A 56,379-nucleotide genomic window follows, 5' to 3' on the forward strand; every position below is an offset into this window, starting at 1 on the left:
AGTCCAGTTGTTCCAAGCTTCGAAAAGTCATATCCAGCAATTTAGGCCAGAGTTTTTCCTTCGGTGTTTAGCCCTACGCTTCTGCCCGAAATCTTTTGGCCGCCAGCGTGCTTATCCACACACGGGTCACGCCATCCTCGGACTCTAATGTGGATGACCGGCCCTCTGAATACCTGATGATGCATCGTTTCTCAGTGTCCGCTCTCAGCCGGCGAGTTTTAGTGGGACCAGCCGAACCTGGGCAGCTCTGAAAGATCAGGCCGTTCGGCCCTCGTCCTCCGACTCGATTTTGTTGCGCCGCGGATGTCCCAGCATTCGCCTGGTGAATGTGATAGCGCATTCCCACCGCGCATCTATGGCCTTTCGGCACGACGTTCGTCATGCCAGGGTAGAGGAACCCATGACACGAGAAAGTTCGTTTCTAACCAGATGCTCCTTGGTGTTGGCATTGATCGTATGCCTTGCCGCCGGAGCCTGGGCCCAGTCGATTGTCTCCGGCGACGTCACTGGCACCGTCACCGACCCCAGTGGTGCGGTCGTACCCGGCGCCAAGGTCACCATCACCAACAACGACACCGGTGCCAAGAAAGACGGCACCACCAATAACGCCGGCGTGTATCGTTTCCCGCTGTTGAACCCCGGCCGCTACACCCTCACAGTCAATCAAGCGGGCTTCGGAACGGTGAACCAGGGCGCATTCGTGTCCGTCGGCCAGGTCACCCGCGCTGACATCAAGCTCAGCGTCGGCGCTGCCTCCCAAACCGTCGAAGTGACTGCCGAGACGCCACTCGTTCAGAATGACAACGGCAATACATCGACGAGCTTCAATGCTGCTCAGATCGAGTCCGCTCCCATGCCTGGCAGCGACATCACGACAATTGCCGAACTAGCCCCGGGCATCCAGACCAACACGTCATCCGGCGGCGGATACGGAAACTTTAGTTCAAACGGAGTTCCCGCCACTGCCAACCTGTTTACCGTCAATGGCAATGACGAGATGGACCCATACCTCAACCTGAATAACTCCGGTGCCAGCAACCTCGCCATTGGCGCCAACGAGTTATCTGAAGCCACCGTCACTACCAATGGCTACTCAGGCGAGTTCGGACGCAATGCCGGCGCGCAGATCAACTACGCTACCAAATCCGGCAGCAATCACTTCCACGGCAACGCTATCTATAACTGGTCGGGAGCTGCGCTCAATGCCCGCGACTGGTTCAACACGACGGGGTCAGCGCCCAACACCCACAATCATCAGTGGGCGGCATCTGTCGGCGGTCCCATCTTCAAGAACAAGACCTTCTTCTTTGTGGACACAGAAGGAATCAAGTACACGCTACCCACCAGCAACCTGGTTAACATCCCCAGCCCAACGTTTCAGGCTACAACCCTTGCCGCCGTTACTCCTCTTGGTGAAGCCGCGTTCTACCAGAACATGTTCAATCTCTGGAACAACGCCCCAGGAGCCGCCAACGCCGTGGTTGATCCTGCGAATCCCGACGTTGCCACATTCCACAATGCGGTTACAAACAGCGCCCATGAGTGGATTTTAGTTGCACGTGTTGACCATCAGTTCACTGCTGCCGACAAGGTCTTCTTCCGTTACAAGACCGATCACGGTCTGCAGCCTACATTCACCGATCCCATCAACCCGGTCTTTAATGCTGAGAGCAGCCAGCCTCAGTACGAAGGTCAGGCTAACTGGACGCACACCCTCGCGAACGCGGCTGTGAACCAGTTCATTCTGTCGGGTTCGTACTACAGTGCGATCTTCCGGTCTGTGAATCAGGCTGGTGCGCTTGCGGCGTTCCCATATAGCTTCTTCCCCTCTGGGCCGTTTACTCCGCTTGGTGGCGAGAACTTCATCTTCCCGCAGGGCCGCAATGTCGGACAGGCACAGATTGTGGACGACTTTTCCATCACCAGGGGGAATCACAGTCTCAAGTTTGGCGTGAACTGGCGTCACAATAATGTGACGGATTACGTTTACTCCGAGCGTTCCGTGACTCCGGAAGTCGTCGTAGCCAGCTCGTCAACTTTTGGTTCAGGAGCTTGGGATCAGTACATTCAGCGTTTCTCGCCCCGGAACTCCGAGCCGTTCGTGATAAATAGTCTCGGCTTCTACGTGCAGGATCAGTGGAAGGCCTCAAGCCGTCTGACGCTTACCTTGGCCCTGCGCGGCGACCACAACTCCAACCCGTATTGCAAGCTGCATTGCTTCTCGCTTGCTCCGGCAGATTTCAGCCAGATCAACCACGATGCGGCGATTCCCTATAACCAGGTGCTCATCAATGGCCAGAGCAATGCGTTCCATAGTCTCGAGGCTGTAGCATGGCAACCTCGATTCGGGTTCGCTTTCACACCTAGCGCCAATGGACGCACCGTTCTCCGTGGCGGCATCGGCGTTTTCGCCGACATCCCGCCGGGCACGTTGGCCGAGTTCTTCTCCCGCAACGTACCTCAGCAGAACTCGTTCACCATTCAGGGATCGCCTGCTGATCCCTCTGTACCTGGAAGCTCGCAGTCTGCCGCCATCGCAGCCAATGCTGCGCTGAACAGCATCTATGCGAACGGCGGAACTGCGGCTAATTTGATCGCTGCTGAAACCGCTGCGGGCGCAGTCGCGGCCTTCCCCAACCTCAACATCGCACAGCGCCACTTCACCAACCCCAAGTTCATCAAGTACAACCTTGAGTTGCAACAGGGACTGGGTGCGAGGAACTCAATCTCCATCAACTACAACGGAAATCACGGTCGAGACATCATTGTGGACAACCCTGGCCTAAACGCGTTCTGCTCGCCTGCGCGCTGCGCCAGCTTAGCGGATCCCACAGTTGCTCCAGTTGTGACCACCGTGTCCAACGGAGTTAATGGCTTCCCCAATGCTCCTGGTCCGCTGAGCTCTCGCCAGTCTCCGATCGATGGACGATTCGGAACCGTATCGGATTACACCAACACCGGCAACTCCGAATACAACGGTGTCACTGTCAGCTTCCAGCGTCGCTACACTTCGCTTCAGCTATCGGTGGCATACACCTGGAGTCATGCGACGGATGATGTCTCCAACGGCGGTCTGTTGCCCTACAGCGGGAATGACTCGATCATTACTCAGATCGACCCGCATTGCCTGAAGTGCCAGAACTGGGGCAATGCTGATTACGACATGCGTCACTATCTGCAGGCCAATTACAGCTGGACGCCCGGTTACAAGTTCAACCGCGGCTTCCTGGATGCGGCCTTCGGAGGGTGGACCCTTTCCAATACCTACTATTTCCGAACGGGCCTGCCGTTCTCGGTGTTTGACAGCGGATTATCGAGCACCATTCGCTACTACGGAAGCGACCTGCTGCTCGATCTACCGAGTGGGCCGTTCCATTGCGGAGCAGCTTCTCCCAGAAACAACACCTGCTTCGACCTCACCAATCCCGCGCAAGTCGGTGCTTACGTCGCAAATACCGCAAACCCAAACAACATCAACAGTGGCGGAGCTCCAGAAGCTGACCCCACCGTTGGCGTTGCAAGTAACCAGCGTCGAAATCAGAATCGTGGACCGAATTACTTTGACACCGACCTCAGCCTCTCAAAGACGTTCAAGCTTGCTGAAACCGTCCGTTTCGGGATCGGTGCCAACGCTTACAACCTTCTGAATCACCCCAACTTCGCCAATCCGCTGGGTGACATTGCTAACGGAGTGGGAATTGCCGGTACGATTCAGAACACCATCGCTCCACCCACCAGCATCTTCGGTGCATTCGCCGGCGTTGCCACGGGTCGCGTTCTCCAACTCAACGCCCGCATCACGTTCTAAGCGGGACCTAGCATCAGCCCTGGGGCGGCCTTCGTGGCCGCCCCTTTTTTCGTCCGCGATCCTTCAATGATTCCGGTAGAATCTCTTCATGCCCATTCGTCCAACCAACAAGGGAAAGACTCCGCCTCCCGAAGAAACCTACGAAGAAGCCGCGTACCTCAAGGCGCTCGGCGAAAAGCAGAAGCTTGTCAGCATCAAGTTGCAGGGAGGGGAAATCGTCCGCGGCTGGATCGAGTACTACGACCGGAACATGCTTCGCCTCACGCGCGAAGGAGCTCCGAACCTTTTCATCTTCAAGTCCGAAATCATGTACATCGCCGAAGGCGAAATTAAGCCTGCGCGCCCGCGCCGTACCCGGACTGCCACTTCTTCCAGCTCTGCTCCACTCACGCCGCAGCGAGCTCAAGACGAGTAGCATGACCGCCTCGTCCACCTCCGGCTTTCTCTCGCAAACCACCGCGATTGCTCGCGAAGCTGGAAAGCTGCTGCTGCCGTTTTTTGAGCGCCGCATCGGCTACGAGTACAAGGGCGACGTCGATCTCGTCACGGAAGCCGATCGCGCCAGCGAAAAGCTCATCGTTTCGCGACTCCGCGCCACCTGGCCCGAGCACGACATCGTTGGCGAAGAGGGCACGCGCGACACTCACGGCGGCGATTTCCGTTGGTACGTCGATCCCCTCGACGGCACCACCAACTTCGCCCATGGCTACCCTGTCTTCTGCGTCTCCATGGGACTCGAATACCAGGGCCGCCTCATCCTCGGCGTCATCTACGACCCCACGCGCGACGAAGTCTTCGCCGCCGAGCAGGGAAGTGGCGCTACTCTCAACGGCCACCCCATGCACGTCTCTACCACGACGACCTTAGCCGAATCCATCCTTGGTACCGGCTTTCCCAGCTTCAAGCGCCACAAAAATCCGAACATCCACTTCTACCATCAGATCACCCTGCGCTCTCACGGCATCCGCCGCGCCGGTTCCGCCTCGCTCGACCTCGCCAACGTTGCCTCAGGTCGCTACGATGGCTTCTGGGAGTTCAATCTCAATCCGTGGGACACCTCTGCCGGCGTTGTTCTCGTCCGCGAAGCCGGAGGCATCGTCACCCGCTTCGATGGTTCGCCCTTCAGCATCGACAGCCACGAAACCATCGCCTCCAACTCCCTGATCCACGAAGAAATCCTGCAAAACTTCCGCGAAATCTTCGCTGGCCGCGCTGACGACCTCCCGCCCCTCAACGCCCACCAAACCTAACATTCTCTTGCTTCCATTTTCGCCTTTGCTTTTGCATTCGCCTTTGCCTTTGCTTTTGCATTCGCCTTGCATTTGCCTTTGCCTCTGCTGTTTCCTGCGAGTTTAGGGTGGGGTAGTTGCCTTTGCTCTAGCCCTTGCTCTTCACCTGCGCGCTCACCATTTCATCCACAGCAGCCCTTCCGCTGTTTTGCTACAATCAGAGGTTCGATTTGACTTACTAGCAAAGGACAGCAAATTCATGGCTTATGTAATCGCAGAACCGTGTATTGGAACCAAGGACACCGCCTGCGTCGATGCCTGCCCGGTGGATTGCATCCACCCAAAGAAGGACGAAGCCGCGCACGCGGAACAAGAGATGCTCTATATCGACCCCGTCGAGTGCATCGATTGCGGAGCCTGTGTCCCGGTCTGCCCGGTCTCGGCCATCTTCGCCATTGACGATCTTCCCGAGAAGTGGGCGCACTTTGCCGAGCGCAACGCCAAGTACTACGGTCGCTAACATTTCGATTTGACTTCTTTCAGATCTAACCCAGACCCGTCACCCCATCTCTGCCAGTAGTTGGCAGAGGTGGGTGTTTTGCTTTGCAGCCCTCGTACTTGGGTTTCCACTCTTGCGCCTCTTTGCGCTACATTGAGTGAAGTGACCTCGCATCCACATCGACCCACCATCGGAGTCTTCGATTCCGGCGTTGGCGGACTCACCGTGCTGCGCGCCATTGCGCGACTGGTGCCCAACGCCGACTACCTGTTTTTCGGCGACACTGCCCGTCTCCCCTACGGAACAAAGTCGCAGGAGTTCGTCGCCCGGTATTCATCTTTGGCCGCTAAATTCCTGGCCGCGCGCGGCATCGACCTTTTAGTCATAGGCTGCAACACTGCCTCCGCCTTGGCGCTATACGACATCAAGTCCGCAGTCTCCATTCCGGTCATCGGAGTCATCGAGCCAGGCGCCGATGCCGCCGCGGCCGTGTCGAAGAGTCGCGAAGCCCTTGTTTACGCCACCGAGGCCACCTGCACCAGCCATGCGTATCAGCGTGCGCTCGCTCGGCGCGGCTTTGCCACCTTCGAAAAACCCTGTCCGCTTCTTGTCCCGCTCGTCGAAGAAGGATGGACCGAGACCCCCGTAACCGAGCAGGTCGCGCGCATCTACACCATTGAGGCCCTGCGCACTGCATCGACAAATGTCGATGTTCTTGTCTTGGGATGCACCCACTACCCGCTCCTGCGTCCCATGCTGCGTCGCGTCGTTCCGCAGCGTATCGCGATAGTCGATTCAGCCGAGGCCACCGCTTGCGCCGTTTTGCAGTACCTCGCCGGACACGATCTCAAGGCTGGTTCGCCGTCCTACAAGTTTTTCGTGACTGATTCGGTCGAGAAATTCCATAAGCATGCCCCCGTCTTTCTCGGCTTCGAAGCCGAGTCAGTCGAGCGCGCCGACCTCGATTCCGGACACTGAACACCATGCTGAGAACGTCGCCTGTCAAGCTGTACATTGGTACATTGGCAAGGCGGTTATCCCAGTGCGCTCGTCAGGTGCAAGACTGGTGAATCCTTTCTCGCTCGCAAAGCCTGATTAGGAATTAGTAATTAGCTCCAGACCTGTGTTTCATATTTCAGTACTATTCAGCCCGAACCATAGCGCTCGAGGCAGCAAGGAACTACAAATGATTTTTCGCTCTGATAACCGCTCGCTTGACCAGATGCGTCCCCTCCAACTCACTCCTGAATTCATTCGCACCGCCGAAGGCTCATGCCTCATCGAGATAGGAAATACGCGGGTCATCTGTACTGCCACCGTCGAGGAGAGCGTCCCCGGATGGATGCGCAACCAGGGCAAGGGCTGGGTTACCAGCGAATACGGCATGCTCCCCCGCGCCACTCTCACCCGCACCGCTCGCGAAGCCGCTCGCGGCAAACAGGGCGGCCGCACCCATGAAATCCAGCGCCTCATCGGTCGTTCCATGCGCGCAATCGTTGATACCGCGAAGCTTGGCGAGCGAACTCTATGGATTGACTGCGACGTGATCCAGGCTGATGGCGGCACCCGCACTGCATCCATCACCGGAGGCTTCGTCGCCATGGCGTTAGCCATGCAGAAACTCGTTGATTCAGGCACTCTCAAGCAACTTCCCATCAAGGATACGGTCGCTGCAATCAGCGTTGGCATTGTCGATGGCGAAGCAATGCTCGACCTCGCCTACGAAGAAGATTCGCGCGCCGAAGTCGATATGAATTTCGTCCTCACCGGTTCCAACAAGTTCATCGAAGTGCAGGCCACAGCCGAGCACGAACCGTTTGGCGATGAGCAACTCTCAGCCATGACAGCGCTGGCTCGAAAGGGAATCGCCGAACTCATCAGCCGTCAGCGCGAAGTGCTCGCAGCCGCTGGAGTGAAGCTTTAATCGCATGCTGCCTCTTTTCTGCTGTTCGCATCTGAGTCGTGCAGGAGGCGAACGTGAAACTTACTCCAGGAAAGATGGCTGGCATGAAGGCGGTCTCAAACGAGCGCGGCGTCATTGCTGCTGCTGCGATGGACCAACGTGGCTCCCTCAAGAAAGCTCTCGGTCCGAAAGCCACAGAACAGGATCTGATTGATTTCAAGATCGCTGTCAGTGAAGTGCTGACCCGCTACGCAAGCGCTATTTTGCTCGATCCAGAATGGGGCCTTCCTGCCGCGAAGGCCCGCAACAAGAACAGCGGCCTGCTTCTCGCCTACGAAAAGACCGGCTACGACAAGCAAGTCCCCGGGCGACTGCCCGATCTGCTCGATGTGTGGAGCGCGCGTCGCTTGAAAGAAGCCGGTGCTGATTGCGTCAAGATTCTGCTCTACTATGCGCCGAGCGATCCTGAGCACATAAATCAGCACAAGCAGGCGTGGGTCGAGCGCATCGGTGATGAATGCGTAGCGAATGATATCCCTTTCTTCCTCGAAATTATTGGCTATGAAGAAGGCATGGACGAAAAGGGACTTGAATACGCGAAGAAGAAGCCTGAGATCGTGCAGGCTTACATGCGCGAGTTCAGCAAGCCGCGCTACAACGTCGATGTTCTTAAACTAGAAGTTCCCGTCAACATGAAGTTCGTCGAAGGAACGCGCAGCTTCAAGGGAGAGAGGGCATACACCAAGTCCGAAGCGATGCAGTTGTTCCGCAAGTCGGCGCAGGCAACGGACAAGCCTTACATCTATCTATCTGCAGGCGTGAGCAACGCGGAATTTTCAGAAACGCTGGAGCTTGTCGCCGAGAGTGGTGTGAAGTACAACGGCGTTTTATGCGGTCGAGCCACATGGGCCGATGGCGTACCCATCTTTGCCGAAAAGGGGCTGAAAGCGTTCCGCGAGTGGCTCGAGACAGAAGGTGTGAAGAACATTCAGAACGTGAACGAAGCTCTCAAGGGTGCCTCGCCCTGGTACCCTGTCGCTGAGCTCAGAGCCGCTTAAAATCTGTATAAAACAAAGATTGGAGGAGCACATGACTCCTCCAATCTTTTGTTGCAAATGATTTGACTACACCGTCGCCGAAGCGTTGGCGTAGCGCTTCTTCATCTCTTCAATTGAGATAGGTGCGTAGTCGCCTGCATGTCCGGCTTGACCGAACTCGCGCATACGTTGAGCGACAACCTTCTTCATCGCTTCGCGTGCGGGCTTCATGTAGTCGCGCGGATCGAACTTTTCAGGCTGCTCGGCAAATACCTTGCGGATCGCACCCGTGATCGCCAGGCGATTGTCGGTATCGACATTGACCTTGCGCACGCCATTGCGAATGCCCAGTTGGATCTCTTCGACGGGAACGCCCCACGTCGGCTTCAGCTTGCCGCCGTACTGGTTGATGATGTCCTGCAGGTCCTTCGGTACGCTGGAGGAGCCATGCATGACGAGGTGCACGTTGGGCAGGCGTTTGTGAATTTCGATCAGCACGTCCATCTTCAGCACAGAGCCGTCGGGCTTGCTGGTGAACTTGTACGCGCCATGGCTGGTTCCGATTGCGATCGCCAATGCGTCAACGCCCGTCTTCTTCACGAACTCAACAGCCTGCGAAGGATCGGTGACATGCTCAAGTCCGCTGCCGCCGGCCCCGTGTCCATCTTCAATTCCGCCGAGCACGCCGATTTCGCCTTCAACTGTGACGCCATGTTTGTGCGCGAGTTCAACGACCGCACGAGTGACTTCCACGTTCTCTTCAAAGGTCGCGGGAGTCTTGCCGTCCTCTTTCAAGGATCCGTCCATCATCACCGAGGTGAAGCCGAGTTCGATGGCGGACTTGCAGGTTTCAAAGCTGTTGCCGTGGTCGAGGTGCATGACGAGCGGAATCTCGGGATAGAGTTCCGCGGCGGCCAGCATCAGGTGATAGAGGAACTTGTCCTGCGAGTACGCACGAGCACCGCGCGAGGCCTGAATGATGACCGGCGACTGAGTTTCGCGCGCAGCTTCCATGATGGCCTGAATCTGTTCCATGTTGTTTACGTTGAAGGCGCCCACGCCGTAACCGCCCTTGGCGGCCTCATCCAGCAACTGCCGCATAGAAACCAGAGGCATAAAAGATCTCCTTAGAAAGTTGTTTGCCGTAATGTTTGCGTCTCGCCGAGATTATAAGTGCAAGGGCGGCGAGAACCCCTTTCGAAGCTTAGTAGCTGCCTACTTTGCCGCGGAAATCTTGAACAGATGAAGCTATCACGGATAGGACCGCTTTGGAAATTCCGAAGACTAAGCTTGGAACTGCACGGCGTGTCGGATTGATGTGGGCTTCTCTGGGAGGCTCAAAAATGCGGCGCGATCCACTCGCTCCAGACAAACATCGCATTTGCGATAAGCATGGCCAGCACTGCAAACGAGAGAAAGAAATCATCGAAGCGGCTGTTGGACGAATGAACAACGTTGTGGTTGCGGCCGAGCAGCACCAGGAATGTGAGAATCGGAACAACCAGAGCTCCGGCTCCAACTTGCGACCAGTAGAGCAGCCGAACGGTATTCACCCCAAACAGAGAAATGCTCACCGAGACGAGCAGGATCGATGAGATTGCGATGTAGAAGTAGCGTGCCTCCCATGGTTCCTTGTTGAGACCCGAGGCCCAGCCGATCGCTTCCGAGATGCTGAAGGAGAGTGAGGCTGCAAGCAAAGGCAGCGCGACAATGCCTGAACCCAAAATTCCAAGCGCAAACAGCAATGGCCCGGCTGACCCAAGGAAGGCGAGCGCATGCGAGGCTGAGCGAGTCGTCATTGCAGCAGCATCTGGCATATGGAAACTCGCAGAGACGACGATTGCCGAGAGCGAAATCAATGTGGCTACCAGGGTTCCCGCATGCGACTCGGTTTCATGTGAAGGATCCACATCGCGCGGCAAATCGCGCTTCGAGCTGGTCTGCCAGATGATGACATCGGGAGTGAGCAGAGAGCCAAAAACAGCAATCACAGCCATCGAGTACGGCGAGGTGGCCTCAAGATGCGGAAGCAAAATGCCTTTCACAACGTCCACGGGTGAGTGAACCGTGTAGATTGCCGCGACCACATAGGAGACGAGAAACAGCGAGAGCAGGCCAAGCCGCTCCATACTCTTGCGCGCGTTTCCTACAATAAGCATGTACCAGACAATGAATGCCAGAGGAACCAGGAAGAATGCCCGCCACTGATTGGTCACGATCGAGAGCGCATCGCTGACCGCAACCAGATCCCCGATAATCATCGCGAAGTTCACAACGAACACTGCCATGGCCAGGGCTACGGCCATCTTGCGTCCGTATTGCTCGCGTACAAGCTCGACGAGTCCTTTGCGTGAGTCACCGCCGATGCGAGCGGAAACCGAAAATACGCTCCAGAGCACCGGCATTGCGAGTAGCACAACCCACCCGACGCTGTAGCCAAACGTGGCTCCCGCAACAGTGGCGGTGAGGACGGCTGCGGGATCGAGGTCGGCTGCTCCCGCGACGACTCCACGGACGAATGCGGAGAGCCGATGGTGCGGCTCTGGCGGAGGCAGCGGCTGCAGAGGCGGAGGTAGCCGATAGGGCAGATGCGACATAATCTGTCTTCAAGTTGAGGGGATGCGGCGGGAGGATCTCTGGTTGGCAGAGCTAAGGGTTCGAAACACCTCTTGCCAAACACTCCGACGCAGAATCTCGCATGCGAGAGATGGCGATCGTAAGGTTAAAGCTCTCCTGTGAATTTCCGACCAAAAAAATCGCCATTTCCTAAGTCATAGAAATACAAACGGATAGAGTTTCTGCTCGAGGAAGTCGGCTCTTGCGTTTTCTGGATTTCCAGACCTATACTTCTATTGGCGACTGAAAAGGTCGGAGATTCGAGTCTATGCTGAAGCTCACCAAGAAAGCCGATTACGGGTTGATCGCGGTACGGCACCTGGCCGGACATGCTGATCTGGGAGCTTGCAGCGCCAAAGACTTGGCCGAGATGTATGGGATTCCGCAGGAGGCGCTGGCAAAGATCCTGCAGCGGCTTGCCCGCAGCAAGCTGCTCGTTTCGCAGCAGGGAACCAACGGCGGATACGTACTGGCGAGAGACGCTCGCCAGATCAGCGCGTTGGAAGTGATCCGCGCCATCGAAGGGCCACTTTTCATCACTTCCTGCAACAACTCAGATAAAGCTTGCGACCAGAGCTCCAAGTGCACGGTGCGCGAGCCATTGCAGAAGGTGAGTCGCGCGATTGAAGACGTGCTCAGCCGATTGACGATCTGGGAGCTGCGCGAGGGCGCAGAAGATTCCAGTCGCCTGGAGCAGGAGCTGGTAAGGATCGAAGTTTCTGGAGGGAATTATGGCGAGTGATTCAGCAGTGAAGCTACCAATCTACATGGACAATCACGCTACCACGCGAACCGATCCGCGGGTGGTTGAGGCCATGCTGCCTTACTTTGGCGAGATCTATGGCAATGCGGCCAGCCGCAATCATGAGTTCGGCTGGGTGGCTGAGCAGGCGGTTGAAAAAGGACGTGAGCAAATTGCCAAGCTGATTGGTGCCACAGCAAAAGAGATCGTGCTGACCTCCGGAGCGACTGAAAGCAACAATCTCGCGATCAAGGGCGTGGCCGAGATGTATCGCGAGAAGGGCAACCACATCATCACGGAAGTGACCGAGCACAAGTGCGTGCTCGATACCTGCAAGCGTCTCGAAAAGCACGGCTATCGCGTTACATATCTCCCCGTTCAGAAAGACGGACGCATCGACCTGAATCAGTTGCAAGACGCCCTGACAGATCAAACCATTCTGGTCTCGATCATGGCAGCCAACAATGAAATCGGCATCCTGCAACCAATCCGCGAAATTGGAAAGCTCTGCCACGAGAAGGGAATCCTGTTCCACTCGGACGCAGTGCAGGCAGCGGGCAAGGTTCCGTTCAACGTCATCGAAGACAACGTCGATCTGGCTTCGGTTTCAGCACACAAGATCTATGGTCCGAAGGGCGTGGGCGCGTTGTACGTGCGCCGGCGCAATCCTCGTGTCCAGCTCGTGGCGCAGATGGATGGTGGCGGACATGAGCGCGGTATGCGCAGTGGAACGCTGAACGTTCCGGGCATCGTTGGAATGGGCAAGGCTTGCGAGTTGGCGCAGCTGGAGATGGCCGAAGAGTCGAAGCGCCTGTTTGCGATGCGCGAAAGCTTGCGCGAGCAGATCATGTCTCAGCTCGATGAAGTTTACGTCAACGGCAGTATGGAGCATCGCCTGCCAGGCAGCGTGAATCTGAGTTTTGCTTACGTGGAAGGCGAATCGTTGTTGATGGGCATCAACGATGTCGCGGTTTCCAGTGGTTCGGCTTGCACCTCTGCGACGCTTGAACCCAGCTATGTTCTGAAGGCTCTGGGTGCGGGCGACGATCTTGCGCACAGCTCGATCCGCTTCGGACTTGGTCGTTTCAATACGCAGGCCGAAGTCGATCATGTGGCCAACAAAGTAGTCGAAGTCGTTAAGCGTTTGCGCGAACTGTCGCCACTCTACGAGATGCACAAAGAAGGCGTTGATCTTACAAAGGTGAAGTGGGCCGCTGAACCGGCGAGCCACTAAACGAGCGGCACTGGCATAGAGATTCTGAAGGAGAACAAGGATGGCTTACAGCGATAAGGTGCTCGATCACTACACCAATCCGCGAAACGTGGGCACGATGGACAAGAGCGCCAGCGAAGTCGGCACTGGACTGGTTGGCGCTCCGGAGTGCGGCGATGTTATGAAGTTGCAGATTCGCGTCAATCCCGAGACGAAGGTCATTGAAGATGCGAAGTTCAAGACCTTCGGGTGTGGTTCGGCGATTGCGTCGTCATCGTTGGCGACCGAGTGGGTGAAGGGCAAGACGGTGGACGAAGCGCTGCAGATCAAGAACACGGACATCGTGAAGGAACTTTCGTTGCCTCCGGTAAAAATTCACTGCTCGGTGCTGGCTGAAGACGCAATTCGTGCCGCTATCTCCGACTGGAAAAAGAAGCAGAGCTAAAGGTTCATCAGGGCTGGAGCCCCAAGTAGAAATGGCAATGGAACAGACTGCGCCCGCACAGGGCATTCACATCACGGAAAAAGCGTTGGAGCACATTCGCACCACCATGCAAAAAGAAGGCATCGCGCCCGACGTTGGAGGATTGCGTCTTGGCGTCCAGGGCGGGGGATGTTCAGGGCTCTCCTACAACATTCGTTTCGATACGCAGCCGCGCGATCGCGATCGCATTTTTCAGTTCGGAGATGTGAGAGTGTTTATCGATCCGAAGTCCTTCATCTACCTCAACGGCATGACCGTGGAGTGGGAAGAGACGCTGATGCGCCGCGGTTTCGTCTTCCATAACCCCAACGCAAAAAAGAGCTGCGGTTGCGGCACGAGCTTCTCCTGAGGAATGACGTTGAGCGATCAACCCAAGGTGGAAACAAAAGCGACCGCAACGTTGCAGGTGATGCAGCCTGATCATCACTATCATCGCTGCTGGTCGTGCGGAGATATGCGCGCTGAGCACTTCTGCGGCGAGTGCGGTCACGTGCAGCCGGCGCGTCCGACTGACTACTTTTCGTTCTTCGGTATGCCCCGCAAGCTGCAACTGGACGAGTCGATGCTAGAGCGTGAGTTCTATGCTCTCAGCCGCAAGCTGCATCCGGACGTGTATTCTCGGGCGAGCGACAAGGAGCAAAGCTGGAGTCTCGAGAAGACTTCGCAACTGAACGACGCCTATCGCACGCTGCGCGATCCGATTGCGCGAACCGAGTACCTTCTGACGCTGCAGGGGATCGCGCTGGAAGAGCAGAGCAAGATCGCAACCGAGATGGCTCGCACAGCAGGACGGGAGAAGAAGCAGGTTGTTCCTGTCGAGTTGCTGGAAGAAGCGTTCGAGCTGAACATGCTCCTCGAAGAAGCGAAGTCCGGCGCAATCGATGACGACCTTCGTGAGCAACTGGTCGCAACTCGTGACTCACTGAGCAAACGTTTAGATGGTATGCAGCAAGAGTTATACGCGGCTTGGCGTAAGTGGGACAGCGGAGATGCAGAAGCTACATCGACGATGGTCGATGTATTGAATCGCCGCGGCTATTTGCGCAACCTTGTACGCGATATCAATGAAGTGCTGAAGTAATTTCTTGGCTCACTCATAATGGCAGAAGATAGAGTTGTTGGAATTGATCTCGGGACTACAAATTCACTGGTAGCGTACATGGGCCAGGGGCCTACGTTGGCGCACCCTGATGCAGCCAAGGGCGTACTCATCATCCCTGGCGAAGATGGCTCACCGCTTGTTCCTTCCGTAGTCGCACTCGATAGCGAGAATCGCTTTCTGATTGGTAATGCGGCGCGTGACGCTCTGCTAAGCTCGCCGGAACGCGCGATCTACAGCGTGAAGCGCCTGATGGGGCGCGGCTTGGAAGATGTGCAGGAGGAGCTCAAGCTGTTCCCGTTTCATCTGGCCGAAGACCTTGTGCCTGGCGAGGTTCTACGCATCCAACTGGGCGATCGCACTTACACGCCTCCGGAAATCTCTGCGCAAATCTTGCGGCAGCTCAAGCGCAATGCTGAGCGGTTCTTCGGGGCGCCGGTGAAGCAGGCCGTGATCACTGTGCCTGCATATTTCAACGATGCGCAACGCCAAGCGACCAAGGACGCGGGACGCATCGCAGGACTGGAAGTGCTTCGGCTCGTCAATGAGCCCACGGCGGCATCGCTCGCCTACGGCCTTGATCGCAAACAGAATGGCACTATCGCTGTTTACGACTTCGGCGGCGGAACATTCGACATTTCGATCCTGAAGCTGAAAGATGGAATCTTTGAGGTGATCGCCACGAATGGAGACACGCATCTCGGCGGCGACGACATCGATAACCTGCTGATTGCGGTAGCCGTGGACGACATCGCGGGCGATCTCGGCGTGGATGTCCGCAAACACCCCGAGGCTATTCAGCAGATTCGACGTGCAGTGATCGAAGCGAAAATCGCACTTTCGGCGCAGGACGCCGCGGATATCGAAGTAGAGTTGCCAGGCGGTAAGCTCTATCAGCGCAGAATCACGCGCGAGATGCTCGAGCAGATGATCGCGCCGATTGTGGACCGCACTCTGGGGCCCTGCCGTCAGGCGTTGGCGGACGCTGGATTGAGCGCCGATCAGGTAGATGAAGTCGTGCTTGTCGGCGGGTCCACGCGAATTCCGTTGGTTCGCCAAAAGGTGGAGGCGCTCTTCGGGCGCAAGCCGCACACCGAGCTGAATCCTGATGAGGTTGTCGCGCTGGGCGCCGCGGTGCAGGCGAACATTCTTGCGGGTGGTTCGACTGAGACCAAAGACATGCTGCTGCTTGACGTGACTCCGCTTTCGCTTGGAATCGAGGCGCTGGGTGGAGTAACTGCCAAGATCATCCATCGCAACTCGACAATTCCTGCGAGCGCTACCGAGCACTTCACGACTGGCGTCGAAGGACAGACTTCTGTCGCAATTCATGTATTGCAGGGTGAACGCGAACTTGCGAAGGACTGTCGATCGCTGGCGCGATTTGATCTGAAGGGAGTTCCTCCGATGCCGGCGGGATTGCCACGCATTGAAGTGCGCTTCCTGATCGATGCCAACGGAATTCTCCATGTGTCGGCGCGTGAGCAACGCAGCGGCAAAGAAGCTGAAATTCAGGTGCAGCCAAGTTATGGACTCACCGATGAACAGGTCGAGAACATGATTCTAGATTCGTTCGACAATGCCGAGAAGGATTTCGCAGAGCGCCAGTTGATCGAGGCGCGCAATGAGGCGGAGACGATCCTGACTGCTCTCGAGAAGGGCCGCAACAATCCTGCGTGGCAGCAACTAACGGATGACGAGCGAAGCAGGATTGATGAACTCGAGGCCAGGTTGAAAGCCGCAGCTGCGGGCACTGACTATCAACAGGTGCGCAGAAGTATTGACGAGTTGAACCAGGCAACCATGCATCTTGCGGAGTTGATGATGGACGCGGCGGTAAGCAGCGCGCTTCGCGGCAAGAATATGGAGACCACCGATGTCGGCCAGGGCCCGACGGCACCTCATCCGATCGGTAAGGCTGAGTTCAACTAAATCGACGTATATCGATATTGAAAGGACGCAAGAATGCTTGATGTGAAGCCGGAATCGGCTGGCGATAAGACCGAACTTGGTCCGAATACCGTGCGGCTGACGTTTCTTCCCAGCGGAAAAAGCGTGGAATTCGAGACTGGCAAACTGCCCTACCAGGACCATGGAAAGCCGCAGTCGATTCTGGACATTGCTATGAACTTCGGCCTGCATCTCGAACATGCGTGTGGTGGAAACTGCGCATGTACGACGTGCCACGTTGTGGTGAAAAAAGGCAAGGAGCTGCTGAACGAGTTGAGCGAGGAAGAGGCTGACAAACTGGATACAGCCGCCGATTTGCAACTCAACTCGCGTCTAGGCTGCCAGGCGGTGATCGAAAAGCCTGGGGAAGTCGTCGTCGAGATACCGTCATGGAATCGCAACTACATAAGCGAGGGCGGCGGAAGTACGCTGTAGGCATGAAGCCGTTGATAGCGGTCCTGCTGCTTGTTGAAGCCTTGCTGGTTGCAGGCACGATGAGCCATCGGCCCGAGAGCAATGCGGAGGTGTTGTTGCTGGCATGCAACTCCGTGCTACTCATCTGGAGCCTCACTCGACTGCGCCGAAAACCTTCCTGCTGCCGCTAATGTGGAGGAAAGATGAAAGAACTGCATTGGACTGACTCGGAAGACATCGGAATTGAGCTTTACGAGAAGTATCCGGAAATGGATCCTCTCACGATCCGCTTCACCGAACTGCACCGGCTTGTGTCCGAGTTGGAGAACTTTGCCGACGATCCTCAGGCGTCAAATGAAGGAAAACTCGAGGCCATTCAAATGGCCTGGTACGACGAATGGAAAGATTCGCAATGAACGAATTCACACATCTCGATGAGAAGGGTCTGCCTCGCATGGTGGACGTCAGTGCCAAGCAGGAAACACTTCGGCAGGCGGATGCAGAGGCAGTGCTTTGGGTCGGTCACGAGGTTATGAGTGCCATTCGCGACGGCCGCACGCCAAAAGGAAACATTTATGAGACGGCGCGCATTGCCGGCGTTATGGGAGCGAAGAAAACCTCAGAGCTGATTCCGCTGTGTCATCCGCTGAACCTGACGCATGTGTCCGTAGACATGGAACCGTTGGAAGATCGCATTGTGATTCGGACAGTGGCGCGGACCCATGGAGCAACAGGCGTTGAGATGGAGGCGCTCACAGCCGCATCTGTCGCAGGATTGACGCTATACGACATGTTGAAAGCGTTGTCTAAAAAGATGCGTTTGGAAGGGCTTCGTCTGGTTGCCAAGTCAGGCGGACGCAGCGGAGATTATCGCGCGGAATCATGGCAGAAATAGTTGAACAACTCGCTCAGGGTTGATCGACGAGGCGGACGAGCAGGCAGGTGATATTGTCGCTCCCGCCTCCGTCTTTTGCTGCCTTGATCAGCCGATTGCATGCTTCCGTGATGTTCGCAGAGGACTCGATCAGATCCAGTATGCGGTTGTCGTCGATATGGCGAGTCAGGCCATCAGTTGTCAGCAGTAAAGTATCGTTTGCTTTCAGCGCTACTTGAGCGACGTCGGGGCGCACAGTATCTTCTGCTCCCAGCGCGCGCAGAATGATGTTCTGCACGACGGATTGCTGTGCCTCCTCCATGCTCATCAGTCCGTTGCGGACGCCTTCCATCACCAGGGAATGATCCGTGGTGAGCAACTCGATTTGGTGTTCGCGAATGAGGTAGATACGGCTGTCGCCCACGTGGGCGATGCTGGCGTCCGCGCCGTCCCATACCGCTGCTGCAATTGTGCATCCCATTCCAGCGTGTCCGGGAGTTCGTGCTGCGGCTCTTCGTATGCGCTCATTGGCGAAAGTGATCGCGTTTTGCAATTCGTCTGCGGAGCGCGCTCGCCTCTCGTCTGATCCTCCGTTGCGGAAGTAGTCGAGTACGGTGCGCACGGCCATTCCGCTGGCGACCTCTCCTGCGGCATGGCCACCCATGCCGTCGCACACAACGAATAATCCAGCCGCGGTGTCGTAATCGAAGCTGTCTTCGTTGTTGCTGCGGACGCAGCCTACATCGGTTTTTCCTGCTGCTTGGAGCGCCAATGCCATATGGCCTTCTTGGGATGTGCCAATCTCTATCGCTGGCTCTGTTCTCCTGATTTTACCCGTTGAGTGAACTCGAGTGAGCGATTCCGTGGAACGGAAAGCGACTTCCAATCTGATGCGCAAAAGTGTTTGGCCAGGAAAACAATCTGCCCGCAATGATAGGCGTAGTGTGCAAGCTGTCGGTTGATGGCCTGCATTACCGAGTGCGCTTCACCGCGGATGGTGATGGTTCGCGTGAGGTCGGCATCGGTCAAAGGTTCGATGGCGGCGAACACGAGGTGCCAGCCTTCCTCCCAGCTTTTGAGCAACTCGGCTCTCGTCGCGCATGGCTCCCTGAATTCGCTGTCGCGGTTGCGATCCGCTTTCTCGCCGTCGGTGGTCAGGAAGTTGGTCCAGCGCGATCGCATATTGCCCGTGAGATGTTTGACGATAAGCGCGATGGAGTTCATCTCTTGATCCAGTGCCATGCAGAGCTGTTCGTCTGACACTTGAGCCATCGCGCCCTCAGCCAATTTCTTGTAATAGCCGAACAGAGCCAACGAGTCCTCAATGTAAGACGTGGTGAAATGCAGAGCCATGCTGGAGTGGTATGCCATGAACCCCGGATTGAGTTGTACGGCAACTGCAAAGCTTCAGAACTATTCCGTCTGGGAATCGGGCGGAGCCGTGGCGCTACTCAGTGATCTAAGTAGCAGAGGTAAGTAGATCATAGTAGCCGCAGAGGAGGTACTTACGTTCAGAATTGGATTAGCTCTCAGCTAAATCAATCTTCGCCGGGATTACTCCCGCATCCGAGGCGATCAGGTGCCTAAAGCCAGACTCGCGCACATCTGCGCCATATTTGTCCTGTTGCTATGCGCGCTGCCGTTGCATGCGCAAGAGTTTCAACCGAAGCACAAGTTCTTCGACACCCGAAATATCACGTTGTGGTCCGGCGTTGCCGTGGCTCATGCCATGGACTGCGATTCCACCTGGCAAATGCTTGATTCCGGCGCGGGACGCGAGGTTGAACTGCCTCCGTCGCTTGCTCGCTCGCGCGTCCAGATGACACTGTTTTCCATTGGAGTTGTTGGAGCGCAAATCGGCGGGAGCTATCTGCTGCATCGATTAGGCTGGCACAAAGCCGAGCGCTGGACGAGCTCCGTGCACATGGGTGCGACGGCGATTACTGCTTTTCATAATTATCGGCTCAGGCCACGATACGTAATTGAGTGAAAGTCTTCGAGCGAAACGCTGTTTCCGGAGGATAATAGGGCGCCAGAAGGAGAAGACGTCATGAGTTCGCCCGATAATCTCACACCCGCGCCTCCAGAAGAGAACGCGCGAGAACACGTGGCAGAAGCTCACCAGCAGCTCACGAACTTGCGTGAACGCCTGGGACAGCACCCCGAACTCGATGAAGCTATCATGGAGCTGGAACTCGCGTTGAGTGCATTGACGATCCAGACCGGCGGTTTGCTTTAAAGCATTAATACAAAAACCCCTTCAGCATTGCGTCTGAAGGGGTTTTTGCAAACTCAACTCATGAAATTTGGATTAGTGGCGATGCCAGCCCCGGCCCTCGTAGCCACGACCCACATAGCGGCCTTCGTACACACGCCCTCTGTACGGGTATCCGCGCCATCCGCGATAGCGCCAGCCATATCCTCGATCTACGACAACGTAACCGGACGGGTAAACATAACTCGGTGCGTATGTAACGTAGGGCTCCGGATAGACGTATGCGGGTGGCGGAGGTGGCGGCGCCACGACATATCCGTAAGCCGGACGAACTCCGATTCCGATGCCAACCGAAACCTGTGCGCTTGCCTTGGGGGGCGCGGCAAGGGCGAACACGAGAACCAAACCAAAAAGGGCTAAAACCGTTTTCTTCATCATGCTCCGATACCTCGTTGCTCTGAGTAAATGAACCCGGCTCGCGCGAAAAGTTTCGCTCAGCATTCAGAGTTTTTGATTCCGCGCACATTCCTTTCATACTGCATTTGGATAAGCCAACCGGTGCCGGCAAAGCCTGGGCGTTCAGACGGTCTTCCTTTGCGTGCATGCATATTCACTTCCGCTGCGGTCGGCGTGCGATTAGAGCTTTGACATGGCGTAATTTGTCGTTTTGCACGCATCTAACCGCGGACACCCCACATGCGGAGGATGCTCTTATGTACGTCGTTACTGGTATTACCGGCAATACTGGCAGTGTAGTTGCGGAACATTTGCTCGCGGCAGGGAAGAAGGTTCGAGGCGTAAGCCGAACGGCAGGTCGTCTCACCCCATGGGCGGCGAAAGGCTGCGACGCAGCCGTGGCGGATCTGACAAACAGGGAAGCGCTGGCGGAGGCCTTTGATGGTGCGCAGGGAGTCTATGTCATGATCCCTCCAGAGCCTGCCGGACCTGATTACCGATTACATCAGAAGGCAGTGATCGAAGCTGTGGGCTCAGCACTTCGTCGTGCGAAGGTGGACTGCGTTGTAACCCTGAGCAGCGTAGGTGCCGACAAGCCGGAGAAGACCGGCCCAGTCGTGGGACTGCACGAGTTAGAGGAGTGCCTCAACAGCATTGCGGGGCTGAACGTGTTGCACCTCCGCGCCGGATACTTCATGGAGAACACGCTGATGCAGGTTGGCATCATTCAGACCCTTGGTTGCGCAGCAGGCCCGCTTTTGCCTGAATTGAAGATTCCCATGATTGCAGCGCACGACATTGGTGTCGCAGCGGCTGAAGCTCTGCTCACTCCTGACTTCAAGTCGCACAGCACTCGCGAACTTCTCGGCCCTCGCGATGTCACGATGGAAGAGGTCGCATCCATCATCGGAGGCGCAATCGATCGCCCTGATCTGAATTATGTTCAGGCACCACGCGATCAAGTGCTTGAGGCGCTGGTCAGGATGGGGATGCAGCCCGACATGGCCTCCCTCATTCTCGAGATGGCTGCGGCAATGAACACCGGCTTTATGAAGGCAATGGAGCCACGCAGCGCACGAAACACCACGCCGACTACTTACGAGCAATGGGTCGAACAGAAGTTCGCTCCCCATTACAAGAGAGCCAGGGCCGCAGCCTAATTGTTTGGAGTCGCATCAGTTTGCATGCAGCGGTTTAGGAAGGGTGAATCGTCGAGCGCCGGCCCGAGCAAGGTGAGCACTGTTGACGACAGGAGCAGAAAAGGGCTATAAATCAGACATCGTGATCGTTTGCTGCCATATCTGTCGCGCATGTTCCTGCTGTTGTTGCGGGGCGCGGCCCTCTGGCGTAAACGAGATCGTGAAATAGAGCTATTCAGCAGAAATTCACGACCCGCCGCCAGGGATACTGGCTGGCGGGTTTTTTATTTTGACCAAACATCGTCGTGGCGCATCGGTAAATTGAGCCTCCGTGGAATTCCCTGCAGAGCGAACTCAGTTGCGAATCGCCGGCAGGCAAAGTGATGCGGTTCCGCCCAGGGCGGGCCAGAGGAGATGAAATGGCAATTGCAAACAGCGTTACCGAGTTGATTGGAAAAACCCCGCTGCTTTACTTGAACAAGATGGCTAAAGGGACCGCCGCGCGCGTGGCCTTAAAGCTGGAAAGTCAGAATCCGCTCGCCAGTGTGAAAGACCGCATCGGCATTGCGCTGATTGAGGCGGCCGAGCGTGAAGGAAAGATCCAGCCGGGCAAGACGGTGCTCATCGAACCCACGAGCGGGAACACCGGTATCGGTTTGGCTTTTGTCGCTGCCGTGAAGGGTTATGAACTGATCCTCACAATGCCTGACACGATGAGTCTTGAGCGCCGCGTTCTGTTGCTGGCTTTTGGGGCGAAGATCGTGCTGACGCCTGGCCCCAACGGTATGAAGGGCGCAGTCGCGAAGGCCGAAGAGATTTTGGCCAAAACGCCCAATGGCTTCATGCCGCAGCAGTTCAATAATCCCGCCAATCCCCAGATTCACTACAACACCACGGGCCCCGAAATCTGGAACGACACCGAAGGCAATGTGGACATCTTGATCTCAGGCGTCGGTACGGGGGGAACCCTGACGGGTGTGGCGCGCTACATCAAGGAGCGTAAGCCGGAATTCAAGGCGATCGCCGTTGAACCCACGGACAGTCCAGTGCTGTCGGGTGGCAAGCCGGGCCCGCACAAAATTCAGGGGATCGGCGCAGGATTTGTGCCCAAGGTGTTGGACACGAATCTGATCGATGAAGTCATTCAGGTGTCGAACGACAATGCGCTGGAATTTGCTCGCCGCTTGCCGAAGGAGGAAGGTCTGTTGGTTGGCATTTCCGCCGGAGCTGCGGTGTACGCGGCATTGCAGGTAGCCAAGCGCCCCGAGAACGCAGGCAAGCTGATTGTGGCAATTATCCCGAGCTTTGGCGAGCGTTACCTCAGCACGGTGTTGTTCGAAGAACTGCGCAAAGAAGCCCAGGCGCTCCCGACTTCGCCTCTTCCCGAGGTTGTCGCTCCCAAGGTGTAAGCAGAGTTATTGCAAAATCAAAAAGTCCCAGCCATGCGCTGGGACTTTGTTTTTGATAATGTGAAGCCTAGTTACGCGAGATGCGCATTCCACCCCAGGCGAGTCCTGAGCCGACCACTGCCATGTGGATCACAGAATTCTGCAACTCATCCCAGTGCTGCGAAAGCACGCTGGGGGCGCCTGCCGCGCCACAATTGCCAAAATTGGCCACGTTGGCGTAATGATTTTCCGGCGCGATTGAGGTGCGCTTGCAGACGTTCTCAAGCATCCTCAGGTTGGCCTGGTGTCCGATGAACACCTGGCGACGGCTCTCATCTGGGGGCAGGGAAGCCTGCAGGCTCTTTACGAGATTGGTCGTGGTGCGAATGGCAAAAACCTGCACCGCATGTCCGTCCTGCGCGAAATGACCACCGGTGGGAATAGTAATCTGATGCTGTCCCGCGGGATCGCACCCGAAGGTAGTTTCAGAAATGACTGAGGGAGCAGGCACTCGGGCGGAGACGATAGCTGCCGTTGCGGCATCTCCAAACAGAACTGCCTGGCGACGATCGCTGTAATCGATGCTGCGTGTGAAGGTCTCGCTGTTCACCACCAGCACAAAATCTGGCAGTGCTTCCGGCTTCATCTGGTCCAGCACATGAATTTGCGATGCGAAGGTCGAGCAGGCTGATTGCAGGTCGAAACATTTCGCCGGGATACCCAACGCGTTTGCTACGCGACTCGAGTCGGCGGGAATCTGCATCTCGGGCGAGCAACCGCCGGAGACCACCATTCCGATCTGCTCGGCTTTCAGTCCGGCACGTTGCAACGCGAGTTCCGCGGCTCGCACCGACATCTGCGTAGGGGTCGTGTGCGCAGCTTCGGCCGCCGCACGAGGGTCGCGATTGCGTGTTGAACGCAGATAGTCCAGCGGCAGAGTGGTCCGCCGCTCAACGATGCCGACGCGATCCTCGATCCATTTCACGTCCACTCCAATGTCGAGTGATGAAAGGAAGTGATTGTCGAGAACCGTCTCGGGATGGAAATGTCCAAGAGCGTGGAGGTACAGCAAAAGTGTCTCCTGTACCCGTTAAGATCCCTGCCGATGTTGCTGGGTATTGTCGAGTCCTTGGCCGCGGCCCGCGCGATGGGCGCACGGACGCTGACTACGGTGGACACTTCGATCCGGCAGATTGCAACGGGTCAATATCCTGAGTCTAGCGGAGTGGGGCGCTTGGATCAAATGCACATTGCGCCTGCTCAGGATGTTATGACAAAAGTATTACTCCACAGCGACCGACGTTGCTGAGGCGCTAACACGTGCGGATGTCAAGCGAAGAACAAACGTTTTCTGCGGAGGTTTTCAACACGAATGTGGAAATGGAGGTGTAAAACGGGGAGGAGCATTCTTCAAACCTTGTCGCTAAAGGGGCTTGTCCAATTTGCACATTTTGAGGTGCACCGGTCGGCACTGTCTGGCATCGCTCTTTTGAGCGATGCTGAATTCGTCCTGATCGAGTCGCCACCGGAGAGTCCCTGACGTTCTGTCTTCCGCTCAAGGTAGATATCTGCCGTTCAATGCATGTCTAACCCGTTGAGTAGCGCAGAATGCAATACAAGTGTTAGCATCAGTTGTGCGTTGCGCGGTCAGTTATCGAGACGTCACGAGAGATTTCGGCAGGGACTGTTGGCGATTCTGGTCCAAATTCCAGAGAATCAATAACATAACTTAACAAAAAGAATTGTTGACCTTTGGCCCTGCAAAGTTTTAATGTACGAATTGTCGGTAGCACCGCAGAGAGCTTGAGCGGTTCTTAATCGTATCTCTTTTGGCCCAGATTCCAAGGGTAGCAAGACCCCTCCAAGCAAAACCGATATTCACAGGGAGGTCGTTCTCCCTGCGCGTTCTGGAGTTCAGGACAGGTTGACCACGTCAATTTTTCCGCGATTGGGCTGGAGTTTTCGAGCTTGAGCGACGAACCTCAGGTACTTCGCATCTCAAGCAGAGGGTGATTTAGAACGGAGCGGCCGACTGCTTGATTATGCACTCACAGTCAGGGCAATTTTGAACTCTGGACATTAGGACAGTCGCAGGTCAGTACATAAGGAGAAGTTATGCGTTCAGACAAAGTCTTTGAAGCTTTACACACACTGCAGAATCGTTATATGCTCTGCCAGATTGCTTCCAAGGCGACACGTAAGTTTCACAAGCCGAATACCCGCATTCAGGACACCACGAATGATGTCTTGAACCGTATCTCCGACAACGAGCGCGATAACGTTATGGCCGAGCCGGAGAATGTGAACGACGCCCAGCGTCGAGCGGCATAGCAGCTACTAGTGGACTTCGTACCTTGCGGCGGTCGCAGTTTTGCGACAGCTGCAAGGGAATAGCCTCTCGGAACATTCGCATCAAATACATTCATAACGTACTAATTAGAGAGTTGTAGCTCCAATTCGCAACATCTGTGAACGCCCATCCGGCCATTTAGAAGTACAGGCTGGTTCCCATCCAAATGGTTGCTTGTTAGCGAGCCACGATTAACAGTAGCCAGATTTCCCGCGCCTGAAGGCGCACCAATCCCCCCTCTCGAAACATTCCGTAGGTGGACATGACGATCGCTGAACTCAAAGAAAAAAACATCACCGAGCTGACTAAGATAGCTCGCGAGCTCGACCTCCCCGGTGCGAGCGGACTCCGTAAGCAGGACCTCATTTTCAAAATCCTGCAGGCCCAAAGCGAAAAAGAAGGGCACATCTTCGCCGAAGGCGTCCTGGAGATTCTCCCCGACGGATATGGCTTCCTCCGCTCTCCTGATTACAACTACCTGCCCGGCCCCGATGACATCTACGTCTCGCCCTCTCAGATCCGCAAGTTCGATTTGAAGACCGGCGACACGGTGAGCGGCCAGGTGCGCCCTCCGCATGAAGGCGAGAAGTATTTCGCGCTGGTAAAGATTGAAGCGGTCAACTTCGAGTCTCCGGACGAGGCCCGCAACAAGATCCTGTTCGACAACCTGACGCCGCTTTATCCGCAGGAGCGGCTGAAGCTGGAAACTGTACGCGACAACATGAGCGCTCGCGTGATGGACATGCTGATCCCGATCGGCAAGGGCCAGCGCGGTCTTATCGTCGCTCCGCCGCGTACCGGCAAAACGATGTTGTTGCAGAACATCGCCAACTCGATCACGTCCAATCATCCCGAGGTTGTTCTCATCGTTCTGCTCATCGACGAACGTCCAGAAGAAGTTACGGATATGCAGCGTTCGGTGAAGGGCGAGGTTATCAGCTCGACGTTTGACGAGCCCGCTGCCCGTCACGTGCAGGTGGCCGAGATGGTCATCGAGAAAGCCAAGCGCCTTGTCGAGCACAAGCGCGACGTGGTGATCCTGCTTGACTCGATCACTCGTCTGGCACGTGCCTATAACACAATCGTTCCGCCTTCGGGCAAGGTCCTCTCCGGTGGTGTTGACTCCAACGCTCTACAGCGGCCGAAACGCTTCTTTGGTGCGGCCCGCAACATCGAAGAGGGTGGCTCGCTGACGATCATCGCCACGGCCCTCATCGAAACCGGCAGCCGCATGGACGACGTGATCTTCGAAGAGTTCAAAGGCACCGGCAACATGGAAGTCATTCTCGACCGCAAGCTCAGCGATAAGCGTGTGTTCCCGGCCATCGATATCCAGCGCTCGGGCACTCGTAAGGAAGAACTGCTTCAGGTGAAGGAAGACTTGCAACGCATCTGGGTGCTGCGTCGCGTTCTCAATCCGCTCTCGCCGGTCGAAGCGATGGAATTGCTCATCGACAAGCTCAGCAAGACGCGTGCGAATGGCGACTTCCTGGCCAATATGAGCAGCCTTTAACGTCGTTTCTTTCGAAAACTGAAATGCCCGGCTTCGGCCGGGCGTGTTTTTTGGAATTTCTTCCGCGCTTTCAGCTCTCGATTTCTTCGCGCTCCCGTTGTTAGTTTGGCATCAAAGGCGTCCAAGTGGGCCAACTCTGTACACGCATTCTGGAAGGGATCGTATGAAACGTTTAGCGGTATCTCTTTTGTTTGCCCTATGCGCTGCCTCATTCCCGGCTGCGGTCGCCGCCGCCGGTGAGGATACAGTCGCCGCCATCACAAAGCTCGAAAACGACGGGGTGAAAGCCGATCTCGCTGGAGATTCCAGTTTCTACGACAAGCTGTTAGCCAATGACTGGACTGGCGGAACGAGTCGCGGAACATTCGACACCAAGCAGTCCTTCATGGCTGATATGAAGGACCCGAAAAGCAAGATGAACAGCGAGAAGATCAGTGACATCAAGGTGCGCTCTTATGGAGACGTTGCGGTTGCGACCTACACGAACACCTACGACGCCCTGATGAAAGGCAAGCACTATGCTCGCACTGTCGTCTGCACCGACGTGTTCCAGAAGCAAAGTGGGGACTGGAAGCAAATCGCCAACCACTGCTCGATGGGCGTTAAGTAGAGATGAATAGGGAGCTAGAGGACTGCTGAAGCAATGGCTTGAAGCGTCCCTGCAATGCCCGGCTTCGGCCGGGCGTTTGTTGTTAAAGACTAGAGACTTGCTCCAATCGCTTTTGCTTTCTGAATTGTGCGGGCCGAGATCCTTGGTTCATGGCTCTGCGCTGCAAGTCCGATCCAGAGCTTGGCGACAATATGTGCTCCCAGGCATTCCGCAGCCATGCGCAGTGCTCGCGGAGCCCGCGTCGCAACGTTCATGAAAAATCGCGGTGCAGCCATCGAAGCGACCAACACAGCTTTGCGCGGATGTTCTTTCGATCGCCATTTAGGGGCGGGCTGTCCCCAGGGCCAGTACGCCGAACCGATGAGTCTCTCCAGAAATGTTCTGAACACAGCCGTCGTGTTGTAGAAATTCACTGGAGAGGCCAGTACCAGGGCGTCTGCTCGATGCAACTCAGAAAGCACATCCACAAGGTCGTCTTGGATGACGCATTCCCCTCGTACCGGGCTTTCCTGCTGGGTGCAGGCGCGGCAGTTGCGGCAATATTCAATGTGCTGATCGATGAGGTAGATCTTTTTCGTTTCGGCGCCGTTTTCACGGGCTCCGCTTAGAACGGCATCTACTGCGGTGTCGACAGTTCCGCCTTTACGGTAGCTGCCAACGACGGCAACCACTCTCTTGGACATTGTCTTCTCCTGTTGGGCTGCATTTTACTGCAGGACGGGCCAAAGTCTCAGTGATACCGCTTATGTGGCTTCCCGGTATAATCAAGCGTTGCAACAAATCCCTGCTTGTTAGGACGCATCCTTGCACATGCATGCACATTCAGGCGGCCCGCAACAGCCCGAGGGTCCGCAGTCAATTCCCGGTATCAAGTCCATCATCGCGGTAGGCTCCGGAAAAGGTGGCGTTGGAAAAACCACGCTTTCGGTGAATCTCGCGCTGGCCCTCGCGCGGCTCGGTCACAAGGTCGGATTGCTTGATGCTGATATCTACGGCCCGAACGTTCCCCTCATGCTGGGCTCAAGCGGCGATCCTCAGTTGACGGATGACAATCGCATCATTCCCGCCGAGCGTTATGGCGTGAAGGTGATCTCGGTCGGCTATCTGAATCCCGGTGACAAGCCGCTAGTTTGGCGCGGACCCATGCTGCATTCGGTCATTCGTCAGTTCCTGGGACAGGTCGCATGGGGCGAACTAGATTTTCTGATCATCGATCTTCCGCCGGGCACGGGCGATGTCGTCATCTCCCTCACGCAAACGGTACCGCTGACCGGCGCCATCGTTGTCACCACTCCGTCTGATGTCTCGTTGCAGGACGCGCGCAAGGCAATTGAGATGTTCAACCAGGTTCGAGTTGAGCTGTTGGGCATTGCCGAGAATATGAGCTACTTCGTTTGCCCCCACTGCAATCACGAGATTGATGTGTTCTCCACGGGCGGAGGAGAGCGTGTTGCCAAGCAGTTTGGCGTTCCGTTCCTCGGACGCATTGAGTTGGACCCGACGATTCGCCAGGGCGGAGACTCCGGACATCCCGTTGCACTCGCCGGAGAGCAGGCCAACAATGCCAAGAGCCTTTTTGCTTTTGCACGCAAAGTGCTGGCGCGTGCCGAAGAGGTGAAGAGCGCGAGTGGCGGCAGCATTCTGAGCATCGACTGACAGAAGGCCATCAAGGAGAGCCATGGAGAGCACCACGCCCGGTACTGCGCTGCAGGAGACTCCGCCAGTAGAGCAGCCCTACACGATTCCTTACTGGCACACGGCTGTACTGGTGCTGGTGCTCGGCTTTCTGAGCGCGGCCAATGTGAAGACCGGGCACGGTGCGTACTCCGGCCATGGCCACGTTCGCATTTACCTGGCGACCATTCTCTATGAGTGGCTATTTACGCTCTACATCTGGTGGGGAGTGCGGAGATGGGGCGGATCCATGCGCGAGCTCATCGGTGGTCGATGGAAAACAGTCGAAGATTTCCTGATCGATATCGCGGTGGCCGTCGGGGCCTGGATTGCCGCGCTGATGGTGATTGCAGTTGCGGCTATCGCGATGGGCATGGATCACTCGGGCAGCGTTGATGAGGCAAGAAAGCAGATTGGCTTCCTAGCCCCGCAGAACCACATCGAGATCATCCTTTGGATATGCCTCAGCGCGACCGCCGGCTTTTGCGAAGAAGTGCTGTTTCGCGGCTATCTCCAGAAACAGTTCACGCGATTGCTTCGCAACCGGTGGATTGCCTTGGTAGTCGTCAGCATTCTCTTCGGCCTAGGCCATGGATACGAAGGCGCGCAGCGCATGGTGCTCATCGGGCTTCTCGGTTTGTCGTTCGGCATCATGAGCATGTTGCGGCGGAGTCTGCGACCGGCGATGGTGGCTCACACGATGCAAGACACAGTCTCGGGACTCCTGTTAAGAGCGCTTCGCTAGTCGATGCGAAAGGAAAAATTGAAGGCGTGATCATCGAAGAGATGTTCACGCCTTAACTTTTTGCTTGACATGAATTTGTAATCAACATATACAACTATGCAATTGCAACGTTTGCGTTGCGATTACATCCAAGATTGTTCAAAGGGAGAATAGTCATGGCAACCAAGAAAGCTGCGAAGAAGGCCGTTAAGAAGGCTGCGAAGAAGGTCGCAAAGAAGAAGTAACAACTTTCAAGAAAAAGGCTACACGAGAGGGGAGCGCGAAAGCGTTCCCCTTAGTGTTTATGCGGGTAAAACGTAGTTCGTCTTCAATCCAGAATCGCCGTGGTCACGGCTAGCGCAGCGACGGCCGCAGTCTCCGCCCTCAGGATTGTCTGGCCCAGGGTCACGCTCTTCCATCCAGCATCGGAGAACTGAGCGAGCTCATCGTCGGCCCATCCGCCCTCGGGTCCCACGGCAAAAACGATGGGAGCGGACGCTGAGGCGAGTGCGTCGCACATATTCTCGCTTCGCTCATTTTCATTGAGCAGCAGCCTCAGTGAAGCTTCGAAGGCTAAGGCGGATTTCAGCTTCTGAGGTTCATCAATCACCGGCGGCTTCACTCTTCGCGATTGCTGAGCCGCTTCATGGGCAATCCTTCTCCAGCGCTCAACACGCTTCGCCGCTGCCGTGCCCAGGTGAGGATCGGTTCGACGCGCGATGACAGGCACAATTCTCGTTACGCCCAGCTCCGTACACTTCTCAATCGCCCATTCCATGCGGTCAAACTTGTAGATGGCCATCAGCAAAGCAAGCTCTCGCTCTACGGCACCTCCCACAGCTTCGCCCAATGAAAACTCTACGAGGTCGTCTGACACTGAGGCGATGGTTCCCGTGCGCACCGCCTCGCCGCAAACAATGTCGAACTCCTGACCCACGCGCGCCCGCAGCACTCGCGCGAGATGCGCAGCGTTTTGTCCAAGCAGGGAAGCGGTGTTGTCATTGAAATCGTCGGCAATCCATCGGCGTCGTGTCATAGCTCAAGCGTAAAGGATGTTGATCCTGCTCTCCAAATGTTCGCAATGCAAAAAGCGCAGAGCCTGAGCCCTGCGCTTTTGAGTTTTGAAACCTTGAAACTTTGAAAGCTTAGCTGAACATGTCCTTCACTTTGTTCAACAGGCTCCCCTTCTCCGGCTTGTTCTCGTGCCCGAGGGTGGAGGCGAGTTGTTCAAGCAATTCGCGCTGCTGGCGATTGAGCTTTGTAGGAGTGGTGACCTTTACTTCCACAAACAAGTCGCCGCGCCCGCTGCCATTCAGAATCGCCACGCCCTTTTTCTTCAGGCGGAAGCTGGTTCCGGTCTGGGTTCCGGCAGGAATTTCGAGCATCGCTTCGCCCTCGAGCGTCGGAATCTTTACCGAAGCACCGAGTGCCGCCTGCGTGAATGAGATTGGAATGGCGCAATGCAAATCCTTGCCGTCGCGCTCAAAGAACGGATGCTCGGTCACGTGCAGCACGACGTAAACGTCGCCCGCCGGTCCGCCATCGAGCCCCGCATCGCCATGCCCGTTGTAGAGGATTCGAGTTCCGTCCTCCACGCCTGCGGGAACTTTCACCTGCATTGTGTGGCTCTTTACGAGTACGCGATGGCCGTTGCATTGCGTGCAGGGGTTCTCGATCATCGTGCCGGTGCCCTGGCAAACCGGGCAGGTGCGGGCCACGCTGAAGAAGCCCTGCTGATACCGCACTTGTCCACGGCCATTGCACTGCCGGCACTGGCTCGGAGCTTTGCCTTCCGCCGCACCGGTACCATGACAGGATTCACACTTCTCATGGCGACGGATGGTGACTTCCTTCTCGACGCCGAAAGCAGCATCCTCGAAGGAGATCGTCAGATCCTCGCGGATATCGGCTCCGCGTTGTGCGCGCGAGCGGCGTCCACGTCCACCACCTCCGAAGAGATCGCCGAACCCAAACATCTCTCCAAAGAGATCGCTGATATCGACCTCCTGGAATCCGCTTGCACCCGCTCCGCCTCCGCCGTTGGTGAAGGCGTCATGGCCGAAGCGGTCGTATGCCGAGCGCTTCTGTTGATCGCTGAGAATCGAGTAAGCTTCACTGCATTCCTTGAAGCGCTCTTCCGCCTCGGCATCGCCGGGATTGCGGTCCGGGTGGTACTGCAGCGCCATCTTGCGATAAGCGCTCTTGATCTCGACATCGCCCGCAGTTCGGGAGACGCCGAGCACTTCGTAGTAATCGCGTTTTACGTTCGTAGCCAGTGTTCAAAAGACCGCCGCAGCGGTCTTCCTCCATGGCGCAAGTGCGCCGTTTCCAAAATTACTTACTTGAGTTCTGAGCCACGCGAACCATGGCCGGACGCAGCACGCGCTCACGAATGCGATAGCCGCGTTGCAGCTCGTCGATTACATGATGATCCGGAACCTCATTGGTTTCGACCATCTGAATCGCTTGATGCAGGTTGGGATCAAACGGCTGTCCTTGCGCCGCGATGGGTTCTACGCCAAGCCGGTTCAGCACATCGTGGAACTGCCGATCGATCAGCTCGACTCCGGCACGCAGGTCTTCGACAGAAGCGCTCTCGGTTTTCGCTGCGCGTTCCAGGCTGTCGAGAATCGGCAGTAATTGCTTGAGTGAATCGGTAAGCGCGTATTCACGGAATTCCTGTTGCTCGCGCACGCTGCGTTTGCGGAAGTTGTCGAACTCCGCTTGCAGGCGAGCCAGCCGGTCGAGATAGAGTGCGTTTTCCGACTTGAGTTTGTCTAACTCCGAAGGCTCTGTGCTGACGGTGTCATCTCCGGCAGTGCCTTCTGTGAGTTCATGCTCAATGTCCACTGGGGTGTTCTCGAAATCTTCTTTTGCCATGACTTCTATTATTCCGAATCGTTCAATACCTTGTCGAACAGCCGCGCGATGTAGGACACAGCCGTGATGGTGTTCTGATAATCCATGCGTGTGGGGCCAATCACCGCGAGACGACCCAGAATCTCCTGGCCGCTACGTGCGGGAGCTCCGATGAGGACGAAGCTGCTCAGGTCCGGCATCGTTTCATCGGGGCCAATAATGACGCGAACCGCTTCCTGCTTCGTATCGACATAGGAGGACAGCAACTCGACAATGCGTGTCTTCTCCTCCAGCGTCTTCAGCAGCACGCGCAAGCGCTCACGGTCATTTTCTTTGGAAACAAGGTTGGCCGTGCCTTCTACGAAGACATCGATGGACTCGCGCTCGTCAGTGACAAGAGCGCCGCTTTCATAGAGCTGCGATACCGAGCGCATCAGGCGATCGTACTCACTGCGCTCCTGTTCGATGCGCCGCTCCAACTCGCGTCGTGCGTCTTCGATCAGCCAGCCCCGGAAGTTGTCGTTTATGTATCGTCCGGCGAGGTCCAGCTCCGGCTGGCTTACTTCGTGGCTCAAGCGCAGCACGCGGTCATGAACCACGCCGTCTCGCGCGACCACGATGGCGAGCACACGGCATTCCGAGAGCCGCTGGAAGTGCACATGCTCAAGCGCCTTGCGTGGACCAGCCAGCGTCATTGCTACTCCGACGCCTGAGGAAACCAGCGAGAGCACGTGAGAGGTGCGCTCCATGAATTCCTGCACATCGTTCACGCCTTGAAAGTAGCGCTGAATCACCTGTTCGTCGTCGGGCTTAAGCGTAGTCTGTCCGGAGAGCTTCTCGGCATAGTAACGATAGCCCTCCACCGAGGGCACGCGTCCGGACGATGTATGTGGTTGTGAGAGCAGCCCTGCTTCAGCCAGATCTGCCATCACATTACGGATAGTCGCGGCACTCAGGCCTTCGCGATTCTTGCGAGCTAACGTGCGCGAACCAACTGGCTCACCAGTCGAGATGTACGTCTCGACGATGGCTGTCAGGATCTCCTGCTCACGTCTGCCGATGGTCGCCATTGCCTGTACCTCACCGCTTTCCCGGCGCCTGTCGTCCCCCGGTTGCGGTCATGTCTTTTAGATGCAGCAGGTTAAATCCGCGATGCGGGGCTGCTGCGTGCTTGCTGGTGGGGAACAGACATATTTTAGCAAAGTCGGCTCAAGTTTGCGACGTGCAACTCTGTCGGCGAGGCTGTGGATGCGGTTGGAGGAAAGTTGCCGTAGAATTCTTTTCATCATCCAAAGTCACTGGATTTGGCGGGCTCCAAAATATTCTGGCCTGCATGAAGGGCGGCAGTTCCATGCTTTTCAAGACCCTGAGCGCGGCCGTGTATGGCATCGACGCAAATCTGATCGACGTCGAGGTCGATGTATCCGGCGTAAAGATCAACGAGGATCACTTCACCACCGTCGGCTTGCCTGATACGGCGGTGCGCGAGAGCCGCGAACGCATTCGTGCTGCGCTGAAAAACTGCGGATACGACATTCCTCCCACTCACATCACGATCAATCTGGCTCCGGCGGACCTGAAGAAGGAAGGTTCCGGATTCGATTTGCCGATGGCTTTGGGAATCTTGGGCGCGTACGGAGGTCTGAAAAAGCAGGAACTCGGCGAGTACGTGATCGTGGGCGAGCTCTCGCTGGATGGTGGTTTGCGCCCGGTTCGAGGAACTCTGCCCATTGCGGTGGCGGCGCGTGCGCGCAAGATTCATTACCTCATCGTGCCGGAGCAGAATGCCCGGGAGGCTGCCGTTGTGGATGGGGTCAAAGTGCTGCCGATGAAGAGCCTGCTCGACGTGGTTCGGCTCATCAACACTGGGTTGGGGCCAGAGCCGTTGGTTGTGAACAGCCAGGCGGTGCTGGGGCAGGTAGAGCATTTTCCTGTGGACTTCAAGGATGTGCGCGGTCAACACACGGCCAAGCGCGCCATGGAAGTGGCATGTGCAGGCGGTCACAACATCCTCATGATTGGACCTCCGGGCGGCGGCAAAACCATGCTGACCAAGCGGATGCCCACGATCCTTCCGCCACTGACGTTTGAAGAGGCACTGGAGACCACGAAGATCCATAGCGTCGCGGGTGTGCTGGATGCGGGAACAGGGTTGGTCGGTGTGCGCCCTTTTCGAGCGCCTCACCACACGATCAGCGATGCTGGATTGATCGGGGGAGGTGCGGTGCCGCGTCCAGGAGAGGTCTCTCTGGCTCACAACGGAGTGCTGTTTCTGGACGAGTTGCCGGAATTTCCGCGCAACGTGCTTGAGGTGATGCGCCAGCCGCTCGAGGATGGAACGGTTTCGATTGCGCGCGCTTCCATGTCGCTCACGTTTCCGGCGCGATTCATGTTGGCTGCGGCGATGAACCCGTGCCCGTGCGGATTCTTCAATGATCGTGCGCGCGAGTGCCGGTGCACGCCGCCGATGATCCAGCGCTACATTTCGAAGATCAGCGGCCCGCTGCTTGATCGCATCGATATCCACATCGACGTGCCTGCGGTGAACTACAAGGAATTGCGCTCCAATGTGCAGGCTGAGCCCTCATCGGCCATTCGCGACCGTGTGTTGGGAGCACGTGAACGGCAGTTGAATCGCTTCCGCGCCGCTGGCGAGAAGGTCTTTGCCAACGCGCAAATGGGCTCGCGGCAGATTCGCACGTTTTGCGAGCTTTCGGGCGATTGCGAAAGGCTGCTCGAACGTGCCATGACTCAGCAGGGATTGAGCGCCCGCGCGCACGACCGCATCTTGAAGGTGGCACGTACGGTCGCCGACCTCGAAGGTGCCCCGCAGATCGAAGTGAAGCATATCGCCGAGGCGATTCAGTATCGGACTCTGGATAGGACGTACTGGGCGTAGAACTCTCTCCAAAACGCGTTGCCAATGGAACTGCTTCGGTTTGACACAGCTTGCGCCCTCCGGTGAGGCATCTTACTGCCACGGAAGCCGAGGGGGAGACTCACTTGTCCGCTGCAATGCTGTTCTTCGAGATGACTGTGTCGAATAGCTTTGCCGTTTGCTCCGTTCTGGCATTGCTGGTTGTGGCATGGGTGATCTTTGTAGCGCTCTTCGATCCGGGATTGCGCTACAAGATATCCGCTTCCAAGGCTGAGTCGCTCGACAGCGATGAATTCCTCTACATGCTTGAGGCGGTGACGGACGCAAAGGTGAATCACTGCGCCGGATTGGAGGTGCTGACCAATGGCGACCAGTTCTACGAAGCAGAACTGCGCGACATAGGTCAGGCGCAGCAAACGATCAACCTTGAAGCATACATCTTCCAAAATGGTGAAATTGGGGGCCGGTATCTCGCTGCGCTGGCCGAGCGCGCCCGCTCTGGTGTCAAGGTGAACCTTCTCATGGATGCCTTGGGCAGTGCGGGAATGAATGATGCCGAGTTGCGGGAGTTCAAGCAGGCAGGCGGCTGTATCGCCTTTTACAACCCGGTGAAGTGGAACAAGCTGCCGCGCTTTAACAACCGAACACATCGCGAACTGCTGATAGTGGATGGGAAGATCGGTTATATCGGCGGCGCAGGTATTGCCGACCACTGGTATCTCAGCACGGAGAAGCAGGCACGCTGGCGCGACACAATGGTGCGAGTGACAGGAGATGCGGTTCCGAACCTCCAAGCGACGTTTGCGGAGAATTGGCTGGAAGCTTGCGGCGAAATCATCACTGGTATCGAGTACTATCCTCGCGCCGAGATTCAAAGCGATGCGTCAGTTCTGGTCGTGAACAGCACTCCCTCGGCGGGCGGCGCAACGCGCGCTCGGATTTTGTTTCAGGTGCTGCTCGCTTCGGCGCAAAAAACTATCGACATTACAACTCCGTATTTTCTGCCCGATCGCAGTCTTTCCGATGAAATCGTGCGCGCGGCGAATCGCGGTGTCCACGTAAGATTGATTACTCCCGGAAGGCACAGCGACCACACGCTCACGCGTAGTTCGAGCCGTCACTCGTATGGCAAGCTCTTAAAAGCCGGTGTCGAGATTTTCGAATACACTCCGGCAATGATTCACGCCAAGATCCTGATGATCGATGGGCTCTGGAGTGTAGTGGGTTCAACAAATTTCGACAACCGCTCCTTCGGCTTGAATGATGAAGTGAATCTTGCGGCGCGGAATGTGGCATTTACGGCTCGCCTTGAACAGGACTTCGCACGCGATCTTGCCAACAGCCGCCAGGAAACCTTCGAGCGCTGGAGTCGCAGGCCTGTCCTCGAACGCGCTCCTGAACTCCTTGGGTGGGTGCTCGAACGGCAGCAATGAGTGCAAGCACGATCCGGGTGGTTACATACAACATTCACAAGTGTCGTGGGGTCGATGGTAGAACCGATCCCATGCGCATTGCCGCTATTCTGAAAGAACTTGAGCCTGACATCGCAGCGCTGCAGGAGGTGATGGACCTCGGGTCGGGCGATCCGAAGTACAACCAGGCGCGCACGATAGCTGCTCAGTTTCCCGACTATGAGTGCCATTTCGGAAGCAATCGGCGGCATCTCGGCGCGGCGTACGGCAACATGACACTGAGCCGCCTCCCGGTACGCTTGTGGCAGAACTATGACCTAACCTGGAAGCATCGTGAGCGGCGCGGATGCCTGCGCACGGACGTTGATTTGCCGGGAGGGAAGTTGCTCCATGTGTTCAATGTGCATCTTGGGACGGGATTCGTGGAGCGTCGTCATCAGGGGCGCAAGCTCGTGAGCCTGGATGTGCTAGGTGATGTCGCGCTGGCTGGTCCACGCATAGTTGTTGGGGATTTCAATGAGTGGACTCGCGGACTCGCAACGAAACTTATGTCCGGGAAGTTCGAAAGTGTAGATATCAAGGCTTACACCCGCTTTGGAAGGACCTACCCGGGAGTCCTGCCGTTATTGCATCTCGATCATTTCTATTTCGATCGAACACTTACGCTTGAGAGCTACAAAGTTCACCGCACTCGAACGGCATTCATTGGATCGGACCACTTGCCTCTTGTAGCCGAATTTTCGTTTACCTAAGCTAATGTCCGAAGAGCACCTCTAACGCATCTTCAGCTGCAGTAGGTTCCCATCCTTGCGTACTGCGACGCAGTATTTGATTCACCCAGGAACTCTGGACGTGTACTCTTCGTATGAACATTCATGCGAGGACTTGCTGACAGCTTCGGTCAAGTCGTGCGTGCCATGTGGGCACATAAGCTCCGCTCCTTTCTCACTATGTTCGGGATCGCTTGGGGAGTGGGCTCGCTGTTATTGCTGATCGGACTGGGAGAGGGCTTCCGCTCTGGAAGCCAGAAGAACCTGGATGAGATTGGCCCCGACATCATGTTCATCTACGGTGGCAGGGTGCCGTCGGTTGGCAACAGTCAACTTGCATCGCGCCAGTACGGATTGAACTATCAAGACTATGTTGATATTCGCAACTCCCAGTGGGTGCGAAATGCCACACCGGTCATATATCGTGGCGACCTGCGCATCGTGAGCGAGTTCGGCAGTAGCAATGGCTATGTCGACGGTGCCGAGCCGCAGTTCTATGACATTCGCTATATGCCCATCGATCAGGGCCGTTACATGAACTGGGAGGATGAGCGCCAGCGCCGTAACGTGTGTTTCATCGGAAACGAATTTGTGCGAAAGCTGTTTCCGGGCAGGCCTGCCGTGGGTGGCACGATCCTGATCAATGGGATTGAATTCACCGTGATTGGAACGATGAAGAGAATTGGGCACGGTAACAACACCGAGACAAACTCACGGTTAATGATGCCTTATTCGACTATGTCCACTTATTTCCCTATGAAAGGTGAGGGAAATGCGAACGCGATCACGTACGTGAATTTCCAGCCGATCTCGAAGGATAAGCACGCGGAGACGAAGGCCGCGGCACGCAACATCGTCGCGAGAAATCATCACTTCGATCCAATGATTCCCGACGCATTCAATGATTGGGATTCAATTTCCGATGCTGAAATGATGGGCAAGGTATCCGACGCGATGGACGGATTCCTCGGGGCGGTAGGGGTGGTCACGCTTGCCTTGGGAGCCATGGGTGTCATCAACATCATGCTTGTGTCGGTGGCCGAGCGCACGCGCGAGATCGGATTGCGGAAAGCTCTCGGCGCGACGAATCGAAGCATCCTGTTTCAGTTCTTCATGGAAGGTATGTTGCTGACGGTTGTAAGCGGCGCGATTGGATTCGCGTTTGCGTATGGAGCAACGCGATTGTTCGCGATGGCGCCGCCAATCGATGGATTCGATCATCCCCACATTCACCCAGCCTCCGCTGTACTTGCGATTGGCAGTTTGGGGATCGCAAGCATCATCGCGGGACTGTATCCCGCGCGCCGTGCAGCCATGCTCGAGCCCGTGGAAGCGCTTCGACAGGAGTAGGCATGGTACGCGTGAAAGACGTCCTCTCAGAAGCCTACGGATCGCTCAGGCACAATCGCTGGCGCAGCGCTCTGACCACCTTGGGCATGGCCTGGGGCATTGCGACTGTCGTGTTGCTGCTCGCCTATGGAGCTGGATTTGGTGTGGCGATTGTGAACATCTTCAAGACTTACAACCTGCAGTCCATGGGAGTCGTGGGTGGGCGCACCTCAATGCAGGCCGGTGGCAACAAAGCTGGAACGAATGTGCGGCTCACGATGGACGACCTGGATCGCATTGTTACCAATGTTCCGCAGGTCACTCATATCTCTCCAGAGTCGTTCTACAACGGCCCAGTGCGATATGAAGGACGTGGCTATACGTGGCAAGTTCAGGCCGCCACTCCCATCATCCAGGAAATCGAGCATCTAGAACTTGAATCAGGGCGGTTCTATAGCGCCGAAGACATGCAGCAGAGGGCGCGAGTGTGCATCCTCGGCTCTGAAGCAAATGAAAAGCTTTTTGCAGGTCGGCACGCCATAGGCGAGAAAGTTCGCATTAACGGCATTCCCTACGAAGTGATCGGCCTGATGAAGCCACGTCCACAGCCTGGCGATGACAACAATTCGAATCGCGTGCTTTACATTCCTTACCCTACATTAAGTGATTTTCGCAGCACGCGCTACGTCGATGTGATCTGGCTGGAGTACGACGGCAACAACTTTGGGTCCATCGAGAAGACGATACGCAACACGCTTGCTTCCCAGCATAACTTTCGCGCTGATGATAAGCGTGCCCTTCAAGTGTTCAGCGCGCTCGAGCAGCTCTCGCAATTCCGCATCATCATTGTTGCGCTGCAAGTGATGCTCGCATTTATCGGCACACTGACGCTCGGCATCGGCGGCGTAGGTCTGATGAACATTATGCTGGTGAGCGTGACGCAGCGTACGCGTGAGATCGGAGTAGAGAAAGCGCTTGGTGCACGCGCTCGCGATATTCTGCTGCAGTTCCTCTCCGAGGCGCTGGTCATCACTTTTCTAGGAGGGGCCGTTGGAATTCTATTGGCATACGGCGTGTCCTACTCGGTGGGCACGCTCACCTTGTACAGCGCTGTTGCCAAGCATGGTGAGATGGGAGATATTCGGCTGATCATATCGCCTGGTACTGTTCTGATCTCCACAGGAATACTCGCCTTCGTGGGATTGATCAGCGGCATGCTTCCTGCCATCCGCGCTTCACGTCTGAGCCCGATTGAGGCGCTGCGCTACGAGTAGAAGAATCTGACACCCCGATCGCAGATGGATCGGGGTGTTGTGTTCGCGATTAACTTCTTTGTAGTTCTTCTGCGGAATTCACAATCAGCTTCCATGCCTGCTCCACGTCGGTTGGCCCCGTTGCTATGTTGCCGATTGCAATGCGGATGACGAACTGTCCATTGAGCGCCGTATGCGAGAGGAACGTTGTGCGCCTGGCGTTCACCTTCTCAAGCAGCGCCTTGTTCAACTCATCGCCGCCACGCAGGCGGAAGCAGACGACCGAGAAAGGCACAGGCGCAATGCGCTCGAAGCGTGAATCAGCATCAACCCACGACGCAAACTGTTGTGCGAGCTGATTGTGGCGGCGCAGGAACTGCATGATACCGTCGCGTCCGAAGTATCTCAGGATGAACCAGAGCTTGAGGCTGCGGAAACGATGCCCGAGTGGCACACCGTAGTCCATCAGGTGCACGGCGCGCGGATCTTCGCTGGCGCGAAGGTATTCCGGCACAAGCGAGAGTGCGTTGCGCAGAATGTCGGGCCGCCGCGTGTAGAACGTGCTGCAGTCCATCTGTGTCATAAGCCACTTATGCGGATTGGTAACGACCGAGTGCGCGCGTTCGAGGCCCCGGAAGTGGTCAGCACATTCCGGCAGCAGCGCGCAAGGTCCCGCATAGGCGCAATCGACATGCAGCCACATGTTGAATTCCTCTGCAAGCTGGGCGCATTCTGCGACTGGATCGACCGACGTTGACGATGTTGTGCCGATTGTCGCGACAATGCAAGCGGGCTTCAATCCTGCTTGCAAGTCGGCCTCGATTATCCTGCGCAGGGCATCGGTCTTCATGCGGAATTGCCCATCGCTCGGAACCTTGCGCACGTACTTCTGTCCGAAGCCGACGGCCATAGCGCCTTTCTCAACCGACGAGTGTGCCTGGTCCGACGTGTAAACGACGAGATTGCCGCGATATCCTTCTTCGCGCGACTCGGGCTGCGCGAACTCGCGCGCACAGATTAAGGCGTGCATCGTGCTGGTGGAGGCCGTGTCGTAGATGATGCCGAAGAAAGAGGGAGGAAGCCCGAGCCATTCGCGCAACCATCCCAGCGCAACCTGCTCGAGTTCTGCGACTGCCGGCGAGGTCTTCCAGTGCAGGCCGTTGGTGTTCATGGCTGCAATCAGCAACTCGCCGAGAATGCCCGGAGTGGACCCCGTGGTGCCGAAATATGCCATAAAGCCAGGATGATTCCACTGCGTTACGGCAGGGAGTATCTTGCTGCGGAAGTCTGCGAGGATCGCATCGAAGCCTTCGCCCTGCTCGGGTGCATGCGTAGGCAGGGAATCGACGAGTTCGCCCGGGCGAAGCGTAGGTAGCACAGGAGTCTGACGGATGTTGCTCAGGTATGAGGCGATCCAGTCCACGGTTTCGTGAGCCGAAGCTCGAAAGTCCTCGACGTAGCGGGCCCACGCTTGTGGGTCGTTGGGATCGGGTAAGTTGGACTGCAATTCTGACTGTAACGCCGTATCAACCGTTGTTTCGGAATGAGTGCTGTCTGCCATGTTCTTCTCCGGAGATAAGAATTCTAGCCCAGTGGGAGAGCCGAGCCAAAGCGTGGGCTGGGTTGTGAGCGTCGTCACAGCCAAGGTGTTCATGAGAAGATGAGAATCAATAACAGCGCGCATTGCAGGAGCTTGCGCCGGGTTTCCCGGGGTCTAGATGCACGAGCTAGCCATTGTCTCTTCCGTACTCGATCAACTCGATGAATTGAAGAAGCAGCACGAGGGCGCACGCTTTTCTAAGGTGGGACTGCGTGTAGGCGAGCTTGCGGGGGTGGATGCGGACTGCCTGCGATTCGGCTTCGAGTGCGTGGTGAAAGACACGGATTGGGAGTCGCTGGCACTCGAGATCGAGCATGTCCCGCGCAAGCAGCGTTGCCCGCAGTGCAACGCAGAATTCCGGGCAGAAAACTGGGCAACCGCTTGCCCGCATTGCGGCGAGGCCGCCACCATCACCATCGCCGGAGAAGAGCTACAGATCGCTTTTGTCGAGGTAGAAGAATGAGCCAGATCGTGGTTGAAAAGAAAGTACTGAACGAGAATCAGAAGCTTGCCGCCGAACTGCGCGACAAGTTCCGTGAACACAAGATCCTTGTCGTGAACATTATCAGTTCACCGGGATCGGGCAAGACCACGCTGCTGGAGCGCACGTTAGAGCGCTGGGACAAGAGCAAACGGGTCGTGTTGTTGACCGGAGACTTGCAGACGGAGAACGACGCAAAGCGACTGGCCAAGGCTGGCTTTCCGGTGAAGCAGATCATCACGGGAGGCACGTGCCACCTCGATGCAAAGATGATCCAGAAGCATCTTGAGGACTGGACGCTCGATAGCTTTGACGTGCTCATCATCGAAAACGTCGGAAATCTTGTTTGTCCCAGCAGCTATGATCTCGGCGAGCATCTGAAGATCGTTATACTCAGCGTGACCGAAGGGGAAGATAAACCATTGAAGTACCCATCGATCTTCGTGAAGTCGGAGCTGATGATTCTGAGCAAGGTGGACCTATTGCCGTACGTTCCGTTTGACGCGGAACTGGCGAAGAAGAACGCGCGCACAGTGCATCCCGGCATGCAGATTATTGAGACCTCGAACAAAGGTGATGGGCTCGATCAGTGGATCAAGTGGCTGGAGGAGAAACTCGCGGCGGTGAAGGCAGGCGAACTGGTTTCGGCGTAAACGAAAACCTCGAGATTGGCCGGGACGTATGCTCCCCGGCCTTTTTGCGTTTCTGGGTTGCATACTGCTGGGCTGAACAGATACAAGGGAATCGGTGATCTACCGCAACCAATTCTCGAAGCTGCTAGCTCTGTGCCTCGCCTTGTTCGCGACGGCCGTGCAAGCGCAACTCGATCCATCGATAGAAGAACGCCTGACTGCCATACGTGCGCTGGGGACGACCCTTCGCGTGTTGCAGGTCACCGCGCATCCCGGCGACGAGGATGGCGCCCTTATGGCGAAGTTGGCGCGCGGCGAAGGCGCTCAGGTCACGCTGCTGACGCTGACGCGAGGCGAGCGCGGCGACAACCTTCACAGCATCATGAGCCCGACAGAGCAGGGCTTGCTGCGAACCATGGAGCAGATCGCGAGCGACGAGCATTATGGGGTAGAGCAACGGTTTTCGCGGCTGGTCGATTTCGGATTTGCTCGAACTGCTAACGAGGCGTTTGATCGTTGGGCGGGGCACGACATTGCGCTTGCTGACATCGTGAAGGTCATTCGCGAGACGCGGCCCGACATCATATTCACGCCCTTTGATCCAAACGAACCAGACGGCGATGGCCAACACGAGGCGACAGCGATCCTGGTGCGCGAAGCTTTCAAAGCGGCCTCCGATCCGAAGAAGTTTCCCGAACAATTAAGAGATGGATTGCAACCTTGGCAGCCAAAGCGGCTTTTCACGCTCTCGCGATCCGGGGCGTATGCCGTTTACTTCCACGCGGCTGGTGTCGCACCCGGCATGCAAGAGAGCTGGCAACAGAGCGCTGATCGCGCAATAGCCGAGCAGCGTTCTCAGGGCGCGCTGGTGCACGCACCGCGAACTGCGGCGCGGCACTACAGGATTGCGGATGCAATGACTGGCTTCGCAATGCCGGAGGGAGCGACTGATTTCGCCGAGGGTCTGAATACTACGGTCGCGGCTCTAAGTACCGATGTCAAGGACAACCCGGAGATCAGTTCGCGACTAAACGCCATGACAGCCGCTGCAAGATCTGCGGAGCAGAGCGCGGGCGATCGCGCGGCTTGTCTTGCACAACTAGCGGAGTACTTGCGGAACCTTCGGGCGATAGAAGATCGTCTCGCGGTTTTGAAAGCTCCTGCTTGGGTGAGCGCAGAACTGGCGGCTAAGCGCAGGCAGGCCGAGCACGCCCTGCTGCTGGTTTCAGGAGTAACGATAACGGCTACGCTGGCGGATGATGGCGAAGGCGGACCGCAGAATGTGCTTTATCCCGGTGCCAACTACACGGTGGAAGCACGAGTCCAGTCGGCCACCACTACCGTTCGGGTGGTAGGCGTGGAATTAAAGCCCGAGGGTGGGCGCTGGGCACCGCGTCGGGAGTGGAACTCCGGAGATAGTCGAGCGGTATTTCGAGGGCGTGTGCCCATGGATGCGCCGTTCACGCGTCCAGCTTTTGTGTTGGACAATGACGAAGACGGAACCTACAGAGTCCTTGACCAGCATAATGCCACACGTGCCTTGCCTGCTCCCGCATTGCAGGCCATTGCCGAAATAGAGATCGAGGGCGAGATTGCTCGGGCCAGTGTTCCGGTAATGGCGCAAGCTGAAGACAAACAACTGTCCGCCGTGGCAATCGCTCCCCCTGTCTCGGTCATCGTGCAGCCGAGGACTCACTGGGAGCGGCGCACGAATGTCTCTTACGGCATCGTCGAGGTGCGCGTGCGTAGCAATATGCCGAAGCTGCAGAATGCACTGCTGTCCGTGCATGTGCCGAGTGGTTGGCGAGCCGAGCCCGAACATGAAGTGCTGGACATTGAGCAGCGCGGAGAGGAGCACACCTATCGCTTTTACCTGATACAGGATCGTGGAGGAGAAGGAGCCTATCCCGTAAGAGCCATTGTGCGCTGGGGGAGCGCGGTTTTTGACCAAGGGTACGCGATGGTTTCCGGCGAACGTTGGCAGCTCGCGTTTGATTATCGCCCCTCCAGTGGATCGCTGGTCACAACGCGTGTCGAGGTTCCCGAGAACATCTCAGTTGCTTACCTTGGCGTTGCCGGAGATTCCATTCCGTCCGCGCTGCGCGATGTGAACTTGCGTGTGACGGAACTGGATCGCGACGAGTTGATGAACGCACGACTGGGAAAATATTGGGCTGTTGTGCTGGGGCCGCATTCGGTGGATTCGCGAGGGGAGTTACTCTCTGAGTCCCGTACTCGTCTGCTGCAATATGTGCAGGAGGGCGGAGCGCTGGTAATTCTGCAGCAGGCTGACGCCGAGTATTTTGCGAGGTATGCGCCAGTGCCATACGCACTGGAACTGGGAACGGCGCGGGTCAGTAACGAAGCTTCTGCGGTCGAAAGAGTTGAGCCGCACGACGACCTGCTGTGGGATCCCAATGAGGTCGGCGAGGCAGACTTCCGCGGGTGGACCGAAGAGCGTGGGCGCAACTTCGCTCAGCGCTGGGACGGACACTTCGAGAGTCTGCTCAAGATGAACGACCCAGGTCAGCCTGTGCAGCAGGGCGCGCTCATTCGGGCTCGTTACGGCCGTGGGTCGGTGGTGTACACAGGTTTATCGTTTGAACGCCAGCTTGCAAATGGTGTCCCCGGGGCAATGCGCCTGCTTGTAAATCTTCTTAGTTCCACAGCGGAACTGCATCGCTAGAATCGCTTTCACTTTACTCCCGCATACAGTATGATCCTGCGGCACTACTGTGGGCCTCCAACCTAAACAGGATCGTACCTAGAGCTGAATGCATCTCTTTTGTGGGGAGAATTGAAGATGAAACGCATTTACATTGCTGCTTATCACCAATCTAAGTTCGGCAAGCTGATGGGAATGACCGTTCCCGAGATAGCTAAGAACGCAATTGAAGGCGTGTGCAAGGAGATCAACACAGACCCATCGATGCTCGACGTGGGAGCCGTGGGCGCTGCGTGCAACATTGCGCTGAATGAGCAAGGACTAGTGTCCGGTCTGGCTGCCTCTGTTCCTGGGTTGGCCTGCAAACCCATCGAGAGCGTCGAGAATGCCTGTGCATCAGGGGGCCAGGCGATTCTTTCAACTATCCTGAAGTTGCAAGCTGGATGGGGCGACACGGGATTCGCATTGGGTTACGAGAAGATGCGTGATGCCGAGGGCAAGATGGATGGCAAACTGATCGGCAAGGCGCTGGGCTACTACTCACATCCAGATGAGCGCGAAGGCAAGACGTACATCTTCCCGCATCTCTTCGCGGAGATCATGGAGTGCTACATTAAGCGCCACAAGGTGAGCGAGGCTGACATCGCGAAAGTTGCGGTCGAGGAATATGCGAACGCCAACAAGAATCCTCTCGCGCAGATGAACAAAGTAAAAGTCACGCTGGATGACGTGGTCAACATCACGGACCGCAATCGTTACATCGTCGATGGACTCCCGCTAAAGACCTACGACTGCTCGCAGATTACGGATGGCTATGCCGCACTGATCCTTGCGACGGAAGAAGGCCTGAAGAAACTTGGCGTAAGCAAGGAAGATGCGGTGGAGATCGCTGGTTACGCGCAGGCGACTGATCCTTTGCTGAAAGAAGGTCGTGACATCCTGCGTCCCGCGGGCGCAAACCATGCAATGAAGCGCGCTTATGAGATGGCAGGTGTTTCTCCTGCGGATGTGAACGTGGCTGAAGTGCACGACTGCTTTTCCGTCATGGGCGCCCTTGGTTCGGAAGTTATCGGCAAGGCGAAGTTCGGCGAAGGCTGGAAGTTCTGGGGTGAAGGAAAAGCCCGTGTCGATGGCGAGTGCGGCATAAACCTCTCCGGCGGACTCATTGCCAAGGGACACCCCATTGGCGCGACGGGTGTGGCCATGGTGGGCTGGTGCTTCCAGGAGTTGATGGGACGCGCTCCTGAAGGATTACAGGTCAAGAATCCTAAGGCTGCGGCTACGTTCAACGTCGGCGGTGCAATCTGCGCTTCGGTGTGCACCGTTCTCAAGAAATAACGCCGAAACTAGATCGAAACGAACTAAGGCCGGTGAGTATTCGCCGGCCTTTTGTTATTCCGATTCTTACTACTCCACTTCACGGGAAGGCATGATGCGCCCTTCGCCGGGGATGAGGTCGTCGTTAGAGTAGTCCGCGAACTCGTGGCAATGGGGGCATTCAAACCGTCCCGCGTCTTCGTGGCGGGCAAGTGTTTCGGTGCTTTTTCCTTCAACGTGTTTGCGCGGCAGCACGGCAAAGCGCTGCGCGCATATCTTGCATTCAACAAGCCAGACTAGAGACATACCAGAATGGTAAATGAAAGGGTGGCACTAGTGAGGTCGTCACCAGTGCCACTGCTTGTTTACCAGATGCGGACCCGGTCCGATGGTGCGAGATACAGCTTGGCAGGCGGCTTCACGTCAAATGCCGTGTACCAGGAGTCAATATTGCGAACCGTATCCGCGCGATATTCGGCAGGCGCGTGCCCGTCCGTCGCTACTTGCTGTCGCAGAGCGGCTTCACGAGACTTGGAAGCCCAGTTCTGCGCGTAAGCAACGAAGAACTGCTGATCGCCCGTGTAGCCAGCTTGCTCGGGAGCAGGTTTGCCGTTGAGCGAGGCGCGATATCCATCGAACGCAGCCGAGATTCCGGCAACGTCGGCGATGTTTTCAGCAAGCGTCTGCTGACCATTTACTGAGAGATCCGGGAACGGCTTGTAGGTGTCGTATTGCGCTGCAAGTCGCTTCGTCGCCACGCTGAAGTGAGCCAGATCCTCCGGCGTCCACCAGTTGCGAAGCGCGCCAGTGGAGTCGAAGGTGCTGCCTTCGGTGTCGAACGTATGGCTGATCTCATGTCCGATGACCGAGCCGATGCCACCGTAGTTGGCCGCCGCGGGAGCCGCCGCGTCAAAGAACGGCGGTTGCAGGATTGCCGCCGGGAAATTCAGCGCATTCTGCAATGGAAGGTTGACGGCGTTGACGGTCTGCGGGGTCATCGACCATTCTTTCTTATCGACAGGTTTGCCGAGGCGATTGACCTCGCGATGATATTCGAACAGGCTTCCGCGCCACAGATTGCCGAGAATGTCGTCAGGCTTGATCTCCAGTGCGGAGTAATCGCGCCACGTCTCTGGATATCCGATGCCGACGTACAGTGTGTTGAGCTTCTCCTTGGCTTCAGCCTTCGTTGCGGGCGCCATCCAGTCCAGTGCGTCGATGCGTTTACGGAATGCCTCGACAATGTTGGCAACCATGGCCTGCGCGCGCTCCTTGGCTTCCGGAGAGAAGTAGCGCTGGGCATAAATCTTGCCAACCTCATCTCCGATGAGCGCATTCACGACGGCTACACCGCGCTGCCAGCGCGGCCGCTGCTGCGGAGTTCCTGAGAGCGTCTGTCCAAAGAAGGCGAAGCGTTCGTCGGCAAATGCCTTCGGCAGTACGCCTGCATACTGCTCGATCAGGTGATAGGCGAGCCAATCTTTCCAAGTGTCGAGCGGCGTTGACGCCACGAGCGCGGATTCACCGGTGAAAGCCGTAGGCTGCCAAACGATGAAGCTTGCTTGCTTTTCAAGGCCCGCGCCGCGGAAGAACTCTGCCCAATCGAGGCCGGGAGCTTTGGCCGCAAAATCAGCCTGCTTCCACGTATTGTCGGCCTTCACGATCTCGTCGTTCTCGGCCAGCGTGAGATGCTTCTCGGCAATCGCGTGCTCAAGATCGAAAATGCGTTGTGCACGCGCGTCGGTGTCGTTGAATCCTGCGAGCTTGAGCGTCGCGGCAATATGCGCCAGGTACTTGGTCCGGATGGCGCTCATGCGCTCGCTCTTCGACAGGTAGTACTCGCGGTCCGGCAATACGAGACCACCCTGCAGCAGGTAGGCATTGTAGTGTGCCGAGTCATGGAATCCCGGACCGACCCACAATCCGAACAGGCGTGCCGTGTGGAAGTTGGTGTTGTTCAGCGGATCGACATCCGCCCGGAGAGTTTCGCCGAGAGCGCGAGCAAGCTGGCGCTTGTCCTTGATTTCGTTGTAGCTCTTTAGCATCGGCTGCAAGGGGCTGAGTCCCTTTGCTTCGATCGCCTGCTCATTCATGTAAGAGTTAAACAGGTCCGCGATCTTACGCGTGCCGGTCCCGGCTTTAGCATTCGACTTGGCTGCTTCTTCAATGATCCCTTGCGTGCGCTTGTTGCTGGTGTCATCAAGCACGCTGAATACGCCGATGCGGCTGCGATCCGCGGGTAGTTCCGTCTGCTTGATCCAGTTGCCGTTGGAATACAGATAGAAATCATCGCCAGGGTTCACGGAACGATCGATATGGTTGAGAGCGATTCCGTGTGTCTCGGGCGCAGCCGGTGCTTGCTGTGCTGAGAGTGTGCAAGAGAGTACGAGCGTGGCACAGAACGTAAGCCGCGCGATTTCAAAGAGAGGTCTCATTTTTGTTTGGCTCCGAAAACTACTACGTAATTTGGCCGGAACAAGTTTAGACGACAGGGAAGATTGTTGGATAGCGGAGGGCGGAATCAGCTCTGGTCCGAGTGGGGAGCAGGAGTTAAAAAGAAAGCGCCCCGGCGGTGGCCGGAGCGTTTGGTGAGGACAACTTCCTACTGGATGCGCTCGAACTGGTATCCAGCTTTCAATAGTGCACCTAGCAGATTTTCGACATGCTCGTTGCCTCGTGTTTCGACCGTGAGGTCGATCGCTGAGTAGCCGAGATCGACACCGAATTTGCGGTCATAAGCGGTTTCGACGATGTTGGCTCTGTGCTCTGCGAGCACTCCAGTCAATGTATGCAGCGCGCCAGGGTAGTCGGGCAGATGGATGCGAAGCCGGATCAGGCGTCCGTCCTTTGCCAATCCGCGCTCGATGATCCGGGAGAGAATTCCGACATCGATGTTTCCCCCGCTGATGATGGCCGCGATGCGCTTACCCGTGCATTGCACCTTTCCGTGCAGAATGGCTGCAACCGCTGCAGCACCTGCTCCTTCCGCGACGGTTTTCTCGCGCTCAAGCAGAAGCAGAATGGCGCTGGCGATCTCTTCTTCTTCTACTGTTACGATCTCGTCCACGTACTTGCGCACCATTGGCATGGTGCGTTCTCCTGCGCGGCGCACGGCGATCCCGTCGGCCAGAGTCGAAGCCATAGGCAGAGTGACAAGCTGATTCGCCGTGATCGCAGCCTTCATCGAGGGCAGCCGCGACGTTTGCACGCCGATCACCTGGATGCGGGGATTGATCTCCTTCAGTGCGCAAGCCATTCCGCTGATCAGTCCGCCTCCACCAATGGCGGTAATAACCAAATCGATGTCCGGAGTCTGGCTGAGAATTTCGAGTCCGAGCGTTCCTTGTCCAGCAATCACCGCATCGTCATCAAAGGCGTGGACAAACGTGAGACCTTGTTCAGTTGCCAGGCGCTTTGCTTCATCACAGGCTTCGTCGTAGTTGGCCCCGTGCAGGATGACTTCTCCACCGAAGCGCCGCGTCGCCATTACTTTGTTCAGCGGTGTTGCCAGCGGCATCACGATCTGCGCTGGGATATCTCGTTTGCTCGCGTGGTAAGACACAGCTTGCGCATGATTGCCTGCCGATGCCGCGATCAATCCCCGTCCGCGTTCCTCTGGCGTAAGCTCCAGAATCTTATTGAGTGCTCCGCGTTCTTTGTACGCGCCGGTCATCTGTAGATTTTCCATTTTCAGGAAAATCTTGTTGCCCGAGATTTGAGAGAAAGTTTCCGAATGAGAGCACGGAGAAAGGTAAACCGATTCGCGAATCCGTGAATAGGCTCTTCTAACGTCGTCAACTGTGACCATGGCTTCTGCCGCACCAGCGGACATATAGTTCTATTCCTCTATAGCGATGCGCTTTAGTCCAAAGGGCTTAAGATTCTCGCGGGGATTGGTTCAAGTATAAGCGATTTCAGCAGCTTCTACCCAATTCCGATCAAAATGCCTTTCCGGAGTCAACGTATATACGAGGGCTCGCATCTACTTACCCGTACTGATGGCAGAAATGATTCTTGTCCCGCGAATGTGGACAGTTGTTGTTGCGGGCTCATAAGGGGAAGTAAAGAATGGCAATGACGAGGTCAGAGTTCCGCTCCGCAGTAATTTTCGGAGGAGCCGGGTTCATTGGCTCGAACTGGACCGAGAGACTACTGAAGACCACGGACGCAAAGGTCCATGTCTTTGACAACCTTTCGCGTCAAGGTGCGCGCCACAATCTGGATTACTTGCAGAAGGTAGCGGGGCGCAGCGGTCGTTTGCAGATTACCGTCGGTGATGTGCGCGACGCTGAGATGGTGAGCCGCGTGGTGAAACATGCCACCGAGATCTATAACTTTGCCGCGCAGGTGGCGGTTACAACCTCGCTCATTGATCCCAAGTTGGATTTCGACGTTAACCTCGGCGGCACGTTCAACATTCTCGAAGCGGCCCGCCGCCATGGGAACGATCCTTTCCTGCTGTTTACCTCAACCAACAAGGTTTACGGTAACTCGGGCGAGGGCGAGGTTCGCGTCGAAGGCAAACGTTATGTGTCGCTCGATGGCACTGGAACGAACGAATCGCAGCCACTCGATTTTCATTCGCCCTATGGCTGTTCCAAGGGCGGCGCAGACCAGTACGTGCGCGATTACGCTCGCATCTATGGCCTGCGCTCTGTCGTGTTTCGCATGTCCTGCATTGCGGGCCCTCGCCAGTTTGGCAGCGAAGATCAGGGCTGGGTTGCGCATTTCCTATACTCGGCGCTCGAAGGCAAGCCGATTACGATTTACGGCGACGGACGACAGGTGCGCGATGTCCTGTATGTCGAAGACCTCCTGAACGCCTTCGAATTGGCCTATGGCAACCGCAAGACGACTGGTGGGCAGATCTACAACATCGGTGGTGGGTCTGGGAACACCGTTTCATTGCTCGAACTCATGGACCGGATCGAGGAGCTGACTGCCTCACGTTCGCCTTATGATTTCAGCGAGCAAAGGGCTGGCGATCAACTCATCTATGTGACTGATCACAGCAAGTTCACTCGTGCTACTGGATGGGAGCCTAAAGTCGATCTCGAGGGCATTCTGAAAGGCATTTACAAGTGGTACCGCGCCAATCGCGAACTGCTTGCGCCCACCCGCGCCGAAACTCTTCGCGAATCGCCCGAGCTGGTTGCTCCTCTTCGGAGAATCGCCTGATGGCCAAGTATGCTCTGGTCAACCCGAACTGGGACTTCACAGGATCCACTTACTTCGGGTGCCGCGACCCACACACGCCGCTTGAATTGCTCTTCGCAGCGCAGAAGATTCGTGCCCGAGGCAATGAAGCTCTGGTCATCGATGCCCAGATCGAAGATCGGTCACTGTCCGATGTTCGCGAACAGGTCGCAAGATTTGATCCCGATTTCCTGGTCGTCCCATCGACTCCGTCTTACTTGTTCTGGCGCTGTCCGCCGCCCGAGGTGCGAGTTCCCCGTGAGTGGTTTGCGGGGATTGGCGGAAGGGCAACAAAGGTATTGATCGGTCCGCACAGTTCCGCTACCCCTCGCTCGGCCATGCACAAGACTGGCGCGGACCTCGTCATCAAGGGCGAGAGTGAAGATGCGCTCGCGGCGTTGGCCTCTGAACCTTGGGAAATGATCGACGGCGTATGCTTTCGCGATCGAGTGACTGGACGCGAGCATTACAGCACTGGCCAAGCCGTAGTGGATATGAGCACCCTTGGCGCACTGGACTACGCCGACTACGCGGTCGAGAAGCATTGGCACCGCCATCATGTGTTCAATCAGGGCACGGGGCGTGGCGCTGAAGTTGAGTTTGCTCGCGGCTGCCCTTGGAACTGCACTTTCTGCAACAAGCAGCTCTTCCGCAATAAGTTCCGCGAGCGCGACGTCGATGCCGTGTTGCTGGAGATCGACCGGCTTATCGCTCGCGGAGTCGATTACATCTACTTCATCGACGAGATCTTTGGGGTAGGGAAGAACGTTCTGCGTCTGCTGGAAGGGATTGCCGAGCGCAACGTGAAGATCGGTTTCCAGACCAGGATCGACCTGTGGAATGAAGAGAAGCTTGACCTGCTCGGCCGCGCTCACACCATTTCCGTTGAGTGTGGCATCGAGTCCATCACCGACGAAGGTCGCGACGAACTGAACAAGAACTGCCGCATGAGCACCGAGCGCATCAGCGAATTGCTGATCTACGCCCGACAGCGAATCCCCTGGGTGCAGGCCAACTTGATACTCACCGAGCACGACGACCGCGACGAAATCCGGCGCTGGCAGGAGAGGTTGAAGGCCGAGGGTGTCTGGGTAAGCGAACCGGTGCCCATGTATCCATTCCCGGGCTCCCCGCTTTACATTCAGACCTTTGGTGCTCCGCCCGACGATCAGGCTTGGGAGCGCGCCCACCATTACTACACGAACCTTTTTGATCCCAAGGGCTACAGCGATATCCAGGAGCAGAAGCCGCTGGCGCTCGAGGTTTTGGAGAAATAGCACAAAGCTAAAGTTGTGCCCGGTTCTGCCGATCCTTCTCTTATCACCATTCGATTGAGGAGTGGAATGGCATTTCTGGACTGGAGCAACGATTACTCGGTCGGCGTCCGCTCGATCGACGCTGAACACCGCAAGCTGTTCGACATGCTGAACGAACTGCATGATGCCATGAAGGCCGGCCAGGGGCGACAGGCCACGCCAGATATCCTCAAACGCCTGGTCAATTACACCTGTGAACACTTCGCCCACGAAGAACGGCTGATGACCCGCGCCGGTTATACAGAACTATGCGCACACAAGGCCGAACACGACCGCCTGATCGGCGAGGTTCAGGCCATGATGCGCGATGCGGAAAAGGGACAAGTCGTGCTGAGCATGGAACTCGTGGATTTCCTTGTGCAGTGGCTGCAGAAGCACATCAAAGCCAGCGATAAGAACTACTCGACAAGATTGGTCGCCGCCGGAGTGCAGTAACGATTTCGAGGCCGCCCGGCCTCACCGAGGTGAGGGGCGAAATACGTCCCGGAGGCAGTAGCAGCAGTCAGTTCCGCGGCTGCTTTTTTCTCTTCAGCCCCAGCCAATCTCACTTTCCAATTCTCTCCCGTACAACCACGAAAGCTCCTGAAACGAACGTGTTTACCTCCTTCGTTCAGTATTTTCTGAAGAACTCTCCCAAATAATCGGAAAATTTGACCCGTACTCAGAAAAATCTCTGAAAAATGCGCATTTCACCCTTGACACGCAAGGGAATGAAGGTAGGATGGAGTCCAGTGGAGCGAAGTGGAGTTCAGAGGAGTGAATTGGACGCCCCGGACCCAAAACAGCGCTTCACATCCTCCTCCGTCGTTTTTGTCCGGAGGGTTCAGCCCATGAGAGGGCTTTTCAATGTTTCGCGGCAACTGCCCAACCCGACTGGATGAGAAGGGCCGCCTGAAGATCCCTGCCGATTTCAAGCATGAGATCGACAGGAGCTACGACGGTCGATTCTATCTCACCAGCCTGAACGGGGAGGTTATCAAGCTATATCCCCTGAGTGCGTGGGAGCAGTTCGAGTCGCAAGTGAAGAATGGCCCGGGCACGTATCAGCAGAAGGAAAAGTTCCAGGAAGTGACCGGCTACTACGGCCAGAACGTCGAGATGGACAGCCAGGGACGCGTGACTATCGCCGAATGGCTGCGCAACAAGTTTGGACTGAAGGGCGAAGTCGCCGTACTTGGAAAGCTGGATCACATCGAGATCCGAGTGATGGAAGAGTTTGGTAAGGCCGTCGAAGCAAATCCGCTTACGCCGGATGAGTTGAACGCTCTGTTGAGTCCGAGGAGCTAGCGGGTGGGCGACGCTAAGGAGCCCGAAAACAGTGAAAGCGCTCTGACGGGCGCGCATGGCGGACGAAGATTCAGTCATGCACCGGTTCTTTTAAATGAGGCAATCGACTTCCTGGCCATAAAGCGCGGCGGGACTTATATCGATGCCACTCTCGGGTTGGGCGGACACAGTTCGACCATTGCAGCCATGTTGGGCCCCGAGGGCAGGTTGATCGCTTTCGATAAGGACACCACTGCGCTGGAGATGGCGCGCAAACGTTTGGCAGCCCCTGAGGGTCGCCAGCAGGACTGGCCCGAGATCACGCTGCATCATGCGTCCTATGCCGAGATGGCGGAGCGCGTGACCCCTGGCAGCGCCGATGGCGTTCTCGCCGATCTTGGCGTCAGTTCGATGCAGTTTGATGATGCCAGCCGAGGATTCAGTTTTCAGGCGGAAGGTCCACTCGATATGCGTATGAACCCGCATGCCGAGCTAACCGCCGATCAAGTGGTAAACCAGTTCGACGAGAGCAATCTCGCTGATCTGATTTACGAATTCGGTGAGGAGAGGAGGTCGCGGAGAATCGCCAGAGCCATTGTACGGGCACGGCCGATAAAATCGACCGCTCATCTAGCACAAGTTGTATCGGCCGCAGCCCGGCCAATGAATCAGCCGCGAGGCAAAGGCATTCATCCTGCGACGCTGACTTTCCAGGCAATCCGAATCTACGTGAATCGTGAACTGGAGGACTTGCGGGCGCTGCTGAAAAGCGCGCCTGATGTGGTAAAGCCGGGTGGAAGGCTGGTCGTGATCAGCTTCCATTCGCTGGAGGACCGCATGGTAAAGGATGCCATGCGCGAGGGTGCCCGAGAGGGAATATGGGAGCCCTTGACCAAGAAGCCGGTGATTGCCTCAGACGAGGAAATTGCGGAAAACGCGCGGGCACGGTCCGCGAAGTTGCGCGCCGCAGTCAGGCAGGAAACGCGCAAGCGAACGAAAAGCAACAGATAGAGTTTTTCAAAGAGTTCTTAATGGCATGTGGAAAAACCTGTGAATGCTGTGGAAGAACGTGGAAAAGGTAGGGAGTGAAATATGGCGATCTGGGCAGCGGCATTGCCTCAACGCGTGAGTGCAGCACTTGAGAACACGGCTCCGGCCGCCCCGCGTCGTTACATGCCCGGGGCTCCTGAGATCTATTTCCATAAGGCGATCGACAATTCCCGTCTTGTGCGTTCGGCTGACCCCGTGCGCCAGCGCGAAATGCGCATGTTTACCGTGACTGTGGTGATCTGCTTTGTTATGGCGCTTGTGTATCTTGGCCAGCACTGCAGCTCAATCGAGTACGGCTACAAAATCGAAGACCTCCGGGCTAAGCGTGACCAGTTGGCGGATGTAAACCGTACGCTGAAGCTGGAACAGGCCACGCTGAAGGAGCCCGGCCGCATCGATGCGCTTGCGCGTGAGATGG

The 56,379-nt window shown here is 56.5% G+C and carries 56 protein-coding genes (1 of these 56 only partly in view); 41 read left to right on the plus strand and 15 right to left on the minus strand.

The genetic code is table 11. The annotated features are described in order from the left end of the window. Positions 1-439 precede the first annotated feature (439 nt). The 7 genes from AC6IY8_RS02730 (at position 440) to AC6IY8_RS02760 (ending at position 8,497) form a co-directional block, all read left to right on the plus strand. Entirely contained in the window at positions 440-3,808 is a 3,369-nt protein-coding gene (locus AC6IY8_RS02730; RefSeq protein ID WP_497777159.1) for a TonB-dependent receptor, read from the plus strand. An 88-nt stretch (positions 3,809-3,896) separates the two neighbouring features. Then, positions 3,897-4,223 carry an RNA chaperone Hfq gene (locus AC6IY8_RS02735; protein WP_497777160.1) on the plus strand — a complete coding sequence of 109 codons (327 nt, stop codon included), beginning with the start codon at positions 3,897-3,899 and terminating at the stop codon, positions 4,221-4,223. 1 nt (position 4,224) lies between these two features. Further along, positions 4,225-5,058, plus strand: coding sequence for an inositol monophosphatase family protein (locus AC6IY8_RS02740; protein WP_497777161.1), 834 nt, complete (start codon positions 4,225-4,227; stop codon positions 5,056-5,058). Between the two features lie 238 nt (positions 5,059-5,296). Next, complete coding sequence (locus tag AC6IY8_RS02745; RefSeq protein ID WP_497777162.1) at positions 5,297-5,557, plus strand: 4Fe-4S dicluster domain-containing protein; 261 nt, start codon at positions 5,297-5,299, stop codon at positions 5,555-5,557. Between the two features lie 141 nt (positions 5,558-5,698). After that, entirely contained in the window at positions 5,699-6,514 is an 816-nt protein-coding gene (gene murI, locus AC6IY8_RS02750) for a glutamate racemase (protein WP_497777163.1), read from the plus strand. 208 nt (positions 6,515-6,722) lie between these two features. After that, positions 6,723-7,460, plus strand: a complete 738-nt coding sequence (gene rph / locus AC6IY8_RS02755; RefSeq protein ID WP_497777164.1) for a ribonuclease PH — start codon at positions 6,723-6,725, stop codon at positions 7,458-7,460. Between the two features lie 53 nt (positions 7,461-7,513). Beyond that, complete coding sequence (locus tag AC6IY8_RS02760) at positions 7,514-8,497, plus strand: tagatose 1,6-diphosphate aldolase (RefSeq protein ID WP_497777165.1); 984 nt, start codon at positions 7,514-7,516, stop codon at positions 8,495-8,497. 66 nt (positions 8,498-8,563) lie between these two features. On the opposite strand, the gene fba is transcribed toward AC6IY8_RS02760, so the two are convergent. Further along, positions 8,564-9,592 (minus strand): class II fructose-bisphosphate aldolase, encoded by a 1,029-nt coding sequence (fba, locus tag AC6IY8_RS02765; protein WP_497777166.1) that lies wholly within the window; start codon positions 9,590-9,592, stop codon positions 8,564-8,566. Positions 9,593-9,813: 221 nt separating this feature from the next. After that, the gene (locus tag AC6IY8_RS02770) at positions 9,814-11,073 is read right to left on the minus strand and encodes an NRAMP family divalent metal transporter (RefSeq protein ID WP_497777167.1); all 1,260 of its coding nucleotides are present in this window, start codon (positions 11,071-11,073) and stop codon (positions 9,814-9,816) included. Between the two features lie 287 nt (positions 11,074-11,360). Between AC6IY8_RS02770 and AC6IY8_RS02775 the strand changes: the two genes are divergently transcribed. Genes AC6IY8_RS02775 through moaC form a run of 10 tightly spaced genes read left to right on the plus strand, consistent with a single transcriptional unit; the run spans position 11,361 to position 17,889 of the window. Then, positions 11,361-11,834, plus strand: coding sequence for an RrF2 family transcriptional regulator (locus tag AC6IY8_RS02775; RefSeq protein WP_497777168.1), 474 nt, complete (start codon positions 11,361-11,363; stop codon positions 11,832-11,834). Beyond that, positions 11,824-13,068, plus strand: a complete 1,245-nt coding sequence (locus tag AC6IY8_RS02780) for an IscS subfamily cysteine desulfurase (RefSeq protein WP_497777169.1) — start codon at positions 11,824-11,826, stop codon at positions 13,066-13,068. The genes AC6IY8_RS02775 and AC6IY8_RS02780 overlap by 11 nt, the downstream gene beginning before the upstream one ends. 40 nt (positions 13,069-13,108) lie before the next feature. Further along, complete coding sequence (gene iscU, locus AC6IY8_RS02785; RefSeq protein WP_497777170.1) at positions 13,109-13,492, plus strand: Fe-S cluster assembly scaffold IscU; 384 nt, start codon at positions 13,109-13,111, stop codon at positions 13,490-13,492. Between the two features lie 31 nt (positions 13,493-13,523). After that, positions 13,524-13,880: a HesB/IscA family protein gene (locus AC6IY8_RS02790; RefSeq protein WP_497777171.1), complete on the plus strand. Its 357-nt coding sequence runs from the start codon at positions 13,524-13,526 to the stop codon at positions 13,878-13,880. A gap of 9 nt (positions 13,881-13,889) precedes the next feature. Beyond that, a complete protein-coding gene (gene hscB / locus AC6IY8_RS02795; RefSeq protein WP_497777172.1) occupies positions 13,890-14,612 on the plus strand; it encodes a Fe-S protein assembly co-chaperone HscB in 723 nt (240 codons plus the stop codon). A gap of 18 nt (positions 14,613-14,630) precedes the next feature. Continuing rightward, a complete protein-coding gene (hscA, locus tag AC6IY8_RS02800) occupies positions 14,631-16,562 on the plus strand; it encodes a Fe-S protein assembly chaperone HscA (RefSeq protein WP_497777173.1) in 1,932 nt (643 codons plus the stop codon). Between the two features lie 33 nt (positions 16,563-16,595). Beyond that, positions 16,596-17,015, plus strand: a complete 420-nt coding sequence (locus tag AC6IY8_RS02805; protein ID WP_497777174.1) for a 2Fe-2S iron-sulfur cluster-binding protein — start codon at positions 16,596-16,598, stop codon at positions 17,013-17,015. 2 nt (positions 17,016-17,017) lie between these two features. After that, on the plus strand, positions 17,018-17,185 hold the full coding sequence (locus AC6IY8_RS02810) for a hypothetical protein (RefSeq protein WP_497777175.1): 168 nt from the start codon (positions 17,018-17,020) through the stop codon (positions 17,183-17,185). A gap of 12 nt (positions 17,186-17,197) precedes the next feature. Next, a complete protein-coding gene (iscX, locus tag AC6IY8_RS02815) occupies positions 17,198-17,410 on the plus strand; it encodes a Fe-S cluster assembly protein IscX (protein WP_497777176.1) in 213 nt (70 codons plus the stop codon). Further along, on the plus strand, positions 17,407-17,889 hold the full coding sequence (moaC, locus tag AC6IY8_RS02820; RefSeq protein ID WP_497777177.1) for a cyclic pyranopterin monophosphate synthase MoaC: 483 nt from the start codon (positions 17,407-17,409) through the stop codon (positions 17,887-17,889). The genes iscX and moaC overlap by 4 nt, the downstream gene beginning before the upstream one ends. A 13-nt stretch (positions 17,890-17,902) precedes the next feature. Here moaC and AC6IY8_RS02825 read toward each other — a convergent pair whose 3' ends face one another. After that, positions 17,903-18,646, minus strand: coding sequence for a Stp1/IreP family PP2C-type Ser/Thr phosphatase (locus AC6IY8_RS02825; RefSeq protein ID WP_497777178.1), 744 nt, complete (start codon positions 18,644-18,646; stop codon positions 17,903-17,905). Between the two features lie 26 nt (positions 18,647-18,672). Beyond that, on the minus strand, positions 18,673-19,239 hold the full coding sequence (locus AC6IY8_RS02830; RefSeq protein ID WP_497777179.1) for a DUF1572 domain-containing protein: 567 nt from the start codon (positions 19,237-19,239) through the stop codon (positions 18,673-18,675). 208 nt (positions 19,240-19,447) lie between these two features. Between AC6IY8_RS02830 and AC6IY8_RS02835 the strand changes: the two genes are divergently transcribed. Together AC6IY8_RS02835 and AC6IY8_RS02840 are read left to right on the plus strand one after the other, a co-directional pair. Then, on the plus strand, positions 19,448-19,858 hold the full coding sequence (locus tag AC6IY8_RS02835; RefSeq protein WP_497777180.1) for a hypothetical protein: 411 nt from the start codon (positions 19,448-19,450) through the stop codon (positions 19,856-19,858). A gap of 60 nt (positions 19,859-19,918) precedes the next feature. After that, complete coding sequence (locus AC6IY8_RS02840; RefSeq protein WP_497777181.1) at positions 19,919-20,107, plus strand: hypothetical protein; 189 nt, start codon at positions 19,919-19,921, stop codon at positions 20,105-20,107. A gap of 72 nt (positions 20,108-20,179) precedes the next feature. Here AC6IY8_RS02840 and AC6IY8_RS02845 read toward each other — a convergent pair whose 3' ends face one another. Beyond that, on the minus strand, positions 20,180-20,521 hold the full coding sequence (locus AC6IY8_RS02845; RefSeq protein WP_497777182.1) for a hypothetical protein: 342 nt from the start codon (positions 20,519-20,521) through the stop codon (positions 20,180-20,182). Positions 20,522-20,796: 275 nt separating this feature from the next. Here AC6IY8_RS02845 and AC6IY8_RS02850 point away from each other — a divergent pair, with 275 nt between their 5' ends. Continuing rightward, positions 20,797-21,699, plus strand: coding sequence for an NmrA family NAD(P)-binding protein (locus AC6IY8_RS02850; RefSeq protein WP_497777183.1), 903 nt, complete (start codon positions 20,797-20,799; stop codon positions 21,697-21,699). Between the two features lie 398 nt (positions 21,700-22,097). Next, entirely contained in the window at positions 22,098-23,087 is a 990-nt protein-coding gene (gene cysK / locus AC6IY8_RS02855) for a cysteine synthase A (RefSeq protein ID WP_497777184.1), read from the plus strand. 67 nt (positions 23,088-23,154) lie between these two features. Here the strand turns inward: cysK and AC6IY8_RS02860 are convergent, their stop codons facing one another. Further along, a complete protein-coding gene (locus AC6IY8_RS02860; RefSeq protein WP_497777185.1) occupies positions 23,155-24,138 on the minus strand; it encodes a 3-oxoacyl-ACP synthase III family protein in 984 nt (327 codons plus the stop codon). Positions 24,139-25,181: 1,043 nt separating this feature from the next. Between AC6IY8_RS02860 and AC6IY8_RS02865 the strand changes: the two genes are divergently transcribed. From AC6IY8_RS02865 to AC6IY8_RS02875, 3 genes are all read left to right on the plus strand, one after another. Next, positions 25,182-25,397, plus strand: coding sequence for a DNA-directed RNA polymerase subunit omega (locus AC6IY8_RS02865; protein ID WP_497777186.1), 216 nt, complete (start codon positions 25,182-25,184; stop codon positions 25,395-25,397). Positions 25,398-25,678: 281 nt separating this feature from the next. Further along, the gene (rho, locus tag AC6IY8_RS02870) at positions 25,679-26,929 is read left to right on the plus strand and encodes a transcription termination factor Rho (RefSeq protein WP_497777187.1); all 1,251 of its coding nucleotides are present in this window, start codon (positions 25,679-25,681) and stop codon (positions 26,927-26,929) included. A gap of 163 nt (positions 26,930-27,092) precedes the next feature. Then, complete coding sequence (locus AC6IY8_RS02875; RefSeq protein ID WP_497777188.1) at positions 27,093-27,539, plus strand: nuclear transport factor 2 family protein; 447 nt, start codon at positions 27,093-27,095, stop codon at positions 27,537-27,539. An 89-nt stretch (positions 27,540-27,628) separates the two neighbouring features. Here the strand turns inward: AC6IY8_RS02875 and AC6IY8_RS02880 are convergent, their stop codons facing one another. Further along, the gene (locus AC6IY8_RS02880; RefSeq protein ID WP_497777189.1) at positions 27,629-28,222 is read right to left on the minus strand and encodes a flavodoxin family protein; all 594 of its coding nucleotides are present in this window, start codon (positions 28,220-28,222) and stop codon (positions 27,629-27,631) included. A 127-nt stretch (positions 28,223-28,349) separates the two neighbouring features. Here AC6IY8_RS02880 and AC6IY8_RS02885 point away from each other — a divergent pair, with 127 nt between their 5' ends. Both AC6IY8_RS02885 and AC6IY8_RS02890 read left to right on the plus strand, forming a co-directional pair. Next, on the plus strand, positions 28,350-29,195 hold the full coding sequence (locus AC6IY8_RS02885; RefSeq protein WP_497777190.1) for an Mrp/NBP35 family ATP-binding protein: 846 nt from the start codon (positions 28,350-28,352) through the stop codon (positions 29,193-29,195). A gap of 22 nt (positions 29,196-29,217) precedes the next feature. Next, positions 29,218-29,958 carry a CPBP family intramembrane glutamic endopeptidase gene (locus AC6IY8_RS02890; protein WP_497777191.1) on the plus strand — a complete coding sequence of 247 codons (741 nt, stop codon included), beginning with the start codon at positions 29,218-29,220 and terminating at the stop codon, positions 29,956-29,958. A 307-nt stretch (positions 29,959-30,265) separates the two neighbouring features. Here AC6IY8_RS02890 and AC6IY8_RS02895 read toward each other — a convergent pair whose 3' ends face one another. From AC6IY8_RS02895 to hrcA, 4 genes are all read right to left on the minus strand, one after another. Further along, positions 30,266-30,973, minus strand: a complete 708-nt coding sequence (locus AC6IY8_RS02895; RefSeq protein WP_497777192.1) for an RsmE family RNA methyltransferase — start codon at positions 30,971-30,973, stop codon at positions 30,266-30,268. Positions 30,974-31,082: 109 nt separating this feature from the next. Next, positions 31,083-32,213 (minus strand): molecular chaperone DnaJ, encoded by a 1,131-nt coding sequence (dnaJ, locus tag AC6IY8_RS02900; RefSeq protein ID WP_497778599.1) that lies wholly within the window; start codon positions 32,211-32,213, stop codon positions 31,083-31,085. A 58-nt stretch (positions 32,214-32,271) separates the two neighbouring features. After that, positions 32,272-32,817, minus strand: coding sequence for a nucleotide exchange factor GrpE (gene grpE / locus AC6IY8_RS02905; RefSeq protein ID WP_497777193.1), 546 nt, complete (start codon positions 32,815-32,817; stop codon positions 32,272-32,274). A gap of 8 nt (positions 32,818-32,825) precedes the next feature. Further along, complete coding sequence (gene hrcA / locus AC6IY8_RS02910) at positions 32,826-33,866, minus strand: heat-inducible transcriptional repressor HrcA (RefSeq protein WP_497777194.1); 1,041 nt, start codon at positions 33,864-33,866, stop codon at positions 32,826-32,828. A gap of 281 nt (positions 33,867-34,147) precedes the next feature. Here hrcA and AC6IY8_RS02915 point away from each other — a divergent pair, with 281 nt between their 5' ends. From AC6IY8_RS02915 to AC6IY8_RS02935, 5 genes are all read left to right on the plus strand, one after another. Further along, the gene (locus tag AC6IY8_RS02915) at positions 34,148-35,695 is read left to right on the plus strand and encodes a YifB family Mg chelatase-like AAA ATPase (protein WP_497777195.1); all 1,548 of its coding nucleotides are present in this window, start codon (positions 34,148-34,150) and stop codon (positions 35,693-35,695) included. Between the two features lie 104 nt (positions 35,696-35,799). After that, positions 35,800-37,107, plus strand: coding sequence for a phospholipase D-like domain-containing protein (locus AC6IY8_RS02920; RefSeq protein WP_497777196.1), 1,308 nt, complete (start codon positions 35,800-35,802; stop codon positions 37,105-37,107). Next, the gene (locus AC6IY8_RS02925; RefSeq protein ID WP_497777197.1) at positions 37,104-37,838 is read left to right on the plus strand and encodes an endonuclease/exonuclease/phosphatase family protein; all 735 of its coding nucleotides are present in this window, start codon (positions 37,104-37,106) and stop codon (positions 37,836-37,838) included. The genes AC6IY8_RS02920 and AC6IY8_RS02925 overlap by 4 nt, the downstream gene beginning before the upstream one ends. A 123-nt stretch (positions 37,839-37,961) precedes the next feature. Further along, positions 37,962-39,206, plus strand: coding sequence for an ABC transporter permease (locus AC6IY8_RS02930; protein ID WP_497777198.1), 1,245 nt, complete (start codon positions 37,962-37,964; stop codon positions 39,204-39,206). A gap of 2 nt (positions 39,207-39,208) precedes the next feature. Further along, positions 39,209-40,459, plus strand: a complete 1,251-nt coding sequence (locus AC6IY8_RS02935) for an ABC transporter permease (protein ID WP_497777199.1) — start codon at positions 39,209-39,211, stop codon at positions 40,457-40,459. A 49-nt stretch (positions 40,460-40,508) separates the two neighbouring features. Here the strand turns inward: AC6IY8_RS02935 and AC6IY8_RS02940 are convergent, their stop codons facing one another. Beyond that, complete coding sequence (locus AC6IY8_RS02940) at positions 40,509-41,999, minus strand: pyridoxal phosphate-dependent decarboxylase family protein (protein WP_497777200.1); 1,491 nt, start codon at positions 41,997-41,999, stop codon at positions 40,509-40,511. 157 nt (positions 42,000-42,156) lie between these two features. On the opposite strand from AC6IY8_RS02940, the gene AC6IY8_RS02945 reads away from it, so the two are divergent. From AC6IY8_RS02945 to AC6IY8_RS02960, 4 genes are all read left to right on the plus strand, one after another. Beyond that, positions 42,157-42,501 carry a hydrogenase maturation nickel metallochaperone HypA/HybF gene (locus AC6IY8_RS02945; RefSeq protein WP_497777201.1) on the plus strand — a complete coding sequence of 115 codons (345 nt, stop codon included), beginning with the start codon at positions 42,157-42,159 and terminating at the stop codon, positions 42,499-42,501. Beyond that, positions 42,498-43,172: a hydrogenase nickel incorporation protein HypB gene (hypB, locus tag AC6IY8_RS02950; RefSeq protein ID WP_497777202.1), complete on the plus strand. Its 675-nt coding sequence runs from the start codon at positions 42,498-42,500 to the stop codon at positions 43,170-43,172. The genes AC6IY8_RS02945 and hypB overlap by 4 nt, the downstream gene beginning before the upstream one ends. Before the next feature lie 94 nt (positions 43,173-43,266). Continuing rightward, positions 43,267-45,837: a PIG-L family deacetylase gene (locus AC6IY8_RS02955; protein ID WP_497777203.1), complete on the plus strand. Its 2,571-nt coding sequence runs from the start codon at positions 43,267-43,269 to the stop codon at positions 45,835-45,837. Positions 45,838-45,954: 117 nt separating this feature from the next. Beyond that, positions 45,955-47,154 (plus strand): thiolase C-terminal domain-containing protein, encoded by a 1,200-nt coding sequence (locus AC6IY8_RS02960; RefSeq protein WP_497777204.1) that lies wholly within the window; start codon positions 45,955-45,957, stop codon positions 47,152-47,154. Positions 47,155-47,223: 69 nt separating this feature from the next. Here the strand turns inward: AC6IY8_RS02960 and AC6IY8_RS02965 are convergent, their stop codons facing one another. The 3 genes from AC6IY8_RS02965 to ilvA form a co-directional block, all read right to left on the minus strand. Further along, positions 47,224-47,439: a hypothetical protein gene (locus tag AC6IY8_RS02965; RefSeq protein ID WP_497777205.1), complete on the minus strand. Its 216-nt coding sequence runs from the start codon at positions 47,437-47,439 to the stop codon at positions 47,224-47,226. Positions 47,440-47,498: 59 nt separating this feature from the next. Further along, positions 47,499-49,568, minus strand: a complete 2,070-nt coding sequence (locus tag AC6IY8_RS02970) for a M13 family metallopeptidase (RefSeq protein WP_497777206.1) — start codon at positions 49,566-49,568, stop codon at positions 47,499-47,501. 167 nt (positions 49,569-49,735) lie between these two features. Next, a complete protein-coding gene (gene ilvA, locus AC6IY8_RS02975; protein WP_497777207.1) occupies positions 49,736-50,965 on the minus strand; it encodes a threonine ammonia-lyase in 1,230 nt (409 codons plus the stop codon). Between the two features lie 236 nt (positions 50,966-51,201). Between ilvA and AC6IY8_RS02980 the strand changes: the two genes are divergently transcribed. The 6 genes from AC6IY8_RS02980 to AC6IY8_RS03005 form a co-directional block, all read left to right on the plus strand. Next, positions 51,202-52,311 (plus strand): GDP-mannose 4,6-dehydratase, encoded by a 1,110-nt coding sequence (locus tag AC6IY8_RS02980; RefSeq protein ID WP_497777208.1) that lies wholly within the window; start codon positions 51,202-51,204, stop codon positions 52,309-52,311. Next, positions 52,311-53,606 carry a TIGR04295 family B12-binding domain-containing radical SAM protein gene (locus AC6IY8_RS02985; RefSeq protein WP_497777209.1) on the plus strand — a complete coding sequence of 432 codons (1,296 nt, stop codon included), beginning with the start codon at positions 52,311-52,313 and terminating at the stop codon, positions 53,604-53,606. Before AC6IY8_RS02980 ends, AC6IY8_RS02985 begins: the two co-directional genes overlap by 1 nt. Positions 53,607-53,672: 66 nt before the next feature. Continuing rightward, on the plus strand, positions 53,673-54,080 hold the full coding sequence (locus AC6IY8_RS02990; RefSeq protein WP_497777210.1) for a bacteriohemerythrin: 408 nt from the start codon (positions 53,673-53,675) through the stop codon (positions 54,078-54,080). Between the two features lie 411 nt (positions 54,081-54,491). Further along, positions 54,492-54,932, plus strand: a complete 441-nt coding sequence (locus AC6IY8_RS02995; protein ID WP_497777211.1) for a division/cell wall cluster transcriptional repressor MraZ — start codon at positions 54,492-54,494, stop codon at positions 54,930-54,932. Between the two features lie 3 nt (positions 54,933-54,935). Further along, positions 54,936-55,922 (plus strand): 16S rRNA (cytosine(1402)-N(4))-methyltransferase RsmH, encoded by a 987-nt coding sequence (rsmH, locus tag AC6IY8_RS03000; protein ID WP_497777212.1) that lies wholly within the window; start codon positions 54,936-54,938, stop codon positions 55,920-55,922. Positions 55,923-56,003: 81 nt separating this feature from the next. Further along, on the plus strand, positions 56,004-56,379 hold the 5' portion of the coding sequence (locus AC6IY8_RS03005; RefSeq protein ID WP_497777213.1) for a cell division protein FtsL. The gene runs 122 nt beyond the window's last position; the window shows 376 of its 498 coding nt (coding positions 1-376); its start codon is at positions 56,004-56,006; its stop codon lies beyond the right edge, outside the window.

Source organism: Koromonas soli (assembly GCF_059726265.1).

Excerpts from the sequence above, each read along its gene's own strand:
- AC6IY8_RS02735 (WP_497777160.1), top strand. The coding sequence starts at position 3,897 with ATGCCCATTCGTCCAACCAACAAGGGAAAGACTCCGCCTCCCGAAGAA.
- AC6IY8_RS02740 (WP_497777161.1), top strand. The coding sequence starts at position 4,225 with ATGACCGCCTCGTCCACCTCCGGCTTTCTCTCGCAAACCACCGCGATT.
- AC6IY8_RS02745 (WP_497777162.1), top strand. The coding sequence starts at position 5,297 with ATGGCTTATGTAATCGCAGAACCGTGTATTGGAACCAAGGACACCGCC.
- rph (WP_497777164.1), top strand. The coding sequence starts at position 6,723 with ATGATTTTTCGCTCTGATAACCGCTCGCTTGACCAGATGCGTCCCCTC.
- fba (WP_497777166.1), bottom strand. The coding sequence starts at position 9,592 with ATGCCTCTGGTTTCTATGCGGCAGTTGCTGGATGAGGCCGCCAAGGGC.
- AC6IY8_RS02770 (WP_497777167.1), bottom strand. The coding sequence starts at position 11,073 with ATGTCGCATCTGCCCTATCGGCTACCTCCGCCTCTGCAGCCGCTGCCT.
- AC6IY8_RS02775 (WP_497777168.1), top strand. The coding sequence starts at position 11,361 with ATGCTGAAGCTCACCAAGAAAGCCGATTACGGGTTGATCGCGGTACGG.
- AC6IY8_RS02780 (WP_497777169.1), top strand. The coding sequence starts at position 11,824 with ATGGCGAGTGATTCAGCAGTGAAGCTACCAATCTACATGGACAATCAC.
- iscU (WP_497777170.1), top strand. The coding sequence starts at position 13,109 with ATGGCTTACAGCGATAAGGTGCTCGATCACTACACCAATCCGCGAAAC.
- AC6IY8_RS02790 (WP_497777171.1), top strand. The coding sequence starts at position 13,524 with ATGGCAATGGAACAGACTGCGCCCGCACAGGGCATTCACATCACGGAA.
- hscA (WP_497777173.1), top strand. The coding sequence starts at position 14,631 with ATGGCAGAAGATAGAGTTGTTGGAATTGATCTCGGGACTACAAATTCA.
- AC6IY8_RS02805 (WP_497777174.1), top strand. The coding sequence starts at position 16,596 with ATGCTTGATGTGAAGCCGGAATCGGCTGGCGATAAGACCGAACTTGGT.
- AC6IY8_RS02810 (WP_497777175.1), top strand. The coding sequence starts at position 17,018 with ATGAAGCCGTTGATAGCGGTCCTGCTGCTTGTTGAAGCCTTGCTGGTT.
- iscX (WP_497777176.1), top strand. The coding sequence starts at position 17,198 with ATGAAAGAACTGCATTGGACTGACTCGGAAGACATCGGAATTGAGCTT.
- moaC (WP_497777177.1), top strand. The coding sequence starts at position 17,407 with ATGAACGAATTCACACATCTCGATGAGAAGGGTCTGCCTCGCATGGTG.
- AC6IY8_RS02825 (WP_497777178.1), bottom strand. The coding sequence starts at position 18,646 with ATGGCATTGGCGCTCCAAGCAGCAGGAAAAACCGATGTAGGCTGCGTC.
- AC6IY8_RS02830 (WP_497777179.1), bottom strand. The coding sequence starts at position 19,239 with ATGGCATACCACTCCAGCATGGCTCTGCATTTCACCACGTCTTACATT.
- AC6IY8_RS02840 (WP_497777181.1), top strand. The coding sequence starts at position 19,919 with ATGAGTTCGCCCGATAATCTCACACCCGCGCCTCCAGAAGAGAACGCG.
- AC6IY8_RS02845 (WP_497777182.1), bottom strand. The coding sequence starts at position 20,521 with ATGATGAAGAAAACGGTTTTAGCCCTTTTTGGTTTGGTTCTCGTGTTC.
- AC6IY8_RS02850 (WP_497777183.1), top strand. The coding sequence starts at position 20,797 with ATGTACGTCGTTACTGGTATTACCGGCAATACTGGCAGTGTAGTTGCG.
- cysK (WP_497777184.1), top strand. The coding sequence starts at position 22,098 with ATGGCAATTGCAAACAGCGTTACCGAGTTGATTGGAAAAACCCCGCTG.
- AC6IY8_RS02865 (WP_497777186.1), top strand. The coding sequence starts at position 25,182 with ATGCGTTCAGACAAAGTCTTTGAAGCTTTACACACACTGCAGAATCGT.
- rho (WP_497777187.1), top strand. The coding sequence starts at position 25,679 with ATGACGATCGCTGAACTCAAAGAAAAAAACATCACCGAGCTGACTAAG.
- AC6IY8_RS02875 (WP_497777188.1), top strand. The coding sequence starts at position 27,093 with ATGAAACGTTTAGCGGTATCTCTTTTGTTTGCCCTATGCGCTGCCTCA.
- AC6IY8_RS02880 (WP_497777189.1), bottom strand. The coding sequence starts at position 28,222 with ATGTCCAAGAGAGTGGTTGCCGTCGTTGGCAGCTACCGTAAAGGCGGA.
- AC6IY8_RS02885 (WP_497777190.1), top strand. The coding sequence starts at position 28,350 with ATGCATGCACATTCAGGCGGCCCGCAACAGCCCGAGGGTCCGCAGTCA.
- AC6IY8_RS02890 (WP_497777191.1), top strand. The coding sequence starts at position 29,218 with ATGGAGAGCACCACGCCCGGTACTGCGCTGCAGGAGACTCCGCCAGTA.
- AC6IY8_RS02895 (WP_497777192.1), bottom strand. The coding sequence starts at position 30,973 with ATGACACGACGCCGATGGATTGCCGACGATTTCAATGACAACACCGCT.
- grpE (WP_497777193.1), bottom strand. The coding sequence starts at position 32,817 with ATGGCAAAAGAAGATTTCGAGAACACCCCAGTGGACATTGAGCATGAA.
- hrcA (WP_497777194.1), bottom strand. The coding sequence starts at position 33,866 with ATGGCGACCATCGGCAGACGTGAGCAGGAGATCCTGACAGCCATCGTC.
- AC6IY8_RS02915 (WP_497777195.1), top strand. The coding sequence starts at position 34,148 with ATGCTTTTCAAGACCCTGAGCGCGGCCGTGTATGGCATCGACGCAAAT.
- AC6IY8_RS02925 (WP_497777197.1), top strand. The coding sequence starts at position 37,104 with ATGAGTGCAAGCACGATCCGGGTGGTTACATACAACATTCACAAGTGT.
- AC6IY8_RS02930 (WP_497777198.1), top strand. The coding sequence starts at position 37,962 with ATGCGAGGACTTGCTGACAGCTTCGGTCAAGTCGTGCGTGCCATGTGG.
- AC6IY8_RS02935 (WP_497777199.1), top strand. The coding sequence starts at position 39,209 with ATGGTACGCGTGAAAGACGTCCTCTCAGAAGCCTACGGATCGCTCAGG.
- AC6IY8_RS02940 (WP_497777200.1), bottom strand. The coding sequence starts at position 41,999 with ATGGCAGACAGCACTCATTCCGAAACAACGGTTGATACGGCGTTACAG.
- AC6IY8_RS02945 (WP_497777201.1), top strand. The coding sequence starts at position 42,157 with ATGCACGAGCTAGCCATTGTCTCTTCCGTACTCGATCAACTCGATGAA.
- hypB (WP_497777202.1), top strand. The coding sequence starts at position 42,498 with ATGAGCCAGATCGTGGTTGAAAAGAAAGTACTGAACGAGAATCAGAAG.
- AC6IY8_RS02960 (WP_497777204.1), top strand. The coding sequence starts at position 45,955 with ATGAAACGCATTTACATTGCTGCTTATCACCAATCTAAGTTCGGCAAG.
- AC6IY8_RS02965 (WP_497777205.1), bottom strand. The coding sequence starts at position 47,439 with ATGTCTCTAGTCTGGCTTGTTGAATGCAAGATATGCGCGCAGCGCTTT.
- AC6IY8_RS02970 (WP_497777206.1), bottom strand. The coding sequence starts at position 49,568 with ATGAGACCTCTCTTTGAAATCGCGCGGCTTACGTTCTGTGCCACGCTC.
- ilvA (WP_497777207.1), bottom strand. The coding sequence starts at position 50,965 with ATGTCCGCTGGTGCGGCAGAAGCCATGGTCACAGTTGACGACGTTAGA.
- AC6IY8_RS02980 (WP_497777208.1), top strand. The coding sequence starts at position 51,202 with ATGGCAATGACGAGGTCAGAGTTCCGCTCCGCAGTAATTTTCGGAGGA.
- AC6IY8_RS02985 (WP_497777209.1), top strand. The coding sequence starts at position 52,311 with ATGGCCAAGTATGCTCTGGTCAACCCGAACTGGGACTTCACAGGATCC.
- AC6IY8_RS02990 (WP_497777210.1), top strand. The coding sequence starts at position 53,673 with ATGGCATTTCTGGACTGGAGCAACGATTACTCGGTCGGCGTCCGCTCG.
- AC6IY8_RS02995 (WP_497777211.1), top strand. The coding sequence starts at position 54,492 with ATGTTTCGCGGCAACTGCCCAACCCGACTGGATGAGAAGGGCCGCCTG.